Origin of the sequence: Limimaricola sp. G21655-S1 (genome assembly GCF_027213785.1) — a bacterium.
In the GTDB taxonomy this organism is placed as follows: Bacteria; Pseudomonadota; Alphaproteobacteria; order Rhodobacterales; family Rhodobacteraceae; genus Limimaricola.
In genome coordinates this window covers 309678-364604 of the sequence record NZ_JAPWGO010000001.1, presented here as the reverse complement: position 1 = coordinate 364604, position 54927 = coordinate 309678, and the positions used below count along the sequence as shown (strand labels likewise).

Sequence of the window (54927 nt, the reverse complement as noted above, 5' to 3'; positions counted from 1 at the left end):
CGCGCCACGCTTCGTTACCGCCCCCGCCCGTTATGCGCCTGTCTTCAAAGGCCGTCTTCCGCATAGGGCGAGTCGGGCCCCGCTTAGGGTGTTGCCTCAACTTAGCAAGCAAACCAATTGGAAATTAGTCTCTTTTTGTGACGCAACGTTTGTGTTACCTTTTGAGACAATGATGAGGTGCCCACTCCATAAACCGGCACCCACGAGGCAAAACAAAGGGCAATCCACGTGAGCAGTCGTCTGTTGCGGACGGCCCGGACCGGGCTGTTTCTAGTCACCACACTCATGGCGGGTATCACCATCGCCACCGGCGCAGTCGCTGCGCCCTACGCGGCGATGGTCGTGGACGCCAAGACCGGGGCCGTCATCCACGAGGAAAACGCGGATACACGTCTGCATCCCGCCTCCTTGACCAAGATGATGACCCTCTACATCGCATTCCAGGCGATCCAGCGGGGCGAGATCGGCCTCGATTCCGAGATCACCATCCCGGCCCAGGCCGCGGCGCAGCCGCCCTCGAAGCTCGGCCTGCGCACCGGCCAGAAGATCAAGTTCCGCTACCTGTTGCGCGCCGCCGCGGTGAAGTCGGCCAACGACGCCGCCACCGCGATCGGCTTCGCCATCTCCGGCAGCGAAGAGGCCTTTGCCAAGCGCATGAACGCCACCGCCCAGGCGATGGGCATGCGCAACACGACCTTCGTGAACCAGCACGGTCTGACCGCCAATGGCCACCTGTCGACGGCGCGCGACATGACCGTGCTCGGCCGGCACATGATCTACGACTTTCCGCAATATTATAACCTGTTCTCGCGCCGCACCGCCGATGCCGGCATGAAGCAGGTCAACAACACCAACCGCCGCTTCCTCGACGCCTACAAGGGCGCGGACGGCATCAAGACCGGCTTCACCAACGCCGCGGGCTACAATCTCGTGGCCTCGGCGCAGCGCGGCGACCGCCGGATCATCGCCACCGTCTTCGGCGGCACCTCGACCGCGAACCGCAACGCGCAGGTGATGAAGCTGCTCGACAAGGGCTTTGCGAGCCAGCCCGGTGCCCCCTCCACCCCGGCACCCAGCCTTGTCGCCGCCGCCCCGGCGCTCGGCGCCACCAGCGGCGCGCACACGATCCGGGTCAGCGGCGTGGTCAAGCGCAGCCTGCGCCCGCAGCAGCGTCCCGGCAGCGCCGCCGCCCCGGTGCAGGTCGCGACCGCAACCGGCATCGAGGATGCGCTCGCCGCCGCGCTTCTGGTCTCCTCGGCGCCCGCCGCGGCCGCTCAGCCCGAGGCCGAACCGGCGCGCGTCGCCGTCGCGGCGGCCCCTGCCCCCAGCCCGTCTCCGGCGGCCCCGGTCACCGATCTGAGCGACATGGCTCCCGAGACTGCCGAACTCTTTGCCGAGGCCGGCATTGCACCCGAGACCAGCCCCGAACCGCGCCCGACCGAGATGATCATGACCGCCGCCGCGATCGCGCCGGTCGACGCGTCGCGGATGCAGGCGGTGCCCGAGGTGGTGACCCGCGTCTCGACCTCCGGCGGCCGCCTCTGGGGCATCAATGTCGGCCGCTACAACAGCCGCGGCACCGCCGAGCGGGTGCTGATCCAGACCGCGCTGAACGAACCCGGCGCGCTCGATGGCGCGCTGCGCCGGGTGACCCAGCGGTCGGGCGGCTTCGACGCCAACTTCATGGGTCTCACCAACGAGGCCGCCGATCTGGCCTGCCGCCGCCTGCAGGCACGCGGCGCGATGTGTTTCATGATCGGGCCGTCCTGAGTCCCTCCCCTCAGGCGTCCCTGATCGGCGCCGCGTTCCTCACGGGACGCGGCGCCGTCTTGCATTCAAGGGCTGGGCAACGTGAGCAGTAGGGCGGGATCGGGCGCTCCTCGCGCCAATTCGCTGCCGCTCTCGTTCCGGTACCGAGCCCCAGGCGTCTCGTCTGTTGCTATCGAGGCGTGCTGGTTCTCGGGACCGGCTTCATGCGTCGCGTTCGTTCAGGAGGCGAGCACCACTTTTCAGCCGCCCCACCTACCCATGGGCCGCACCAATGAAGCTACGCCGCCGGTATATGGCCGCCTTTACCGGTAGCCCAAGCCGCAGCGCCGGAGGGCGCTGAGCTGCCAAGGTTGCCACAGCTGGCCTTGGGCACTCGGTTTCCGGTGATTGCGACTCCCGGCCGGACCGGAGCCGCTCAGAACGCCGCCGCCATCAGCTCGCGCGTGTAGTCGCTGCCCGGCGCATCAAAGATCTCCTCGGCCGCCCCCGCCTCGACCACGTCGCCGTTGCGCATCACCATCACCTTGTGGCTGAGCGCCCGCACCACCTTCAGGTCGTGGCTGATGAAGATGTAGGCCAGCCCGTATTTGCGCTGCAGCTCGCGCAGCAGCTCGACGATCTGCACCTGCACCGTCATGTCGAGCGCGCTGGTCGGTTCGTCGAGCACGATCAGCCGTGGCCGCAGGATCAGTGCGCGGGCGATGGCGATGCGCTGGCGCTGGCCGCCGGAGAACTCGTGCGGGTAGCGGTCCATCGAGGCGGGGTCGAGCCCGACCTCGGTCATGATCTCCCCCACCATCTCGCGCCGGTCGCGGCCCTTTTCGACCCCGTGCACGCCCAGGCCCTCGGAAATGATCTGCGAGACGGTCATGCGCGGCGAAAGCGAGCCGAACGGATCCTGGAACACGATCTGGATCTCCGAGCGCAGCGGTCGCATCCGCCGCTGCGACAGGCCCTGGATCTCCTGCCCGTCGAACAGGATGCGCCCCTCCGAATCGATCAGCCGCACCATGGCGAGCGCCAGCGTCGTCTTGCCCGAGCCGCTCTCGCCCACCACGCCGACGGTCTCGCCCGCGCGCACCGAGAGCGTGGCGTCGTTGACCGCCTTCACGTGGCCCACGGTCCGCTTCAGCAGGCCGCGCTGGATCGGGAACCAGATCTTCAGCTTCTCGGTCCGGGCCACCACCGGCGCATCGGCGGGCACCGGATCCGGCAGGCCGGAGGATTCGGCCTCGAGCAGCATCCGCGTGTAGGGATGCTTCGGGCTGGCGAAGATTTCGGCCGTCGGCCCCTGCTCGACGATCTCGCCGTCCTTCATCACGCAGACCCTGTCGGCGATGCGGCGCACGATGCCGAGATCATGGGTGATGAACAGCATCGACATGGCGCCGTCGCGCTTCAGCTCGGCCAGAAGCTCGAGGATCTGCGCCTGGATCGTCACGTCGAGCGCGGTGGTGGGCTCGTCGGCGATCAGCAGGTCGGGGTTGTTGGCGAGCGCCATGGCGATCATCACCCGCTGCCGCTGCCCGCCCGAAAGCTGGTGCGGATAGGCGCCCAGACGGGTTTCGGGGTCGCGGATGCCGACCCGGTTCAGCAGCTCGATGATGCGGTCGCGTACCGCACCGCCGCGTAGCCCCTGATGCAACTCGATCGATTCCGAGAGCTGCCGCTCCAGCGTGTGCAGCGGGTTGAGCGAGGTCATCGGCTCCTGGAAGATGAAGGAGATGTCGTTGCCGCGCACCCGGCGCAGTTCGGCCTCCGGTGCGCCGACCATCTCGCGGCCCTCGTAGTTCACGGAGCCCGAGACCTGCGCCGTCTCGCCCAAGAGCTGGACGGTCGAAAGCGCGGTGACCGACTTGCCCGATCCGCTCTCGCCGACCAGCGCAACGGTCTCGCCGCGCCGCACATGGAAGGAGACGCCGCGCACCGCGGGGATCAGCGCCCCGTCCTGCCGGAAGTTCACGCGCAGGTCCCGGACGTCGAGGATCGTGTCACTCATGCGAAGGTCTTCCTCGGGTCGAAGGCATCGCGCACGCCCTCGAAGATGAACACCAAGAGCGACAGCATGATCGCGAAGGTGAAGAAGGCGGTGAAGCCGAGCCATGGCGCCTGCAGGTTCTGCTTGGCCTGAAGCGTCAGCTCACCGAGCGAGGGCGCCGAGGACGGCAGGCCGAAGCCGAGGAAATCGAGCGCGGCCAGCGTGCCGATGGCGCCGGTGACGAGGAAGGGCAGCATCGTGACCGTGGCCACCATGGCGTTGGGCAGCATGTGGCGGAACATGATCTTGCTATCTGAGACGCCCAGCGCCCGGGCGGCGCGGATGTACTCGAAATTGCGGGCGCGCAGGAACTCGGCCCGGACCACACCGACCAGCGCGGGCCAGCCAAACAGCACGGTGAGGAATACCAAGAGCCAGAAACTTCGTCCCAGTATCGCGAAGACGATGATGATCACGTAGAGCGAGGGCGTACCGGTCCAGATCTCGATGATCCGCTGGAAGATCAGGTCGGTCCAGCCGCCGAAATAGCCCTGCACCGCCCCGGCGACGATGCCGATCAGCGACGAGGCCAGCGTCACGATGATCGCGAAGACCACCGAAAGCCGGAAGCCGTAGATGACGCGGGCCACCACGTCGCGCTTGGTGTCGTCGGTGCCGAGCCAGTTGGTCTCGCTGGGCGGCGCGGGGGCGACGCCCGGCACGTCGACGATGGTGTCGTAGGAATAGGGAATCGGCGGCCAGACCATCCAGCCCTTCGCATAATCGGCCGGGTCGCTCTCCTCGAGCGGCAGCGCCTCGTCGGCCTCCACCGCGGCCATGATCGCCGTCGGCTCGTAGAAGCAGTCGGTCAGCCCGCCGGTGACGATGAGACATTGCACCTCGGGGTCCGAATAGGCCGCCTCGGTCGGGAAATCGCCGCCGAAATCCTGCTCGGAATAAAAGCTCAGGATCGGGCTCCTGAGTTCGCCGCGATAGCTCACCAGGAGCGGCTTGTCGTTGGCCAGAAGCTCGGCGAAGAGGCTCAGCCCGAACAGCACCGAAAAGATGATCAGCGACCACAGCGCCCGGCGATTGCGCTTGAAATTGCGCCAGCGGCGCGCGTTGAGCGGCGACAGCGCCATTCAGCCTCTCCGTTCGAAGTCGATGCGCGGATCGATCAGCACATATGTGAGGTCGGTGATGATGCCGACGATCAGCCCCAAAAGCGAAAACGCAAACAGCGTGCCGAACACCACCGGGTAGTCGCGCGCCACCGCCGCCTCGAAGCCGAGGCGTCCGAGCCCGTCGAGCGAAAACAGCGTCTCGATGATCAGCGAGCCGCCGAAGAACACGCCGATGAACAGCGCCGGGAAGCCCGAGATCACGATCAGCATGGCGTTGCGGAACACGTGGCCGTAGAGAACCTTGCGCTCGCTGAGGCCCTTGGCCCGTGCCGTCATCACGTACTGCTTCTTGATCTCGTCGAGGAAGGAATTCTTGGTCAGCAGCGTCAGGGTCGCGAAGGCCGAGATGGTCGAGGCGAGCACGGGCAGCGCGATGTGCCAGAAATAGTCGAGCACCTTGCCGATCAGCGACAGGCTCTCCCAGTTGTCCGAGGTCAGCCCCCTGAGCGGGAAGATCCGCCAGTAGGAGCCGCCGGCGAAGAGCACGATCAGCAGGATCGCGAACAGAAAACCCGGGATCGCGTAGCCGACGATGATCGCGCCGGAGGTCCAGGTGTCGAAGGAGGAGCCGTCGCGCACCGCCTTGCGGATACCCAGCGGGATCGAGATCACATAGGCCAGCAGCGTCGACCACAGGCCCAGAGTGATCGAGACCGGCATCTTCTCCAGCACCAGGTCGATCACCGAGATCGAGCGGAAATAGCTCTCCCCGAAATCGAAGCGCATGTAGTTCCACATCATGGTGAGGAAGCGCTCGAGCGGCGGCTTGTCGAATCCGAACTCGCGTTCCAGCTCGGCGATGAATTCGGGCGGCAGGCCGCGGGCGCCGATATAGTCGCTGTCGCCACCGCCCTGGCTCACCTCGGCGCCGCCGCCGGCGATGCTCTCGAACACGTCGCCGCCGCCCTCCATCTGGGCGATGATCTGCTCGATCGGCCCGCCGGGCACGAACTGCACCAGCGTGAAGTTGATGATCATGATTCCGAGCAGCGTCGGAATCACGAGCAGCAGTCGTCTGAGGATATAGGCGCCCATGCGGTCGGAGGATCTCCCTTAACGCAGCGCGCCCGCGGCGCGCAGTTCTTCTGCGGCCTCGGCGTCGTACCACCAGAAGTCCAGCTCGCCCAGCGCGAAGGGCGGCATCGGGTCGGGATGCCGGTACTGGTCGAAATAGGCGATGGTGTGCACGTCCTTGTACCATTGCGGCACCCAGAACATCTCGGCGCGCAGCACCCGGTCGAGCGCATGGGTCGCGGTGGTCAGCTCCTCGAGCGATTGCGCCGCGATCACCTCGGCCACCAGCCGGTCCACCGCCGGGCTGCGCAGCCGCATCAGGTTGCGCGAGCTGTCCTCGGCGGTCTTCGAGGCGTACCACTGCTCCAGCCCGACGCCGGGCTCGAAGCCCATCGAGAAGGTGTGGTTGACGAGATCGAAATCACCCGAGCGGGTACGCTCGACATATTGCGAGGTGTCGACCCGCTCCAGCACGCCGCGCACGCCGAGCCGCGCGAGATTCTCGATGATCGGGTTCACCACCCGGTCGAATTGCGGGCTGTATTGCAGGAACACCAGTTCCAGCACTTCGCCGTCCTTCTGGCGCAGGCCGTTATCGCCGATGGTCCAGCCCGCCTCCTCGAGGAGCTGCCCCGCGCGGCGATAGGTGCGGCGGTCGGGGGTGTTGGCGGCGGCGTCGAGCACCGGGGCGCGGCGCGCCTCCTCGGTGAGGATGGTCTCGGGCAGGAGCCCCTCCTCGACCAGCGGCTCCAGAAGCGCGCGCTCGGCCTCCGACGGCGTGCCCGTGGCTTCGAGTTCGGAGTTCTCCCAGAACGATTCGACCCGCTCGTAGAGGCCGTAGAACAGGGATTCGTTCGACCATTCGAAATTGAACATCATCCCGATCGCCTCGCGCACCCGCGGGTCCTGCCATTTCGGGTCGTCGAGGTTGAAGATGAAGGCCTGCGCGCCGGCGATGGTGCCGTCGGGGACCTCCTCCGTCACGACCCAGCCCTTCTGGATCGCCGGAAAGTCATAGCCCGTGGCCCAATCCTTGGACGAGTTCTCGACCCGGAAGGTGTATTCGCCCGACTTGAAGCCCTCGAAGGCGGCGGCGCTGTCGGCGAAATACTCGACCCGGATGGTGTCGAAGTTGTTGCGGCCCACATTGAGCGGGTGATCGGCGCCCCAGAAGTTCTCGTTCCGGCCGTAGATGATGCGCCGGTTGATGTCGAAGTCCTTGAGCTCGTAGGGGCCGGTGCCGAGGAACGGCTCGCGCTGGCTTTCGTCGATCCGCGCGCCGGTCTCTTCGAACCAGGCCTTGGAGAAGGCGAGCGTGGAGCCGGCGAATCCGATGACGTCGCGGCGAGGCGCCTCGTCGGTGAAGGTGAACTTGATGCGGTAGGGATCGAGCACCTCGACGCTCTCGAGGAAGTTCTGCACCACCGCGCGATACTCGGCGATGCCCTGTTCGAGGAACAGCTGGTTGGTGAACTTCAGATCCTCGGCGGTCATCGGCGTGCCGTCGGCAAAGGTCACGTCGTCGCGCAGGTTGAAGATCACCCAGTCGCGGCTCGCGGGGTATTCCAGCGTCGTGCAGAGATAGCAGTAGAGCCCGTAGGCATCATCGGCCACCGAGGTCATGATCCGCTCATGCGGCAGGGTGTTCAGCGCCGCGGCCACGCCCTGCCGCGAATACTGGTTGAAGCTGTCGAAGCTGCCCTGCGCCCACTGGCTGATCTCGCCGCCCTTCGGCGCGTCGGGGTTGACGTAGTCGAGATGCGCGATGTCGGGGCCGTATTTCAGCTCTCCGAAATTGGTGTAGCCATGGCTCTCGATGACGGTCTCGCCGCCGGCCGCCTCGACCGTGTCGGGCGACGTGGCCTGCGCCCCCTGCTGCGCCCCCTCCTGTGCCAAGGCCGGCGCGACCGCGAGCATGGCGGCGAGCACGAGCGCCGAGCCGGCAATCCACGAGGGCGTCTCGCTCAGCGGGCGAAGAGCGGCGCGGCTGGCGCGGGCGGGATGACGGGTCGCTTGCATCTTGCACTCCTCGCGAGGGGATGGCCTGCGGGCGAGGCTAGCGGCGCAAGCGCCTGACGTTCAAGGCGAGAATGCGTGAGCGGCACGTGTCCGCCACGTCGCGCGGCGAATTCGGCCATGCGAAAAGGGCCGCCCCTCCCGGGACGGCCCTGCAATCCTCGGCTGCGCGCGGGATCAGCTGCCGATCGTCGCCAGATAGGCGATCAGATTGGCGCGATCCTCGGCGTCCTTGAGGCCGTTATAGGTCATCTTGGTGCCAGGCGCGTAGTCGCGCGGGTTGGCGAGGAAGCCGTCGAGGTTCTCGGGCGACCAGACATCGGCCACCGCCTTGAGCGCGCCCGAGTAGTCATAGCCCGGATAGGCGCCGACCTCGCGGCCGACCACGGCGTGCAGCGACGGGCCGGTGCCGTTCACGCCGTCCTCCAGCGCGTGGCAGGAGCGGCAGTTGCGCCAGACGCCTTCGCCGGCGGCGGCATCGGCCGAGGCGTAGATCTCTTCGAAGGGCACGGCCTCTTCTTCGGCGGCGCCGCCATCCCCGCTCTCCTCGACCGGGATCGAATAGGCCTGCTCGACCTCGCCATGACCACCGCCATGGCCGCCACCATAGATGATGTCGGCGGCCCAGCCACCAAGGAGGAAGACCAGCAGCGTGCCGCAGAGGCCGCCAACGACCTTGGTCAGGGTCATCGTGTCGAACATGTCGCGTTCCATTCCGTTCGGCGTTTCGCGGGTATGTATCCGCTTCCCGCGCGCGGTTGCAAGGTGTAGTCCCGCGACGAATTGCCCTTATGGGGACGCCTGTTGAGGGGAGGATCCACCATGGCCGGTCGCATCGCATTCCAGGGAGAACTCGGGGCCTACGGGCATCAGGCCTGCGCCGAGGCGCGTCCGCACATGGAGCCCCTGCCCTGCACCACCTTCGAGGACGCGATCGAGGCGGTGCGCAAGGGCACCGCCGATCTGGGCATGATCGCGGTCGAGAACTCGACCTATGGCCGGGTCGCCGACGTGCACCACCTGCTGCCCGAAAGCGGGCTGCACATCGTCGACGAGGCCTTCGTGCGGGTGCATATCAACCTGCTCGGGGTGAAAGGCGCGCGGCTGGCCCAGGTCGAGACCGCGACCAGCCACACCGTGCTTCTGGGCCAGTGCCGGGGCTTCCTGCGCGAGCATTCGATCACGCCGCATACCGGTGCCGACACCGCCGGGTCCGCCCGCGCCATCGCCGAGTTGAACGACCCGCGCCACGCCGCGCTGGCCTCGGAGATCGCGGCCGAGATCTACGGTCTCGACGTGCTGGCGCGCCACATCGAGGATCACGAGCGCAACACCACCCGCTTTCTCGTGATGGCGCGCGAGCCCGACCTGAAGCGGCGCGGCAAGGCGGGGATGATGACCAGCTTCGTGTTCCGGGTGCGCAACATCCCGGCCGCGCTCTACAAGGCGATGGGCGGCTTCGCGACCAACGGCGTCAACATGACCAAGCTCGAGAGCTACATGGTCGGCGGCCAGTTCACCGCGACCCAGTTCTATGCCGAGATCGAGGGCCACCCCGACGACCGCAACGTCCAGCTCGCCTTCGACGAGCTGGATTACTTCACCGACAGCATCAAGCTGATGGGCGTGTTCCCGGCGGCGCCGCGCCGGCACGAACCGGCACCGCGCGGCTGAGCCTTCAGCCGGCGCGCCGGGCCCAGCGCGCCTCGATCTCGCGCGCATAGCCCTCGAGCCGCCCCGCGAGCCGGGTCTCGAGCGATCCGCGCGCCAGCTTCAGCGATTGCAGCACCAGCCGCCCGGGCATCGAGCGCGGCGCCAGCGTCACCGACAGGCCGAGCCGGCTGTGGTCGAGCTCTTCCTCCGGCAGGGTCTCGACCCGCACCAGGATCTCGACGCCCGAGCTTTCGCCGCGCACTGTGTAATCCTCGGGCGCGGCATAGCCCACGATCTCGGCCGCGATCTCGCGCTCGCGCCCCATCACCGGCACCGATGCGCTCCAGCCGCGGCCCAGCGCCTCGGGGCCACCCCGGCTCTCGACCTCGATGCCGCGCCGGAGCGCCTGCCGTTCGAAGGCGGTGAAGTCGCTGGCTTGCGCGAAGACGAAATCGCGCGGGGCCGCGACCCGCTGTTGCGACGAGAGTTCCATGCCTGTGCCTCGCTTGGTCTCACGGGACGCCAGATCGCCCCTGTTGGCCCATTTCTCGCGTCAATCCATCCGGCCCGCAAGCCAGTTCCACATCAAATGCCGTGCGATCGCGCCCCTGAGCGGCGCGCGGATCTCGGCATCCTCCTGCGCGAAGATCCGCGCCAGCCGTTGCCGCGACACCCAGTGGGCGGCGGCGATCTCGGCGGGATCGGGGCGCAGCGCGGGACGCTCCGCCCCCTCGACACGGGCGTGAAACCCCAGCATTAGCGACGCCGGAAAGGGCCAGGGCTGGCTGGCGACGTAGCCGACATGCCCCACCGACACGCCAACCTCCTCGGCCACCTCGCGGCGCACCGCCGCCTCGGCGGTCTCGCCCGGCTCGACGAAGCCCGCCAGCACCGAATACATCCGTTCGGGCCAGCCGGGCGCCCGGCCCAGAAGCACCGCATCGCCATGCGTCACCAGCATGATCACCACCGGGTCGGTGCGCGGGAAATGCGGCGTGTCGCAGGCGGGGCAGTCGCGGCGCCAGCCCGCCTGCGACACCCGGCTGCGGGCTCCGCAGGCCGCGCAGAACCGGTGCGAGGCATGCCAGTTCAGCACCGCCCGACCCATTGCCGCCAGCTCGGCATCGCGCGCGTCGAGCGTCGCCATGCGACCCCGCAGCTCGGCGAAGACGGCCCCCTCGATCGCCGGATGCGCGACCTCCTCCTTTGGGGCCACCGTTTCGGGCGCGCCCGGCCAGTCCGGCAGGCGTCGCGCCCAGATCCCCTCCCCCGCCGCGTCGCGGCCGAGCAGCACCGTTTCCGCCGCCGCGTCTGCCCCGTCATCGGCCCCACCATCGGCCAGTGCCTCGTGATCGAAAGGCAGCCCCGCCAGCCGGTCCGCCGCGAGCAGCACACGGCCGCGCCACAGCGGCAGCACTCGCGACCCGGGGCGCGCCGCCAACGCGGCGCACCCGTCCGAATCGATGCGCAGCGCCGCGGCGCGATCGAGCCCGCCACCGCCGAAGGTGATCCTGTCCAAAAGCCCCATTCGGCGTGCTCCTTCGTGAAATGATGCGGCAGCATCGCGCAGAATGCGCGACGCCGCCGCCATGTAAAGCCGGGCGGGGGCGGAACCAGCCCCCAGAAATGCAACCGTCGCGACATGACCGAGGCCCGGCCGAGCGCCGCTCGCGACGAACCGGCCTGCATGGCGCGGCAGGGAAGAGCCACCGGATCGCATGGCGCGCGACCCGCTCCGCCCGCCCCCTCTCGCGGGCCCATCGACTCCGCGCTCCCGCTTGGCTATGGCGGCCCCGCCAGGACAAGGATGCCCCGATGCCCCGCAGCTATGACGCCGTGATCTTCGACCTCGACGGCACGCTGGTCGACACCGAAACCCTGTGCAACGCCGAGGCGCTGCCCGCTCTGGCCGCGCAGGGCATCGAGATCGGTCCCGACTTCTTCGAAAGCCTCGCGGGGGTACATGACGACCGCCGGGTGGAGCTGATCCGCGAACATACCAGCAAGCCGCTCGACGCGGCGCGCTTCTATGCCGACTGGGACGCGCGGGTCGAGGCGCGCCTCGCGCCGGGGCTGTCACTCAAGACCGGTGCCGAGGCGCTGATCGCGGCGATCGCCGGGCTCGGCCTGCCGATGGCGATCGCCACCTCGTCGCGCCGCGCGCCGGGACTGGCCAAGATCCGCGCCGCCGGGCTCGACGCCCATGTCGAGACCATCGTGACGGTGGAGGACATCGAGAACGCCAAGCCCGCGCCCGACGCCTATCTCGAGGCGGCGCGCCGCCTTGGCGCCGACCCCGCCCGCTGCCTCGTCTTCGAAGACAGCGAAACCGGCGCGCAAGCCGGCCATGCCGCGGGCATGACCGTGGTGCAGGTGCCCGACCTGAACGCCAGCGAGGGCCGCCACGCCACGCATCTGGCCCGTGACCTGATCGAGGGCGCGCGGGCCGCCGGGCTGTTGCCGCTGCCGGCCTGAGACGCGGCCCGGCGGCCTTGCGTCCCGCGCCGCCCTTCCCTATATCGGCCTCGAGAGGTTGGCGCGGGCAAGCGCCTCGCCAACCCGGTCAGGTCCGGAAGGAAGCAGCCGCAACGAGCCCCGCTTGGGTCGTGTTCCAGCCTCTCACCCATTCGATCCCCCACCCGAATGACGGAGGACATCATGGAGATTGTGATCGCCCTCCGGGCCGGGGCCGCCTGAGCCGCCCCTCGCCCGACGCGAAGCTGCCCGCTCCGGCGGGCCCGTGTTCTTTCGTGACGGGACCAATCCATTGACAGACCTCACGCTTTCCGACCTCGGCTGGTCGGACCATTTCGCGCGCCAGCTCGAAGAGGGCGACGCCCCCGCGCGCATCGCCGAGATCCATCGCACGATCCTCGTGGCGCTCACCCCGGAGGGCCCGGTGAAGATCGGCGCGCCCTCCGGTGCCGGCTCCTTCGCCGTCGGCGACTGGGTCGGCATGCGCGACGGGCAGGCGCGGATGCGGCTCGCGCCGCGCAGCCAGATCGCCCGCAAGGCCGCCGGTCACACCGTCTCGCGCCAGCTTGTCGCCGCCAATGTCGACAGCCTCGGCATCGTCACCAGCTGCAATGACGACTTCAACCCGGCGCGGCTGGAACGCTACGTGGCGCTGGCCATGGCCGGCGACTGCCTGCCGCTGGTGATCCTCACCAAATCCGACATGGTGGAGGACCCCGAGCCCTATCTCGCGCAGGCCCGCGCGATCTCGCCGCTGGTCGTGGCGCTGGCGCTCAACGCGCGCGATCTGGACGACGCGGCGCGGCTGGAGCCTTGGTGCGGGCCGGGCCAGACGCTGGCCCTCGTCGGCTCCTCGGGCGTCGGCAAGACGACGCTGCAGAACGCGCTCACCGGCGGGGCCGAGGCCACGGCGGGCATTCGCGAGGACGACGCCAAGGGGCGTCACACCACCACCTACCGGGCGCTCCGGCGTTGTCGCGCCGGCGGCTGGCTGATCGACACGCCCGGCATGCGCGAGCTGCAGCTCACCGATACCGCCGAGGGAATCGAGGAGCTGTTCGACGACGTGACCGCGCTGGTGAGCGGGTGCCGGTTCAGCGACTGCGCGCATGAAACCGAGCCGGGCTGCGCGGTCCGCGCCGCGCTCGATGCGGGCGATCTCGACCCCGACCGTCTCGCGCGCTGGCGCAAGCTGGAGGCCGAGGACCGGCACAACAGCGAAACCCTCGCCGAGGGCCGCGCGCGGGGCAGGTCCTTCACCAAGAGGATCAAGACGATCCAGCGTGGGGCGCGCCGCCGCAAGGGCGGTTGACGCCTCCGCTCCTGCCGGGCCTGATGGCCCGGTCAGGGAGGACGCATGGACGAGACCGAAGGCGATCGCGAAACCGACCCCAAGACCGAATGGGCCGAACGCCGCACCGACTGGGCCGAGGACCGGACGCTTCTGGCCAATGAGCGGACCTTCGCGGGCTGGATGCGCACCGGCATGGCGGCGCTGGCCGTGGCGATCGGCCTCAAGGCGGTGTTCGGCGAGTTCGACCCGACCTGGATGGCCAAGGCCGTGGCCACGATCTTCATCCTCGGCGCGCTGCTGATCTTCGCCGCCTCGGCGCATGAGGCGCGCAAGGCGCAGGCGCGCATCTCCAGCCACGACGCCGAGGCGCAGAGCGTCCGGCGCATGCTGATCCTCGCGCTGCTGCTGTCCTTCGGCGGATTGGCCACGGGCGCGATCCTGTGGCTGTTGTGAGATCCCGCGAGGTGGACCTCGGCGGCGCCAAGCCCTAGTTTGGCCCGGTCCCCTCGACCGGAGTCCCACGCATGTCCGACGCCCCCGCCTATCAGGTCCTCGCCCGGAAATACCGGCCCGAGACCTTCGCCGACCTGGTGGGGCAGGACGCGATGGTGCGCACGCTCGAGAACGCCTTCGCCGCCAACCGCATCGCGCAGGCCTTCATCATGACCGGCATCCGGGGCACCGGTAAAACCACGACCGCGCGGATCATCGCCAAGGGCATGAACTGCATTGGCCCCGATGGCGATGGCGGCCCGACGACCGAGCCCTGCGGGCAGTGCGAGCATTGCGTGGCGATCATGGAGGGCCGCCATGTCGACGTGATGGAGATGGACGCGGCCTCGAACACCGGTGTCGCCAACATCCGCGAGATCATCGACAGCGTGCACTACCGGGCGGCCTCGGCGCGCTACAAGGTCTACATCATCGACGAGGTCCACATGCTGTCGACGGGGGCGTTCAACGCGCTCCTCAAGACGCTGGAGGAGCCGCCGGCTCATGTGAAGTTCATCTTCGCCACCACCGAGATCCGCAAGGTGCCGGTGACGGTGCTGTCGCGCTGCCAGCGCTTCGACCTGCGCCGGATCGAGCCCGAGGTGATGATCGGGATGCTGCGCCGCATCGCCGATGCCGAGGGCGCGCAGATCGCCGATGACGCGCTGGCGCTGATCACCCGCGCCGCCGAAGGCTCGGCGCGCGACGCGACCTCGCTTCTGGATCAGGCGATCAGCCATGGCGCGGGCGAAACCACTGCGGAGCAGATCCGTGCCATGCTCGGCCTCGCCGATCGCGGCCGGGTGCTCGACCTGTTCGACATGATCCTCAAGGGCGAGGCGGCGGCGGCGCTGACCGAGCTTTCGGCGCAATACGCCGAGGGCGCCGACCCGATGGCGGTGCTGCGCGATCTGGCCGAGATCGCGCACTGGGTCTCGGTCATCAAGATCACGCCCGAGGCCGCCGACGACCCCACCGTCGGCCCGGATGAGCGGGCGCGCGGCGCGCAGATGGCCGAGGCGCTGCCGATGCGGGTGCTGACCCGGCTGTGGCAGATGCTGCTAAAGGCGCTCGAAGAGGTGGCGCACGCCCCCAACGCGATGATGGCGGCCGAGATGGCGGTGATCCGCCTGACCCACGTGGCCGATCTGCCAAGCCCCGAGGAACTCGTGCGCAAGCTGCAGGATGCGCCCGTCCCGCCGCCGCCCCCCGGTGGCGGCAATGGCGGCGGCGCGCGACCCGCGCAGGGCGGCCAGGTCCAGGCGCGCGGCACCCCCGCGCCCACCCATGCCGGCCCGTCGGGACCCTCGGCGCGCGGCGCGGCGCAGCCCGCGCTGGCGATCGCCACGGAAAACGCGCTGGCGCGCTATGCCCGCTTCGAGGACGTGGTCGAGCTCATCCGTACGCATCGCGACGTGCAGATGCTGATCGAGGTCGAGACCACGCTGAGGCTGGTGCGCTACAGCCCCGGCCGGATCGAGTTCGAACCGACCCCGGACGCGCGCGCCGACATGGCGCAGCGGCTGGGCCAGAAGCTGCAGGCCTGGACCGGCGCGCGCTGGGCGATCAGCGTCGCCAACGAGGGCGGCCAGCCCACCATCGCCGAGACCCGCGACGCGGCGGCGCTGGCGCTCCGACAGGAGGCCGAGGCGCATCCGCTGGTGCGCGCCGTCTTCGCGGCCTTCCCCAAGGCGAGGATCACCGAGATCCGTACCGAGGCCGAGCGCAGCCAGCACGCCGCCGAGGAGGCGCTCGCCGAGGTCGAGGACGAGTGGGACCCGTTCGAGGAAGAGTGACGGCTTTCGCGGTGCCGCCCTTGTGACGGGGCGGCCTCGACCGTATCTCTGGGCGAACGCATTCGAGGAGATCAGCGATGTTCAAGGGGCTCGGCGGCCTGGGCGACATGTCCAAGATGATGAAGGCCGCGCAGGAGATGCAGGGCAAGATGGCCAAGATCCAGGAGGATCTGGAGACCATCACCGTGACCGGCGAAAGCGGCGCGGGGCTGGTGAAGGCGACGGCGACCGCCAAGGGCGAGCTCACCGGGCTCGACATCGACCCGTCGATCTTCGTGGCCTCCGAGAAGGAGGTGGTCGAGGACCTGATCCTCGCCGCGATCAAGGACGCGCAGTCGCGCGCCACCGAGCGGGCGCAGCAGGAGATGAAGAAGATTCAGGAAGAGCTCGGCCTGCCCGCGGGCATGAACCTGCCGTTCTGAGGCCCGCCCTGCTCCGTCACCCTGCAAATATCCTGCACCGCCCTGCCGCCCCGCGATGGGCCATGGCATGAGCGAGGATCGCGAGGCCATCGACCGGCTGATCGAGCTGATGTCGCGCCTGCCGGGGCTCGGGCCCCGCTCGGCGCGGCGCGCGGTGCTGCATCTCGTCAAGAAGCGCGGCACGCTGCTCGCGCCCTTGGCCGAGGCGATGACCGAGGTCGGCGCCACCGCGCGCGAATGCCTCAATTGCGGCAATGTCGGCACCGGCGACATCTGCGGCATCTGCGCCGACGAGCGCCGGGCGACGGGGCAGATCTGCGTGGTCGAGGACGTGGCCGATCTCTGGGCCATGGAACGCTCGGGCGTGTTCAAGGGCCGCTACCACGTGCTCGGCGGCACGCTCTCGGCGCTCGACGCCGTCGGCCCCGAGGAGCTGCGCATTCCGCGTCTCATGGACCGGGTGCGCGCCGAGGCGGTGTCCGAGGTGATCCTCGCGCTCGGCGCCACGATCGACGGCCAGACCACGGCGCATTACATCGCCGACCAGCTACCGGACGTTTCGGTGACCTCGCTGGCGCAGGGCGTGCCGGTGGGCGGCGAGCTGGATTATCTCGATGACGGCACGATCAGCGCGGCATTGAGGGCACGGCGCAGCCTGTAACCGAACCGCGCCCCCTTGCGGCGCAACGGCGCCGCAACATATTTCCTGTAGCGAGCGAGGACGACCTCCGCCCCGTCCGGGGCCTGAAAGATCGGGACGACCCGACGGACACGGCAAGAGCGGAGATCTCATGCGCACCAAATCCGACCGCATCCGGCAGGCCGTCAGCTTCGAGCTTCTCGGGCTGGCGCTGGTCACGCCGTTCGGATCGTGGCTCTACGGTTTTCCGCTGTTCGACATCGGCGCGATCAGCGTGATCTCGTCGCTGGTGGCGACCTGCTGGAACTACGCGTTCAACTTCGCCTTCGACCACGCGCTGAAGCACTGGCGTGGCACCACCACCAAGACGATGCCGCTCCGGGCGCTGCATGCCACCGCCTTCGAGCTGGGGCTGCTGCTGATCCTGCTGCCGATCTTCTCGTGGTGGCTGGGGCTGGGCTACGTGGAATCCTTCGTGGTGCAGCTCAGCTTCGCGCTGTTCTACCTCGTCTACACCTTCGTCTTCACCTGGTGCTACGACAGGGTCTTTCCCGATCCCGACGGCCGGGTGGCAGCCTGAGCCGCCCGCGCCGGGCGCCCGCGAGGGGCCCGGCGCAGCCAAGAACTTACTTGTCCTCGTCTTCGTCCTCGTCGCCGCCCTTGGGCAGGTTGAAGAAGCTGTCGGCATCCGAGACGTCGCGCTCGTCCTGCGGCTCCTCGGCCTCCTCCTCTTCGGCGTCGTTGCTCTCCGACAGGGTGAAGCTTTCCAGCCCCGAGATCGAGGAGGGCATCTTGGGCTCGGGCGACATGCCGAGGCTCTGCTCGGTCGAGACCAGCTTGCGGCGCTCGTCGTCGCTCATCGCCGATCCGTCGCGAAGGCGCTTGGCATTGGCCTGCTGCACGGCGGCATCGAGCTCGGACTGGCGGCACAGCCCCAGCGCCACCGGGTCGATCGGGTCGATGTTGCCGATGTTCCAGTGGGTGCGCTCGCGGATCGCCTGGATCGTCGGCTTGGTGGTGCCGACCAGCTTGGAGATCTGACCATCCGACAGCTCGGGGTGGAACTTGACCAGCCACAGGATCGAGGCGGGCCGGTCCTGACGCTTGGACAGCGGCGTGTAGCGCGGGCCCCGGCGCTTCTCCTCGCCGACGGCGGAGGCGTTGAACTTGAGCTTCAGCTTGTGCAGCGGGTTCTTCTCCGCCTTCTCGATCTCGTCCTGCGTCAGCTGGTTGTTGGCGACCGGGTCGAAGCCCTTCACGCCCGCGGCCACGTCGCCGTCGGCGATGCCCTGCACCTCGAGCTCGTGCAGCCCGCAGAAATCGCCGATCTGCTTGAAGCTGATCGTCGTGTTGTCCACCAGCCAGACGGCGGTGGCCTTGGCCATGAGCGGTTTGTCAGCCATGTGAACACCCTTTCGAAAAACACGTCTTCCCCCGGCCCCGGCCTGGGGCGGACCGCCATGGCGATCCTTGGTTTCCATTTTCGGGGAACTCATCGCGCTATATAGGGATCACACCGGCTGGAGGAAAGACATAAATGACCTTTGCGGCAAGAGCCTTCGCGGCGCTGGCGCTTCTCGCCTCGCCCCTGCGGGCCGAGACGGCGGGCGAATTCGACTACTACGTGCTGGCGCTGAGCTGGTCGCCCGGCTGGTGCGCCCGCGAGGGAGAGGCGCGCGGCTCCGAGCAATGCGAGGCGAGCCGCGACCATGGCTGGGTGTTGCACGGGCTCTGGCCGCAATACGAGACCGGATGGCCCGATTACTGCGCCACGCCCCAGGCGCCACCCTCGCGCGCCCGTACCGGTGCGATGGCCGACATCATGGGCAGCGGCGGCTCGGCCTGGCACCAGTGGAAGAAGCACGGCACCTGCTCGGGAATGTCGCCGGACGCCTATTTCGAGACCGCCCGCGCGGCCTATGAGCGCGTGGCGCGCCCCAAGGAATTCCGGCGGCTGGAGCGCGAGATCACCCTGCCGGCCAGCCTAGTCGAGGAGGCATTCCTGCGCGACAACCCGGAACTCACCGCCGACGGGCTCACCGTGACCTGCCGCGACGGGATGGTGCAGGAGGTGCGGATCTGCCTGACCCGCGATCTCGAACCGCGCGATTGCGGCGCCGACGTGATCCGCGATTGCGCGCTGTCCGATGCGCTGATGCTGCCGATCCGCTAGGGCGCGCCCAGCATGTCGAAGAAGGCCACGGTGGCCGCGACCATTTCGTCGAGCCGCTCCGGCCCCTCGAAGGCGTCGAAGGCGTGGTCCATTTCCCTAAGCCACAGCTCCTCGCGCCCCTCATGCGCGGAGAGCAACATCTCGGCCTGTGCCGGGTCGACGGTCGCGTCCTCGGTGCCCTGCGCCACGAAGAGCGGCCCGTCATAGCCCGCGATCTCGGCCACCGGGTCGGCGGCGATGACGCCTTCGAAGAAGGGCTGGCCCAGCGTGATCTCCGCGCCCCAGGGCAGGGTCAGCTCGGTCGGCCTCTCCGACAGCACGCCCTCGGCCAGCGTCTCGGGGCCGAACAGCGTGGCGAAGGTGATCTGCGGATCGGCCACCGCGGCCCAGAGCGCCACCGCCTCGACCGGCGCGCCGCGCCCGGCGAGCGAGGCCGCGACCAGCCCGCCCTGGCTCCAGCCGATCAGGTAGAGCGGGCCACCGGCGCGGTCCTCGCTCCCGAGCCAGTCGAGCGCCGCCCGCGCATCGGCGATCTGGCTTTCGAAGGTGGTATCGGCGAAATCGAAGCCTTCGACGCTTTCGCCGGAGCCGCGGAAATCGATGCGCAGGCTGGCATAGCCCGCCTCGGCCAGAAGCCGGGCCGTGCGGCGGAACACGCCCTCCTCCACCCCCGCGATGTCGAGCTCGTCGCGGTCGCCGGTAAAGCCGTGCAGCATCAGCACCGTGGGCGCGGGGCCGTCGGGCGGGAGCGCCAGAGTGCCGTAGACCGGCGTGCCCTCGACCTCGAAGGAGACCCGGTCCGAGAGCCCGGCGCGCCCGTCCGAGAGCGGCAGAGGGCGCGGCCAAGGCGCGGTGATCATCAGCGTGGAAAGATCGATCCCGGGCGCGGCGGCCGCGTCCGGCTCGGCGCTCCCGAGCGGCTCGGACACCTGCGTTTCGGTCGTGTCGGCCTCGGACCTCTCCGCCTCCTGGGCAAGGAGCGGGGCGGCGAGAAGCGCCGCGCCGATGAGAGCGAGAAACGGCTTGGTCATGGCGGGTCTCCGGGGGCGCGTCAGCCGCCCGATAGGGCGGCCATGGCGCCCGGCTGTCAAGCGTTCCGCGGGGGCCTCCCCTCCCCCGCGGAACGGGTGCGCAGGCCTCAGCCGATGGCGGCGGCGCGCACGTCCTCGTCGATATGCGGCACGTATTGCGCGAAGTTGTCGGCGAACATCTGCGCCAGCTTCGCGGCCTGCGCGTCATAGGCGGCAGGGTCGGCCCAGGTGCCGCGCGGATCGAGCAGCGCGTCGTCGACGCCCTCGACCGAGACCGGCACGTCGAAGCCGAAATTCACGTCCTTGCGGAACGCCCCCTCGGCCAGCGTGCCATCGAGCGCCGCGGCGAGCAGCGCCCGCGTCGCGGCGATCGGCATGCGGCGGCCGGTGCCGTAGGCGCCGCCGGTCCAGCCGGTGTTGACGAGCCAGCAGGTGGCGCCGTGATTGCCGATCTTCTGCTGCAGCAGCTTGCCGTATTCCTCGGGACGGCGCGGCATGAAGGGCGCACCGAAGCAGGTCGAGAAGGTGGGCTCGGGCTCGGTCACGCCGCGCTCGGTGCCGGCCACCTTCGAGGTGAAGCCCGACAGGAAGTGGTACATCGCCTGAGCCGGGGTCAGCCGCGCGATCGGCGGCAGCACGCCGAAGGCGTCGCAGGTCAGCATCACGATGTTCTTCGGATGCCCGCCCAGCGCGCTCTCCGAGGCATTGGAGATGTAGTGCAGCGGATAGGCGCAGCGCATGTTCGCGGTAAGCGAGCTGTCCTCGAAATCGAGCTCCAGCGTGTCCTCGTCATACACCATGTTCTCGATCACGGTGCCGAACTTGCGGGTGGTGGCGTAGATCTCGGGCTCGGCCTCGGCCGAGAGCGAGATCGTCTTGGCGTAGCAGCCGCCCTCGAAGTTGAAGACGCCGCGATCCGACCAGCCATGCTCGTCATCGCCGATCAGCACGCGCGACGGATCGGCCGAAAGCGTGGTCTTGCCGGTGCCCGACAGGCCGAAGAAGACGGCGGTGTCGACCGGGTTGCCCGGCGCGTGGTTGGCCGAGCAGTGCATCGGCATCACGCCCTTCTCGGGCAGCAGGTAGTTCAGCAGCGTGAACACCGCCTTCTTGTTCTCGCCCGCATATTCGGTGCCGCCGATCAGGATCATCTTCTGGTCGAGATCGATCGCGATCACGGTGCCGGACCGGCAGCCATGACGCTCGGGGTCGGCGCGGAAGCTCGGCGCGTTGATCACCGTGTATTCCGGCACGAAGCCGTCCAGCTCGGCGCGCTCGGGGCGGCGCAGCAGATGGCGGATGAACAGCCCGTGCCAGGCCAGCTCGGTCACCATGCGCACGTCGATGCGATGCGCCGGGTCGGCCCCGGCATAGAGGTCCTGCACATGCATCGAGCGGCCCGCCAGATGCGCCAGCATGTCGGCCTTGAGCGTCGCGAAGGCGGTCGGCTCCATCGCGGCGTTGTTCTCCCACCAGATCGTGTCTTCGGTGGTGGCCGAGCGGACCACGAACTTGTCCTTGGGGCTGCGACCGGTGTGCTGGCCGGTGGTCACCAGAAGCGTGCCGCCCTGGCCCAGCTTGCCCTCGCCCGCACGGATCGCCGCCTGAATCAGCTGCGGCTCGGTGAGGTTGTAATAGACCTCGCCCAGTCCGGAGACCCCCTGCGCCTCGAGCGTCATTTCGGGGTTCACGCGTCCATGCTGCATCTGACCGGCTCCTTTGATCGGGGTCGCCTTCCGACCCGGTGCAAAGGGCTTAACACGATGATTTCCAAGGCGACCATCCAGTTAGCGCAACCAGTCGGACTGTTAGCGCAACCGTCCGGCCGCCGCGCCTGCCGCAGCGGCAGGGGCGCTTTGGAGAGGTCGAAAAGGTGAGGCATTTTAGCCATTGGTTATTCCATTTCGGCACAAATGAGGCGTCTTCAGGGCCACGATTCGCTCTCCGCCCTTGATCTGGGAGGGTCAAACCGGGATGACAAAGCAAGGTCCAAGAAGAGAATCCGAGCAGGAAAGGGATTTCGATGTCGAGAATCGCGCTGGTGGATGACGATCGAAACATTCTGACCTCGGTGTCGATGACGCTCGAAGCCGAGGGCTTCGAGGTCGAGACCTACAATGACGGCCAGATGGCGCTCGATGCCTTCAACAAGAAGCTGCCCGACATGGCCGTGCTCGATATCAAGATGCCGCGCATGGACGGCATGGATCTGCTGCAGCGTCTGCGCCAGAAGACCCAGATGCCGGTGATCTTCCTCACCTCCAAGGATGACGAGATCGACGAGGTGCTCGGCCTGCGCATGGGTGCCGACGACTACGTCAAGAAACCCTTCAGCCAGCGCCTGCTGGTGGAGCGCATCCGGGCGCTGCTGCGCCGCCAGGACGCGATCTCGGGCGAGACCGTCGAGGTCACCGAGGAGAACAAGGTGATGGAGCGCGGCCAGCTCACCATGGACCCGCTGCGCCACGCCGTGACCTGGAAGGGCAAGGACGTGTCGCTCACCGTGACCGAGTTCCTGCTGCTGCAGGCGCTCGCGCAGCGCCCGGGCTTCGTCAAGAGCCGCGACCAGCTGATGGACGTGGCCTATGACGATCAGGTCTATGTCGACGACCGCACCATCGACAGCCACATCAAGCGGCTGCGCAAGAAGATGCGCAACGCCGATCCCGACTTCTCGGCGATCGAAACCCTCTATGGCATCGGCTATCGCTACAACGAGGAATAAGAGAGGTCGTCCCGGAGCATGAGCGCATCATGACCGCCGCCCCCAAGATCGACGTGCGGGACCTGAACTCGGTCCGGCGCGCCGCCCGCGGCGGGTCCGAAACGCGCGAGCGGGTGCTGCTGGGCGAGGATTGGGTCACGCCCGAGAACGGGGCCGAGCGGCCGCGCCGCCGCCGCAGGCTGGTGCAGCTCAACCGCTCGCCGCTGGCGCGCAAGATCATCACCTTCAACCTGATCGCGCTGCTGCTGCTGGTCGCGGGGATGCTCTATCTGGCGCCGTCGCGCGACAACCTCGCCTTCCAGCGCGCCTCGTCGCTGGTGAGCCAGGCCGAGCTGATCGCCGATCTGTTCGAGGTGCAGCTGCCCGCCGGCGCGCCGGTCAACCTGATCACCGGCGACGGCATCGATGTCGAGGCGAGCCTCGCGGCGCTCGATCTGCGCGACGGCATCGAGCTGCGGGTCTTCGACGCCTCGGGGCAGCTCGCCGGCGAGACCGCGGCGCAGGGCCGCGAGGCGGTGAGCGGGCTCGACCTCGGAACCGGCGGCACGGTGCTGACCGATCTGCTCAATTCAGGATGGGAGGCGCTGGCCGGGCTGCTGTCGCCCGCGAGCGCCCCGCCCCCCGCCTTCGGCACCGCCGACGCGGCGAAGGCGCTGGTGTCGCCGGCGCTGGCTGGCGGCACCGCGGTGCAGACCCGGACTGACGCGCAGGGCCGCACCATCTTTGCGGTGGCGACGCCGATCGAGCAGGGTCGTCGCGCCGTCGGCGTGGTCGCCGTCACCTCGGCGGCCGGCGAGATCGACGCGCTGGTGCGGCGCGAGCGCGAGCAGGTGCTGCAGATGTTCGTCATCGGCATGCTGGTCTCGATCGGCCTCAGCCTCGTGCTCGCCTCGACCATCGCCAACCCGCTCTCCGAGCTGGCCGCCGCCGCCGAGACCGGGCGCGACCGCAACGCCCGCAAATTCGCCCCCACCAAGGTGCGGATCCCTGACCTCACCGCCCGGCCCGACGAGATCGGCCGCCTCTCGGCGGCGCTCAGGGGCATGGTGGCCGCGCTCTACGACCGGATCGAGGGCAACGAGCAGTTCGCCGCCGACGTGGCGCACGAGATCAAGAATCCGCTGGCCTCGCTGCGCTCGGCCGTGGGAAGCCTGCGCGTGGTCAAGCGCGAGGATCACCGTGAAAAGCTTCTCGACGTCATCGAGCACGACGTGCGCCGGCTCGACCGGCTGGTCTCGGACATCTCCAACGCCTCGCGGCTCGACGCCGAGCTGGTGAAGGAGGAGGAGGAGAGCTTCGACCTGCTGAAGATGCTGTCGAACCTCAACGATTTCCTCGGCCGCGAAGCAGCGCTGAAGGGAATCGATTTCATCGCCGATCTGCCGTCGCGACCGATCCACATCCAGGGCCTCGAAGGGCGTTTGGCGCAGGTCTTCGTCAACCTGATCACCAATGCCATCTCGTTTTGCGAGGATGGCGACGCGATCCGCATCTGGGCCCGCCAGCGCGAGAACCGGGTGCTCGTCGTGGTCGAGGATACCGGCCCCGGCATCCCCGAAGAGGCGCTGACCAAGATCTTCCAGCGCTTCTACTCGGAGCGGCCCGAGCAGCAGTTCGGCAACAATTCCGGCCTCGGCCTCGCCATCTCCAAGCAGATCGTCGAGGCGCATGGCGGCGTGATCTGGGCCGAGAACATCCGGCCGACCGAGGCCGATCCGACCTCGGAGCCGCTGGGCGCCCGCTTCGTCGTGGGCCTTCCGATCTGACCGGGGCGGCGCCTCTTTCCCTCCATGCGAGCTGCGTCGCATGGCAGGGGCGTGGGGTGCTGATCACCGGCCCGTCGGGCAGCGGCAAGTCCGCGCTCGCTCTTGAGTTGATGGCCTATGGCTGCGATCTCGTGGCCGACGACCGCACGCTGGTCTATGTCGGCGCCGATGGCGGGCTGCGCGCCACCTGCCCCGCCGCGATCGCCGGGCTGATCGAGGCGCGCGGCGTCGGGCTGCTCGAGGCGCGGCCCGCCGGTCCCGCAGCGCCGTGCCTCGCGGTGGCGCTCGACCGCCCCGAGACCGAACGTCTCCCCCCGAAACGTTGCGTCACCTATCTGGGCTGTTCCCTCCCTTTGCTTCACAACATTGGGACAGGCCATTTCGCGCCGGCGATCCTGCAGTATCTCAAGGCAGGACGGAGAGAGCCATGATACCCGACCCTGCCCTAGCCCTTGCCCCGGCCGGTTCCCGGTCCCCCGCGCCCGATGAGGGGCGCCAGAACCTCGTGCTGGTCACCGGCCCGTCCGGCGCCGGACGCACCACCGCGATCAACGTGCTCGAGGATCTCGGCTTCGAGGTGATCGACAATCTGCCATTGTCGCTGCTGCCCCGGCTGCTCGAGGGGCCGCCGCTGTCGCATCCGCTCGCGCTCGGGCTCGACGTGCGCAACCGCGATTTCACGACCGATGCGCTGATCGACGCGATCGACCGGCTGGCGCAGCGCCCGGAGTTGGCGCTCCAGGTGCTCTATCTCGACTGCGACGAGGACGTACTGGTGCAGCGCTATTCCGAGACGCGGCGCCGCCACCCCCTCGCACCCGCCGAATGCCCGTCGGCCGGTATTGCCCGCGAACGCGAATTGCTGGTGCCGGTGCGGGCCCGGGCCGACGTGCTGCTCGACAGTTCCGGTCTTTCGCCGCACGATCTGCGGGTCGAGATCGAGCGCTGGTTCGCGCCGCCGGAGGGGCGGACGCTGGCGGTGACGCTGCACAGCTTTTCCTACAAGCGCGGCCTGCCGCGCGGGCTCGACCTCGTGATCGACTGCCGGTTCCTGCGCAACCCGCATTGGGAGCCGGAACTGCGGCCGCTGGACGGGCGCGATGCCGCCGTCGATGCGCATGTCGCGGGCGATCCCCGCTTTGACGACTTCTTCACCTCGATGTGCGATTTTCTGATACCGTTGCTTCCCGCCTATCACGCCGAGGGCAAGACGCATCTGTCGATCGGCTTCGGCTGCACGGGCGGGCAACACCGGTCGGTCGCCGTGACCGAACGGTTGGCCAAGGCCCTTGCGAAGGAGGGATGGCAGGTGTCTAAACGTCACAGGGAGCTGGAACGCCGCGCCGGGACGGGGAGCCCGACGACCGTACGGGGACAAGTCGCGTGATCGGAATCGTCATCGTGGCCCATGGTGGGCTCGCACGCGAATATCTCGCCGCCGTGGAACACGTCGTGGGCCATCAGACCGGCGTCATCGCCATCACCATCCTGCCCGACGACGACCGCGCCGCCAAGCAGGAGGAGATCTGCGTCGCCGCCGACAGTGTCGATACCGGCGACGGGGTGGTGATCGTGACCGACATGTTCGGCGGCTCGCCCTCGAACCTGTCGCTCAGGGCCTGCTCGGTCTCGGATCGGCGCATCCTCTACGGCGCCAACCTCCCCATGCTCATCAAGCTCGCCAAGTCGCGCGGCAAGACCGTCCCCGAGGCGGTGCGCGCGGCGCTCACGGCGGGGCGCAAATACATCGACAGCCTGATCGTCGATGCAGGACTGCAGACGGAGACACGTACCGGAACATGACGACCTCGAGACGCCTGCAGATCATCAACGTAAAGGGCTTGCACGCCCGCGCCTCCGCCAAACTCGCCGAAACCGTCGAATCCTTCGACGCCGAGGCGACGGTCAGCCGGGACGGTCTCTCGACCACCGGCGACAGCATCATGGGGCTTCTCATGCTTGCCGCCTCGCGCGGCACCTGGATCGACGTCGAAACCTCGGGCGCCGAGGCCGAGCGTCTCGCCGACGCGATCGAGGCGCTGGTCGCGGATTGCTTCGGCGAAGGGGGCTGAAGCCCCCCTCGCCTTCCGTATCGAAGACCGGCCTTGCCCGCTTCAGCGGGTCGGGACCGGCGTCTCGCCGCGATAATCGTAGAAGCCGCGCTTGGTCTTGCGGCCGAGCCAGCCCGCCTCGACGTATTTCGTCAGCAGCGGACAGGGCCGGTACTTGGTGTCCGCGAGCCCGTCATGCAGCACGTTCATGATCGCGAGGCAGGTGTCGAGCCCGATGAAATCGGCCAGCTCCAGCGGCCCCATCGGATGATTCGCCCCGAGCTTGAGCGAGGTGTCGATCGAGGATACCGAGCCCACCCCCTCATAGAGCGTGTAGACCGCCTCGTTGATCATCGGCATCAGGATGCGGTTGACGATGAAGGCCGGGAAATCCTCGGAGGTCGCCGCCGTCTTGCCGAGCCGCTCGACCACATCGAGGCAGGCGCGGAACGTCTCGTCATCCGTGGCGATGCCGCGGATCAGCTCGACCAGCTGCATCACCGGCACCGGGTTCATGAAGTGGAAGCCCATGAATTTCTCGGGCCGGTCGGTGCGCGAGGCGAGCCGGGTGATCGAGATCGACGAGGTGTTCGAGGTCAGGATCGTGTGCGGCGCCAGATGCGGCACCAATTCCTCGAAGATCGCGGTCTTCACCGCCTCGCGCTCGGTCGCGGCCTCGATGATCAGGTCGCAGGGTCCGAGGTCGGTCAGGGTCTGCGTGGTCGAGATCCGACCCAGCGCCTCGGACTTCTCGGCCTCGCTCAGCGTCCCCTTGGAAATCTGCCGGTCGAGGTTGCGCCCGATCAGCGCCACCGCCTGTTGCAGCGCCTCGGCGCTGATATCGGTCAGCACCACATCGTAACCCGCCCGCGCAAAGACATGGGCGATGCCGTTGCCCATCTGCCCCGCGCCCACGACGCCCACCTTCTCGATCGCCATCTGCCAGTTCCTTCTCCCGATTCGGCCGCACCATAGGTCCGCAGCTGCCCCGCTCACAAGCGCCGGAGGGCGCTTAGCGGTCTGGCAAGCCTTTCCTGCTCTGATCCTCGGCGGGAAAATGGGTTGGGGTGCACCATGAGGCACGAAACGATCGGCTTGGCCGGCCCGCGGATCATACGCGGCCGCTACGGGAATTCGCGGCTTGAGGTAAGAGCGCCGCTGCGACGGCTCGACCGGGCCTATATCGCCTGCGCGGGCGGCACCGAGACCTTCGGTCCGGGTCTGGCGCTGCCCTTTCCGGCCCTGCTGGAGCAGGAGCTGGGCCTTCCTTGCATCAATCTCGGGACGATGAACGCCGGGCCCGGGGCGCTGTTCGGCGACGCGGCCCTGCTGGCGCTGTGCAACGGCGCCGATCGGGTGGTGCTGCAGCTCACCGGGGCGCAGGGGCTGGGCAATCGCTTCTACACCGTGCACCCGCGCCGCAACGACCGCTTCCTGCGGGCCTCGGCCAAGCTGCGCGCGCTCTACCCGGAGATCGACTTCACCGATTTCTGCTTCGTGCGCCACATGCTCGAAACCCTGCACCACCATGATCCGGGGCGGTTCGACGCGGTACGCGACGAGCTGCGCGCCGCCTGGAGCATGCGGATGCGCGGCCTGTTCGATCGCATCGAGGTGCCGGTGACGCTCGTGGCACTGCCGCGGCGGCTGGGCCATGGGCGCCTCGGCCCCGACCCGCTCTTCGTGACCCCGGCGATGATCGAGGCGCTGTGCCCGCTGGCGCAGGGCGTCGTGGTGGTGCCCTGCGACGAGGCGACCGAGATGGCGCAGCACCGGCGGGTCGCTCTGGATCTGGCGCGCAGCCTCACGGCCGAGGCCGGTTGAGGGGCGCGCCCCGGGACCGCCGCGCCGGGGCCCGGCACTTGCGGCAGCGCGCCGGCTCTGCGATCATCTTGCCCAAGGGGCTCGCGGACGCCTCGTGAGGCTCAGGCCACCGTTTCGCATCCTCGTCACGTTGGACCGGCAGGTTCGGCCTGCCGCAAGGCCGCCCCCCGGCCGGGAAAGGATGCCAGATGCCCTCACCCACCGAAATCACCGTGTCACAGCTCATGCGGCTCGTCGGCACGCCCGACGCGCCCGTGCTGATCGACCTGCGCACCGATGAGGATTTCGCCGCCGATCCGCGGCTGATCCCGGGCGCGTTCCGGCACCGCTTTGCAGAGGTCGCGACTCTGGTGCCGGCGCTGCGCCGGCGTCGCGCCGTCGTCTACTGCCAGAAGGGGCGCAAGATCTCGCAAGGCGCGGCCGCGCTGCTGCGCGTCGAAGGCGTGGCCTGCGAAGTGCTCGAAGGCGGGCAGTTCGCCTGGCGCGACGCGGAGGCCCCGATGGTCGCGGCCGCCGCCATGCCCGCCCCCGACGCCGAGGGGCGCAGCCTCTGGGTCACGCGGCATCGGCCCAAGATCGACCGCATCGCCTGCCCTTGGCTGGTGCGGCGCTTCGTCGATCCGCGCGCCCGCTTCCTGTTCGTGCCGCCGGAGGATGTGGCGCTGGTGGCGGAGAGGTTCGGCGCCGTCCCCTTCGACATCGAAGGGGCGGGGCTGACCCATGCGGGGGAGCGTTGTTCCTTCGACGCCGTCCTCGATGCCTTCGGGCTGCAAAGCGCGCCGCTGGAGCGGGTCGCGACCATCATTCGGGGCGCCGACACGAACCGGCACGACCTCGCGCCCGAGGCGGCGGGCCTGCTGGCGCTATCGCTCGGCCTGTCGCGCATGTATCGCGACGACTTGGCACAATTGGAGGCCGGGATGACGCTCTACGACGCCCTGTACCGCTGGGCACGGGACGCGACGGAGGAGGGTCATGACTGGCCCGCCGCCGCCGTGCGGCCGTCATGACGAGCGGGCTGTCGCCCGCTTCCGGGGCCCCGGCCTCGGGCGCGGCCCCCACCCTCGCCGAGGCGGCGCGTGTCTGGTGGCGTATCGGCATCCTCTCCTTCGGCGGACCGGCGGCGCAGATCGCGCTGATGCACCGGATGGTCGTCGACGAACGGCGCTGGCTCACCGAGAGGCAATATCTCGACGCGCTGTCGTTTTGCATGCTGCTGCCCGGCCCCGAGGCGATGCAGCTCGCCACCTATGCGGGCTGGCGCATGCACGGGGTGCGCGGCGGGCTGATCGCCGGCGGGCTCTTCGTGCTGCCCGGCGCGGTGGTGATCGCCTGCCTCGCGGCGCTCTATGTCCGGTTCGGCGCGCTGCCCGTCACCGCGGCGCTGTTCATGGGCGTCAAGGCGGCGGTGCTGGTGATCGTGATCGAGGCGCTGCTGCGCGTCGCCCGCCGCGCCCTGATCGGCACCGAGGCTCTCGTCATCGCGGCGCTGGCCTTCGTCGCGCTCTTCGTCTTCGCGGTGCCCTACCCGCTCGTGATCGCCGCGGCGGCAATCTGGGGCGCGCTGCGCCTGCGGGACGGCGAGACACGGCCCCGCCCGGCCGCCGCATCGCCCGGCGGCGGACCCGCCCGGCCTGTGCGCGCCACGATCCGAACCGCGGCCACATGGCTTGCGCTATGGGCCGCGCCATTGCTCGCGGTGGCCGCGATCGCCCCGCCGGTCTTCGGCGAGATGGCCCGGTTCTTCTCCGTGCTGGCCACGGTCACCTTCGGGGGCGCTTATGCGGTGCTGGCCTACATGACCCAGGAAGCGGTCGCCACGCAGGGCTGGCTTACCACCGGCGAGATGCTCGACGCGCTGGGGCTGGCCGAAACCACGCCCGGCCCGTTGATCCTCGTGACCGAATTCGTGGGCTTTCTCGCCGGGCACCGGGCCGCGCCCGCAGGTGGCGGGGCGCTGCTTTGGGGCTTGGGCGGCGCGCTGGTCACGCTCTGGGCGACATTCGCGCCCTGCTTCCTGTGGATCTTCGCCGGCGCGCCATGGATCGACGCGATTTCGGCCCGGCCGGTGCTGCGCGCGGCGCTGACGGGGGTGACGGCGGCGGTGGTCGGGGTGATCGCCAACCTGTCGGTCTGGTTCGGCCTGCACGTCCTGTTCGAACGCATCGGGACGATGCGTGCCGGGGCTGTCGAGCTGGCGCTGCCCGACTGGGCCAGCCTCGACTGGCGCAGCGCCCTGATCGTGCTGGTGGCGGCGCTGCTCCTGCTGCGCTGGCACCGGGGCGTGCCGCTGACGCTGGCGGTCTGCTCGGCCTGCGGCATCGTACTCTCGACCCTCGGGGGATAGCCGGCGGCGGGGTGCGCCGCTTTACCCCGGGGCCGCCCCCGCCCTATAAGGCGCGCGCAGCATCCGGAGCCCCTGACATGACCTTCCGCGCCCGCCACCTGCTCGGGATCGAGCCCCTGCACCCCACCGAGATCACCGAGCTTCTCGACACCGCCCAGCATTATGCCGAGCTGAACCGGCAGGGCCGCGCCCCGCGCGACGTGCTGGCGGGGCTGACCCAGATCAACATGTTCTTCGAGAACTCGACCCGCACCCAGGCCAGCTTCGAGATCGCGGGCAAGCGGCTCGGGGCCGACGTGATGAACATGGCGATGCAGGCCAGCTCGGTGAAGAAGGGCGAGACGCTGATCGACACCGCGCTGACGCTGAACGCGATGCGCCCCGACCTGCTGGTGGTGCGGCACCCGAACTCCGGCGCGGTCGATCTGCTGGCGCAGAAGGTCAACTGCTCGGTGCTCAACGCCGGCGACGGGCGGCACGAACACCCGACGCAGGCGCTTCTCGACGCGCTGACGATCCGCCGCGCCAAGGGGCGGCTGCACCGCCTGTCGATCGCGATCTGCGGCGACATCGCCCATAGCCGCGTCGCGCGCTCGAACATCATGCTCCTGGGCAAGATGGAGAACCGCATCCGGCTCATCGCGCCCCCCACCCTGATGCCCTCGGGCGTGGCCGAGTTCGGCGTCGAGGTGTTCGATGACATGGAAGAAGGGCTTCGGGACGTCGACGTGGTGATGATGCTCAGGCTCCAGAAGGAGCGCATGGATGGCGGCTTCATCCCGTCGGAGCGCGAATATTTCCACCGCTACGGGCTCGATGCCGCGAAGCTGGCGCATGCCAAGCCCGACGCCATCGTGATGCATCCCGGGCCGATGAACCGGGGCGTCGAGATCGACGGCACCATCGCCGACGACATCAATCGCAGCGTGATCCAGGAACAGGTCGAGATGGGCGTCGCGGTGCGCATGGCGGCGATGGATCTGCTGGCGCGCAACGCGCGCGCGGCGCGGCAAGAGACCGGAGTGATGGCATGAGCATCCTTTTCACCAATGCCCGGCTGATCGATCCCGAGCGCGGCGAGACACGCGGCGCGCTGCTGGTCGAGGGAGGCCGCATCGAGGCGGTGATCAAGAGCGGCGATCTTCCGCAGGCGGCCGAGGTGATCGACTGCCGCGGCCATTGCCTCGCCCCGGGCATCGTCGATCTCGGGGTCAAGGTCTCCGAGCCGGGCGAGCGTCACAAGGAGAGCTTCGCCTCGGCCGGCCGCGCCGCGGCGGCGGGCGGCGTCACCACCATCGTCACCCGCCCCGACACCCTGCCCGCGATCGACACGCCCGAGACGCTGGAATTCGTGGTCCGTCGCGCCCGCGAGGACAGCCCGGTGCGGGTGCTGCCGATGGCCGCCCTCACCAAGGGCCGCGAGGGCCGCGAGATGACCGAGATCGGGTTTTTGCGCGACGCGGGCGCGGTGGCCTTCACCGATTGCGACCGGGTCGTCACCGACACCAAGGTGTTCTCGCGCGCCCTGACCTATGCGCGTTCGCTGGATGCGCTGGTGATGGCGCATGTGCAGGAGCCGGGCCTCTCGAACGGCGCCGTCGTGACCTCCGGCAAGTTCGCCTCGCTGCGTGGCCTGCCGGGCGTGTCGCCCATGGCCGAGCGCATGGCGCTCGACCGCGACATCGCGCTCCTGGAGATGACGCGGGCGCGCTACCACGCCGACCAGATCACCACGGCCCGCGCCCTGCCGGCGCTGGAGCGGGCGAAGAACAACGGCCTCGACATCACGGCGGGCGTCTCGGTGCATCACCTGACGCTTAACGAGCTCGACGTCGCCGACTACCGCAGCTTCTTCAAGCTCAAGCCGCCGTTGCGGGCCGAGGAGGACCGCATGGCGGTGGGCGAGGCGCTGGCCTCCGGCCTCATCGACATATTGTGCTCGATGCACACGCCGCAGGACGAGGAAAGCAAGCGCCTTCCCTTCGAGGAGGCGGCCTCCGGCGCCGTGGGGCTGGAAACGCTGCTGCCCGCCTCGATGCGGCTGGTGCATGGCGGGGTGATCGACCTGCCGGGCCTGTTCCGGGCGCTGTCGCTCAACCCGTCGAAGCGGCTGGGGCTGGAAACGGGTCGACTGTCCAAGGGCGCGCCCGCCGATCTCGTCTGGTTCGACCCGGACGCGCCCTTCGTGCTCGATCGGGCCACACTCCGCTCGAAATCGCGCAACACCCCCTTTGATGGCGCCCGTCTCGAGGGCAGGGTCCTCGGGACCTGGGTTGCAGGTCGGAGCGTGACGGAGACCCGCTGATGCCGCTGATGGATACCACGACCGCCCTGCTGCTCCTCTGGGCGGTGATCGGCTACCTCTTGGGCTCCATCCCCTTCGGTCTCATCATCACCCGCGCCATGGGCCTGGGCGACGTGCGGGCCATCGGCTCGGGCAATATCGGCGCCACCAACGTGCTGCGCACCGGCTCGAAAGCCGCCGCCATCGCGACGCTGCTGCTCGACGCGGGCAAGGCGATCGCCGCCGTGATCCTCGCACGGATCTTCGCCGCCGAGGACGCCGCGCAGATCGCCGGAGCCGCGGCCTTCGCCGGGCATTGCTACCCGGTCTGGCTGCGGTTTCGCGGCGGCAAGGGGGTGGCGACGATCCTCGGCCTGCTGATCGCCCTGAGCTGGCCGGTGGGCCTCGCGGCCTGCGCCACCTGGTTGCTCGTGGCCTTCGCCTTTCGCTACTCCTCGCTCGCGGCGCTGCTCGCGGCGGGCTTCGCGCCGCTTTACTCGCTGCTTCTGGGCGAAGGGCGGATCGTGCTGCTGAGCCTCGTTCTGGCGATGATACTCTATGCCCGCCACGCCGCCAACATCGCGCGGCTTCGCGCCGGCACCGAGCCGCGGATCGGCGCGAAATAGCCTGTTTCCCACGCGGGAATTGCATCTCCCCCACCGAGCGGTGATGGTCGCTGCGGCACGCCGATGGCGTCGCCCAAGAATGATGCCTGCGGATCGAGCAAATGATGACGGACGACGCCCAGCAAACGGATGCGGAGACCCCTGACGGAACCAAGGCGCTGTCCACGGCGCTGCTGCTGGCGCTGTTTCTCGGCCCGTTCGGGGCGCATCGTTTCTACATGGGCTACAAGGGCTCGGCCGCGATGATGCTGATGCTCGCCGTCACCATCGTCGGCCTGTCGGTCACCGCGATCTGGCTGCTGATCGACCTGCCGCGACTCCCGGCCATGATCCGTCGCCACAACGACGCGATCGCGCAGCGCCGCGCCCTCGACCGGCGCAGCGCCACCCACGGCTTTCCGCTCCTGAACTGAGGCCGCCCCCTTGGGCGCGGCCCACCGGCCTCAATAGGAATGCGCCGCGTAGATCCGGCTCAGATCGCCGCCCCATTCGCCATGATACTCCGCCAGAAGCTCGTCGGCGGGGGTGCGCCCGGTCTCCACGCTTTCCCTCAGCGCGTTGAGGAAATGCGTCTCGTCCGGCACGAGGCCACCGGCGCCCGGGCGCCCGCGGGCCTTGAGACCGGCCTCGGCGATCTCCACCGCCCGCCGCGCCAGGTCGTGCATCGAGAGCCCGCCGACCTGCGCCTGCAATCCCTGTTCGGCCGCCGCGACGCGCAGCGCCTCGCGGGTTTCGGCGTCCCAGCCCTTCACCAGATCCCACGCCGCGTCGAGCGCGCCCTCGTCGTAGGTCAGCCCGACCCAGAAGGCGGGCAGCGCGCAGAGCCGGCGCCACGGGCCGCCATCGGCGCCGCGCATCTCGATGAACTTCTTGACCCTCGCCTCGGGGAACACCGTGGTCAGGTGGTCGGCCCAGTCCGACAGGGTCGGCTTCTCGCCCGGCAGGGCCGGCAGTTCGCCGCGCAGGAAATCGCGGAACGACTGGCCCAGCGCATCGATGTACTTGCCGTCGCGGTAGACGAAATACATCGGCACATCGAGCACCCATTCGACGTAGCGCTCGAAGCCCATGCCCTCCTCGAAGGCGAAGGGCAGCATGCCGGTCCGTGAATCGTCGAGCCCACGCCAGATCCGCGAACGCCACGACTTCATGCCGTTGGGCTTGCCCTCGAAGAAGGGCGAGTTGGCGAAGAGCGCGGTGGCCACCGGCTGCAGCGCCAGCGCGACGCGCAGCTTCTTGACCATGTCGGCCTCGGAGGAGAAGTCGAGATTCACCTGTACCGTGCAGGTGCGGTACATCATCTGCTTTCCGTGGGTGCCGACGCGGTCCATGTAATCGGTCATCAGCCGGTAGCGGCCCTTCGGCATCATCGGCATCTCGGCCTCGGACCATTCCGGCGCGGCGCCGAGCCCGATGAAGCCGACGCCGATCTCGTCGGCCACGCTCTTCACCTCGGCGAGGTGGCTGTTCACCTCGTCGCAGGTCTGGTGGATCGTCTCGAGCGGCGCGCCGGACAGCTCGAACTGCCCGCCCGGCTCGAGGCTGATATTGGCGCCGTCGCGCTCCAGCCCGATCAGCTTGCCCTGCTCTTCCACTGGGCTCCAGCCGAAGCGGTCGCGCAGCCCCTCGAGCATGGCGCGGATCGAGCGCGGCCCGTCATAGGGCAGCGGCTTGAGGCTGTCGCGGCAATAGCCGAATTTCTCGTGCTCGGTACCGATGCGCCAGTCGCTCTCGGGCTTGCAGCCCTTGGCCAGATACTCGGCGAGCTGGGAATGATGCTCGATCGGCCCGCCGCCGGATTGAGGGATGGACATGGCGCTGGCTCCTATCTCGCGAGGCGGGGCTACAGGTGTCGCGCATGGGGCCATAAGTCAATGGAGCCGACACCCGGTTTCGCGCGGGCCGGCCATGCGCGGCCGCACAGAAGATCAGACCACGGTCAGCCGCGCCGGCCGAGTCCAGATCGTGACCACGTCGCGCGTCTCGTCGTTCAACATCTCGATCATCCGGCCGCGCTTGAGCCCCGGCAGTGCCGCGAAGGCGTCGAACAGCGCCTCCGCCCCCTCGGCGGTGACCGGGATCGCGAGAACCTCGGTGCCGGTTTCCAAAAGCCAATGCGCCGGCTTCGCGCGCCGGTCGAGCCTGAGCCGCCGGACCTCGTCGAGATCGACCATGCCGCCGGTCAGCGGCCCCATATAGGCGACCCGGCCCTCGTCGATCTTCAGGAGCCCCGGCCCCCGCCCCTCCTGCCGGAAGCGCCAGCGCTGCACGCCGCCGATCACCAGCCCGGCACCCAGCGCGGCCAGCCCCCAGCCCAGCCATTGCAGGATGCCGAAGCTCGCGAGCGCCCACCAGAGCCCGAGCCCGGCGAGGACCAGCCCGACGATCACCTCGCGCCCGCGCCACAGCGCCGCGCGCGCTTCCGGGCGCAGCAGGTCAGCCATCGCCCTGCCCGACTTTGTTCTTCAAATACGCAAACCCGGCCACGACCGGGCGCACCGGGTCCGGGCGGCTCACCGCCAGTCCCCGAGCGTGGTCTGCCAGAGCGTCAGGGCCGCGACCGCCGCGGTGTCGGCGCGCAGGATGCGCGGCCCGAGGCTGACGGGATGCGCCCCCTCCAGCCCGCGCAGCCGTGCCCGCTCCTTGTCCGAGAACCCGCCCTCGGGTCCGATCAGAACCGCCCATGGCCCCGGGGCGTCGGGCAACCGCCCGCTTTCCCCCACCAGCGTCTCGTCGCAGAACATCAGCCTGCGCGCCCCGGGCCAGCCGTCGAGCAGACGCGCCAGCTTCACCGGCTCGGCCACCTGCGGCACGTAGGTGCCGCCGCATTGTTCGGCCGCTTCGACGGCATGGGCCTGCAGCCGGTCGACTCGCACCCGCTCGGAATTGGTGAACTCGGTCAGCACCGGCAGGATTCGCGCCGCCCCCATCTCGGCCGCCTTCTCGACGATGAAGTCGGTGCGCGCCTTCTTGATCGGCGCAAAGCACAGCCAGAGATCGGGCGGCGGCATGAACGGCTTGGTCTTCGCGCCGATCTCCAGCGTGCCGCCGCGCTTGCCGGCCTGCGCGATGGTGGCGTCGAACTCGCCCGAGTGCCCGTCGAAGACGGAAATGACGCTGCCCGCGGGCAGGCGCATCACCCCTGAGAGGTAATGCGCCTGCGCCGCCTCCAGCGGAACGGTTTGCCCTTCGGCCAGAGGGTGATCTACAAACAGCCGGACCTTGGATGCCATGGGGCGGACCATATGAAAGCGGCGGATCGGATGCCAGAGGCCGAAGAGGGCAGCGTCGCGGATGCGCCGCGCGGCAATTGGGTGGATCGCCTCGCGCCGCGCCGCACCCGCCCCTATCTGCGGCTGAGCCGCGCCGACCGGCCGATCGGCACCTGGCTGCTGCTGCTGCCCTGCTGGTGGGGGCTGCTGCTGGCGGCGCTCGCGACGGACGGCTTCGGGCTCGTGGGCGCGTGGATCGCCATCGGCTGCGCGCTGGGCGCCTTCCTGATGCGCGGCGCGGGCTGCACCTGGAACGACGTGACCGACCGGCATATCGACGGCTCGGTCGCGCGCACCCGCTCTCGCCCGATCCCGTCGGGACAGGTGCGGGTGGTGCAGGCGCTGATCTGGATGGCGACGCAGACGCTGGTGTCGCTGGTGATCCTGCTCACCTTCGACTGGGCCGCGATCTGGCTCGGCGTCGCCTCGCTGGTGCCGGTGGCGATCTATCCCTTTGCCAAGCGCTTCACCTGGTGGCCGCAGGTGTTCCTGGGCCTCGCCTTCAACTGGGGCGCGCTGCTGGCCTGGGCGGCGCTCACCGGGTCGCTGTCATGGGCGCCGGTGGCGCTCTACCTATCGGGCATCGCCTGGACGCTGTTCTACGACACGATCTACGCGCATCAGGATGCCGAGGACGACGCTCTGATCGGCGTGAAATCGACCGCCCGCCTGTTCGGCGACCGCTCCCGGATCTGGCTGCGCGGCTTTCTGATGGCCACGGTGCTGCTGATGGGGCTCGCGGTGCTGCTGGCCGCGCGGGACCGGTCGGTGCTGTCGCTGGTGGTGGCGCTGGGCGGGCCTTGGGCGATGGGCTGGCACATGGTCTGGCAGCTGTCGCGCTTCGATCCTGCCGACAATGCCGGGCTGCTGCGGCTGTTCCGTTCGAACCGCGATGCCGGGCTCCTGCCCGTGCTGTTTTCCGCCGCCGCGCTGGCGCTGTGATTGATCTGGCATCCCCTGCGCTCTAGAAGGCGCGGGCCGCCACAGACCCGGACCCCAGATGCGCCTCCCTCCGATCGCCGCCGTCATTTCCGCCTTCGCCCTCGCCGGCGGAGTCTCGGTCATCGCCGCGCGCACCGCCGTCGCCGTGGTCGAGGATGTCTCGGCCAGCGAGGTCCGCGCCGCGCTCGCCGCGCAAGGTTACGACTGGGCCAGCGTGCAGGCCGACGGGCTGCAGGTGGTGATCGAAGGCGCCGCCCCGACCGAGGCGATCCGGTTCCGGGCGATGTCGGCGGCGGGCGGCGTGGTCGATGCGAGCCGGGTGATCGACAACATGCGGGTGGTCGAGGCCGAGACGCCGCCGCCGCCCGATTTCGCGGTCGAGATCCTGCGCAACGACAGCGGCGTGTCGCTGATCGGCCTGATCCCGGCCGGTACCGACCGCGCGGCGCTGATCGCCGAGATGGAGCGCGCCGCCGACGGGCTGCCGGTGACCGACCTGCTCGACGTCGCGGACCACCCGGTGCCCGAGCACTGGGCCTCGGCGCTGCGCTATGCGGGCCGGGCGCTGCAGACGCTGCCGCATTCCAAGCTCTCGGTGCGGCCCGGCCGGGTCCGGGTCGAGGCGATTTCGGAAAGCCCCGAGGCGCAGCGCAAGCTGGAGAGCGAGCTGGCGCGGCTCAAGCCCGACACCGTGCGCCTGGCGCTGCGGATCTCGGCGCCCCGCCCGGTGATCACCCCCTTCACCGCCCGTTTCGTGATCGACGAGGACGGCGCCCGCTTCGACGCCTGCTCGGCCGACACCGCCGAAGCACAGGCCGCCATCATCGCCGCCGCCGAGGCGGCCGGCGCCAAGGGCGAGATCGACTGCATCCTCGGGCTGGGCGTGCCCTCGGATGAATGGGGCGAGGCGGTCTCGCGCGCCATCGCCGCGCTGGCCGAGATCGGCGGCGGCAGCGTCACCTTCTCGGATGCCGACGTCTCGCTGGTCGCGGCGCAGGGCACCGATGCCGCCGCTTTCGACCGCGCGGCGGCGCAGCTCGAGACCGAGCTGCCCGATTTCTTCGCGCTCGAGGCGGTGCTGCCGGAGGCGCCCGAGGCGCGTCCCGAAGGCGCCCCCGAATTCAACGCCATCCTCGCCGAGGACGGGGCGCTGCGCCTGAGTGGCCGATTGCCCGACCAGCTGGCCAGCACCACGGTCGAGAACTTCGCCCGGGCCCGCTTTGGCGGCGACGGCCTCGCCGTGGCGACGCGGGTGACCGATGGGCTGCCGGGCGACTGGTCGGTGCGGGTACTGACCGGTCTCGACGCGCTGTCGCTTCTCTCCGAGGGCCGCCTCGCCGTCGGCCCGGACAATGTCGCGGTCAGCGGTCTGACCGGCCGCAAGAGCGCCGCCGCCGACATCGCCGGGCTGATGGCTGAGAAGCTCGGCCAGGGCGCCAAGTACGACATCGACGTGAGCTATCGCGAAGAGCTCGACCCGATCGCCGGCCTGCCCTCGCCCGAGGAATGCCTGCGCCAGATCGCCTTCGTGACCGCCGATACCAAGATCACCTTCGACGCGGGATCGGCCTCGATCACCGCCGAGGCGCGCCCGGTGATCGACGACATCGCCGAGATCGTGCGCCGCTGCCCGGAGCTCGAGATCGAGGTGGCGGGCTATACCGACAGCCAGGGCCGCGACGAGATGAACCTCGAGCTGAGCCAGGAGCGCGCCGACGCGGTGGTCGAGGCGCTGCGCCGCGCCCGGGTGCCGGTGGCGGGTTTCACCGCGGTGGGCTATGGCGAAGCGGACCCGATCGCCGACAACGACACCTCGGCGGGCCGCGAGGCCAACCGCCGTATCGAGTTCCGCCTTTCGGGCGCGCAGGCCGCGACCGAAGACGAGACTGAAAACAAGACCGAGACCGAAGCCGCGGCGGAGGCGGATGGCGAGGCCGATACCGAAGCCGAGGCCGAAACGGACGAGGATACGGCCGCAGCGCCGCAGCCGATGGAAAAGCCCGGAACCGGGCCGAGGGCACGACCCTCAGACGAGGAAGACGAGTAGGGACAGGGACGTGAACAGAACCGAGTTCATCATCGCCACGGCGGTCATCCTCTTCGCCGCCTTCGCGCTAGGCTGGTTCGCCAGCTGGCTGGTGAACCGCTTCACCCGCGTCACCCGCGCCGATATCGGCGAGCTGGACCGGATGGCGCAGGCGCTGCACGAGGCCGAGGAGACGCGCGACCAGGCGATCTCCTATGTGGAGGAACGCGAGGCCGAGCTGACCGGCCAGCTCAAGCAGTCCGAGGCCGAGCTGCGTGCCGCCATGGAAGCGCTGCGCGAGGCGCGCCACGAGGCCGAGGACCTGCGCGGCTGGATCGAACGTCACAACGTCGGCTGAGGCACCCGGAAGGCCGAACCGGCGCATCGGCATCGGGCCGGTCGCCATGCGTATTTGAAGAAAGATGAACAGGGGCGGCACACCGTTCATCGGGCCCATTCGCCCCCTGCCATCCCGGCGCGATCCGGCATAGCCTGCGCCCCATGGAATCGGCACTGGATTACTGGAGCGCACGGGCGCTTCTCGACTGGCAGATCGAGATGGGGGCGGACGAGGCGATGCTCGACGCGCCGCTCGACCGCTATACGCTCACCGATAGCCGCCCGGCCGTGACCCCTGCTTCCGGCGCGGTTGCCGCCCCCGGGCCGGTTCGCATCGAGGAGCCGGATCCGGTGGCACTGGCCCATGCCGCCGCCGAGGCCGCGCCCGATCTCGAGGCGCTCGCCGCCGCGATGGAGGGGTTCGAACCCTGCGACCTGCGGCGCGGCGCGCGCAGCTTCGTCTTCGCGGGCGGCCGGGCCGGTGCCCGCGTGATGTTGCTTCTCGATCCGCCGCATCGCGAGGAGGACCGTGCCGGCACGCCGGTGGCCGGCCCCGCCGCCGTGCTGCTGGAGCGGATGCTCTCCGCCATCGGCCTCTCCGCCGAGGCGCCCGACGCGGAGCGCGCGGTCTACATGGCGCCGGTGCTGCCTTGGCGGATCCCGGGTGACCGCGCCCCCGATCCCAAGGATCTCGCGATGATGCGGCCCTTCCTCGACCGGCATGTCGCGCTGGCCGATCCGGATGTCGTCGTGATCATGGGCTCGGTCGCCTGCGCCGCGCTGATCAAGGGTGGCGGGCTGCACCGCCTGCGCGGCCGCTGGACCGAACTTTCGGGCCGGCCGGCCCTGCCGATCTTCTCGCCCGCGCATCTGATCGCCAACCCGGTGGCCAAGCGCGAGGCCTGGGCCGACCTTCTGGCCTTGAAGGCACGTCTCGACGGAGGCACGGCATGATCGATCCCATCGTGCTGCTGGCATTTCTTCCGGCGGCGCTCGCGCTCAACCTGACGCCGGGGGCCGACATGATGTTCTGTTTGGGTCAGGGCCTGCGCGGCGGGCCGCGCGCGGCGCTGGCCGCTGATGCCGGCATCGGGCTGGCGGTGATGGGTCACGTGACGCTGGCGGGGCTCGGGCTCGGCGCCGCCGTGGCGGCGATGCCATGGCTTTTCGACGCGATCCGCTGGATCGGTGTCGGCTATCTTCTCTGGCTCGCCGCGACTGCCCTGCGGGGCGATGGCGCGGCGACAGAGATCCCGGCCGTGCGCCCGGCGCGCGCCTTTCGACAGGGTCTCGCGGTCAATCTCACCAACCCCAAGGTGATCCTCTTCGTGCTGGCCTTCCTGCCGCAATTCACCGACCCCGCCCGCCCGGTGCTGCCGCAATTCCTTGCGCTCGGCGCGGTGCTGTCGCTGGGCGGGCTGGTGGTCAACGGCGCGGTCGGCGTCCTCGCCGGCGGCATCGGCCGCCGCCTCGCCGGGTCGGCGGGGTTCAATCGCTGGCTGGGCCGCGTCTCGGCCTCGATCTTCGCGGCGCTTGCGCTGCGCCTCGCCCTCCTGCCAAAGGCCTGATCATGGATCGAGATTTCCTGCCTGTCCGCATCGCCATCCTGACGGTGAGCGACACGCGAGATGCCTCCGACGACCGCTCCGGTGACACGCTGGTCGAACGACTCGGCGCGGCGGGGCACGTGCTGGCGGCGCGCGAGATACTGCGCGACGACCGTGCCGCCATCGCCGAGACACTGCGAAAATGGTGTGCCGATCCGGAAATCGACGTGGTGATCTCCACCGGTGGCACCGGGTTGACCGGGCGCGACGTGACGGTCGAGGCGCATCGCGACGTCTACGAAAAGGAGATCGACGCCTTCGGCACGGTCTTCACCATCGTCTCGATGAACAAGATCGGCACCTCGGCCGTCCAGAGCCGGGCCACCGGCGGCGTCGCCATGGGCACCTATCTGTTCGCCCTGCCCGGTTCGCCCTCGGCCTGCCGGGACGCTTGGGACGAGATCCTCGAGCGTCAGCTCGACTACCGCCACCGCCCCTGCAATTTCGTGGAGATCCTGCCGCGGCTCGACGAACATCTGCGGCGCAAGTGATCCGGACCTAGGTCGGGGCGCAGCCCCTGAACTCCACCGCCTCGCCCTCGCCGATCATCGTCAGCACCAGCGCCGAGCGATCGAGCGCCACCGGGGCGCCGGAGACATGGGAGATTCGAGTGCTGGCGACGACGGCACCGCCGTCGCGGCGCATCTCGACCGGCGCCGCCCAGAGTGCGTCGTCGCCGGTCTCCACCACCACGGCCCGGGCTCCGGGCATCGCCGGAAGCGTCGCGGTGAGCGACAGCCCCTCGCCGGTCGGCGCGACGCTGCAGCGCGCCGGTCCGACCCCGGCCTCGGCCGGCGTGTGCGCCCGGTCGGCCAAGGCCAGCGCGAGGGTCGGATCGCGCTGCCCCGTCCGCGGCAGATCGGCCGCGAAATCGAGCGAAACCGGCACGCAGACCTCCTGGCAGACCCCGATCTCAAGGCGTCCTTCAATGCGCATCGGCGCGCCCGCCCGCGCGGGCGCGATTTCCACCGGCAGGACCACTTGGTCGGAATAGCCGTAGGTCTCGTAGCCGCCGATCTCGAACACCTCCGGCACCGGCCATCGGAACGCGGCGCCGGCGATGTTCTCCGAGCCGTTCCAGTCGATCCGGGGCGGGATGCCCGCCTCGCCCGGGGCGCGCCAATAGGTCTTCCATCCCGGCGCGAGGCTGATCCGAAAGCCGGCCAACTGCGTGCCCTCGCCCGTCCGCCAGCCCGGCAGAAGATCCAGCCGGACGATGTCGTCGACCGGCCCGGCGGATGCCGCCACGGGAATGGACAGGGCGATCAGGACGGCAAGCGGGGACAGGGGCATTCGGCTGTTCATGACAGCAGTGATGCCGCGCCCGCGGATCGAAGGAAAGTCACGTCGACGCGAGAGCGACGTGTGCCCCCTCTTGATCGCGTGGCCCATGCACCACATTCTGAAGGCATGAAAGCCCTGAACCCCGATCTGAGCGGCAAGCTCCTCATCGCGATGCCCGGCATGGGCGACCCGCGCTTCGATCACGCGGTGATCTTCATCTGCGCCCATTCGGACGAAGGGGCGATGGGCCTGATCGTCAACAAGCCTGCCACCGAGGTGCGGTTCAGCGATCTGCTTGAGCAGCTGGAGATCACGCCCGATCCCGGCCTGCGCGACATCCGCGTGCATCTGGGCGGCCCGGTCGAGGAAAGCCGCGGCTTCGTGCTGCACACGACGGATTACGCCTCCGACCAGGGCACGCTGCAGGTCGACGAGGGCACGGCGATGACCGCGACGCTCGACGTGCTCGAGGAGATCGCCCATGGGCGCGGCCCGAAATCATCGCTTTTGGCGCTGGGCTATGCCGGCTGGGGACCCGGCCAGCTCGAGAGCGAGCTGGCGCAGAATGGTTGGCTGATCGGCGAAGCGCAGCACGCCGTGGTGTTCGGTCGCGCCAACGAGCATAAATGGGCCGCCGCGCTCAAGGGGCTCGGTATCGATCCGTTGAGTCTGTCACCGACCTCCGGCACCGCCTGACCCGAGAACGACGCGCCGGGCCCCCGCCCGGCCGCCATGCGTATTTTCGGAACAAAGTGGCCATGTGGCGCAGTCCTTGGCTACTTTGTTCTTCAAATACGCAAATCCCGACGGTTCAGCCCTCCTGCCCTTCGGCAATCAGCGCCTCGACGATGGCGCGCGCGCTGTCCGAGGACCAGTCCGCCTCGCCCTGAAGGCGCCCGATCTCGCGGCCTTCGGCATCAAGGATCAGCGTCACCGGCAGGCCGAGCACGCCGAAATCGCGCGCCAGAGCCTGTCTGGGATCCTTGTGGCGCGGCAGGGTCTCGGCGCCGATCTCAGTGAGAAACCGCTCCATGCTGGCCGGATCGTTCCGGCCAGTGGCGATGGTGACGACCTCGAAATCCTCGCCGCCATACTCGTCCTGCAGCGCCGCGAGTTGCGGCATCTCGACCCGGCAGGGCGCGCACCAGGTGGCCCAGAAATTCACCAGCACCGGCTTGCCCTCGTATTCGGCCAGGGTGATCTCGCCGCCATCCTCGCTTTCGAAGGCGACGTCGGAGCCGCGCTGTGGCTCGGCATGCACCGCGAGCTTGCGCATATCGCCTTCGCGCAGCGCCTCGATGTCGGCGGGGCCGGCGTTTGCAAGGCTCGTTGCCGCCATGTAAAGACCGATGAGAACGACGCTGCGCATGTGACTTCCTTCGAGGACCCAAAGATGACCGAGAGCTCCAACGCGATGTGGGGCGGCCGTTTCGCCGCCGGGCCGGACGCGATCATGGAGGCGATCAACGCCTCGATCGGCTACGACCGGCGTCTCGCGCCGCAGGATATCGAAGGCTCCCGGGCCCATGCCGCGATGCTGGCGGCGCAGGGCATCATCGATGCTAAGGATGCGGAAGAGATCAGGAAAGGCCTTCTCACGGTCTTGTCAGAGATCGAAGGCGGCAGCTTCGAATTCTCGACCGCGCTCGAGGACATCCACATGAACGTCGAGGCGCGGCTCAAGCAGCTGATCGGCGAGCCCGCCGGCCGGCTGCACACCGCCCGCTCGCGCAATGACCAGGTCGCGACCGACCTGCGTCTGTGGGTCCGCGACCAGTGCGATGCCGCGCAGGACGCGCTCACCGCGCTGATCGAGGCGCTGCTTGGGCAGGCCGAGGCCGGGGCCGACTGGGTGATGCCGGGCTTCACCCACCTGCAGACCGCGCAGCCGGTGACATGGGGTCATCACATGATGGCCTATGTGGAGATGTTCGGCCGCGACCGCACCCGTTTCGCCAATGCCCGCGCGCTGATGAACGAAAGCCCGCTCGGCGCCGCGGCGCTGGCCGGCACCTCCTTCCCGATCGACCGCGAGGCGACGGCGCAGGCGCTCGGCTTCGACCGGCCCATGGCCAACAGCCTCGACGCGGTGTCGGACCGCGATTTCGCGCTGGAGTTCCTGTCGGCGGCGACGATCTGCGCGATGCATCTGTCGCGGCTCTCCGAAGAGCTTGTGATCTGGTCCTCGGCGCAGTTCCGCTTCGTTGCCATGTCGGACCGCTGGTCGACCGGCTCCTCGATCATGCCGCAAAAGCGCAACCCCGACGCCGCCGAGCTGATCCGCGCCAAGATCGGCCGGATCATGGGCGCCAACGTCGCGCTGATGACGGTGATGAAGGGGCTGCCGCTGGCCTATGGCAAGGACATGCAGGAGGACAAGGAGCAGGTCTTCGACGCCGCCGACAACCTGTTGCTGTCGCTGGCGGCGATGACCGGCATGGTGGCCGACATGACCGCCCAGCCCGACAATCTGCGCGCCGCCGCGGCTTCTGGCTTTTCCACCGCGACCGATCTCGCCGACTGGCTGGTGCGCGAGCTGGGCCTGCCCTTCCGCGACGCGCATTACGTCACCGGGTCGCTGGTGGCGCGGGCCGAGGAGAAGGGCTGCGACCTGCCGGAGCTGACGATCGAGGACATGAAGGCCGTGCACGAGGGCATCACCGAAGATGTGTTCGGCGTGCTGACGGTCGAGAACTCGGTGGCGTCGCGCACCGCCTATGGCGGCACCGCGCCCGCCAATGTTCGCGCCCAGATCGCGCGCTGGCGGGACGCGCTCAGGTGAAGCTCACGCTGCTGGCGCTTATGTTGCTGGCCGGTTGCGGCGCGGGCGGCGTGCCCGAGGCGCCCGGCGCGGTGCTGAGCTATGGCGAGACCGGGATAGACCGCCGCCTCGGGGGCGCGCCGTGAGATGGGTCTGGCTGGCGCTCGCGGTCTGGGGCGCGCTGCATCCGACGCGCTGGTTCATCGCATGGTTCGCGCAGAACGGCTATTCCTGGTCCGGGCTGTTCGCGGCCTGGCGCGCCAACCCGGCGACGACCGGGCTGATGTGGGACGCCACCATCGCCGCCGTGGCGCTAACGCTCTGGATTCTCTCCGAGGTGCGGGTGCGCCGCAACTGGGAGGCGCTGGCGGCGATCCCCGCCACCTTCCTGATCGGCATCGGCTGCGGATTGCCGCTGTTCTTGTTCCTGCGGACCCGACCGCTCGGCTGAGGATGCGGCATCGCGGGGCTTGGGATCGCGCCGCGATCTGCTAAGAGGCGGCGCGGAGCAGCAAGCGGAGCGAGACCTTGGACCATTTCCTCTATCGTGACGGCCGGCTGATGGCCGAGGACGTCGCCATCTCGGAGATCGTGGCTGAGGTCGGAACCCCGGTCTACGTCTACTCCTCCGCCACGCTGCTGCGGCATCTGCAGCTGTTCGAGGAGGCGTTGGACGGGCTGCCGCATCTGGTCTGCTTCGCGGTCAAGTCGCTGGGCAACGTCGCGGTGCTCAAGCTTCTGGGCGAGGCCGGGGCCGGCATGGATATCGTCTCCGGCGGCGAATACGCTCGTGCCCGCGCCGCCGGCGTGCCGGGCGAGCGCATCGTCTTCTCCGGCGTCGGCAAGACCCGGGAGGAAATGCGCATGGCGCTCGAGGGCGGCATCCGCCAGTTCAACGTCGAGAGCGAGCCCGAGCTTCAGGCGCTCTCCGAGGTGGCGTCATCGCTGGGCAAGACCGCGCCCATCACCATCCGCGTCAATCCCGACGTCGACGCCAAGACCCACGCCAAGATCGCCACCGGCAAGTCCGAGAACAAGTTCGGCATCCCGATCGCCCGCGCCCGCGAAGTCTATGCCATGGCCGCCCGGCTGCCGGGCATCGAGGTGATCGGCATCGACGTGCATATCGGCTCCCAGCTCACCGAGCTCGCCCCCTTCGAGGCGGCCTTCACCAAGGTCGCCGAGCTGACCGAGATGCTGCGCGCCGACGGCCATGACATCCGCCGCCTCGATCTCGGCGGCGGCTTGGGCATTCCCTACGAGCGGATCAACGAGGCGCCGCCCCTGCCCTTCGACTACGGCGCGCTGATCCGGCGCACGGTCGGTCATCTGGGCTGCGAGATCGAGATCGAACCGGGGCGGCTGGTCGCCGGCAATGCCGGGTTGCTGATCAGCCGTGTGATCTACGCCAAGTCCGGCGAGGGCCGCGATTTCCTGATCCTCGACGCGGCGATGAACGATCTGGTCCGCCCCTCGATGTATGACGCGCATCACGACATCGTCCCGGTGATCGAGCCCGAGGCCGGGGCCGAGACTCGGCCCTGGGACGTGGTGGGCCCCGTCTGCGAGACCGGCGACACCTTTGCGCGGGGCCGCGAGCTGCCCCCCGTGGGCGAGGGCGATCTCGTCGCGTTCCGCTCCGCCGGGGCTTACGGCGCGGCGATGGCGAGCGAGTACAACGCCCGGCCGCTGGTGCCGGAGGTGCTGGTCAGGGACGATCAATTCGCGGTTATCCGCCGTCGGCCGAGCTATGAGGAAATGATCGCGCGCGATAGCATCCCCGAATGGCTATGATGGAGACGACCCGACCGCGCCCCAGCCCGCTGCACGGAGCACCGGCACCCTGACCGAGACACGCGATCCCCTGTCGCATCTGAAACGCCCCGTCGCGCTGACCCGCGCCGGGATGGTCGCCGAACGCCTGCTACGCGCCTTCTGGCCGCTCTGGACGGTGCTGGCGCTGGCGCTGGCGCCGCTGATCGCCGGCTGGCAGGACCGGCTGCCGGTCGAGGCGTTCTGGGGCTGGAGCGTGCTGGCGATCCTCGGCGCGATCGCCGGGCTCGGCTGGGGGCTGTGGCGGTTTCGCTGGCCCTCCCGCGAGGCGGCGCTCGACCGGCTCGACCGCAGCCTGCCGGGCCGCCCGGTCTCGGCGCTCAGGGACGCGCAGGCGACCGGGCGCGGCGATGCGGGTTCCGAGGCGCTCTGGACCGCGCATCTGGCGCGGATGCGGGCGCGCAGCGAGAACGCGCCCCCGGCCCGGCCGAACCTCAACCTCGCGGCGCGCGATCCCTTCGGCCTGCGCTACATCGCGCTGCTGTTCCTGCTGACGGCGCTGATGTTCGGCTCGGTCTGGCGGCTCGGCAGCGTCGCCGGCCTGACCCCGGGGGGTGGCGAGGCGCTGGCGCAGGGCCCGGTCTGGGAAGGCTGGGTCGAACCGCCGGCCCATACCGGCCAGCCGGTGCTCTATCTGCCCGACCAGCCGCCCGGGCCGCTGAGCGTCCCGACCGGCAGCACCGTCACCTTGCGGCTATACGGCAAGATCGGCGCGCTGACCCTCTCCGAGACCGTATCCGGCCGCACCGGCGAGCTGCCCGCCGCCTCCGAGCCGAGCCAGTCCTTCGAGGTCACCCGCGACGGAACGATCGAGATCGACGGGCCGGGCGGCGTGGCGTGGCAGGTCGAGGCGATCCCCGACGCGCGGCCGCAGGTCTCGGTCGCGGGACCGGTCGAGACCGCCGGGCTGGGGCAGATGACCCTGCCCTTCCGGGCCAGCGACGACCACGGCGTGGTCTCGGGCAGCGCTACCATCGCGCTCGATGCCGAGGCGGTCGAGCGGCGCCACGGTCTGGATGTCGAACCCGATCCGCGACCGGCGCTGACCGTCGATCTGCCGATGCCCTTCACCGGTGACCGGGCCGAGATCGAGGAGATCCTCGCGGGCGACTTCTCCGAGCATCCCTTCGCCAACATGCCGGTGCGGATCACGCTGCAGGTGACCGATGCCGCCGGGCAGACCGGCGCCTCGGGACCCTACCCCACCACCCTGCCGGGCCGCCGCTTCTTCCAGCCGGTGGCGCGCGCCGTGGCCGAGCAGCGGCGCGATCTGCTTTGGTCGCGCGACAATGCCGGCCGCGTGGTCGATCTGCTGCGCGCCGTGTCGCACCGCCCCGGCGAAGTGTTTCCGAACCAGACCACATATCTGCGACTGCGCGTGGCGCTGCGCCGGCTCGATACGCTGCGCCGCGCGCCGGACGGGCTGTCCGAGGATGCGCAGGCCGAGATCGCTCAGGCGCTCTGGGACCTCGCCGTGCAGCTCGAGGACGGCACGCTTGCCGATGCCCGCGAACGGTTGCGCCGGGCGCAGGAGCGGCTGGCACAGGCGATGCGCGACGGCGCCAGCCCCGACGAGATCGCCGAGCTGATGGATGAGCTGCGGGCTGCCACCGACGAGTATCTGCGCATGCTCGCCGAGAACGCCCAGCCCGCCGAGGACGGCATCGACGAGCCGCAGACCGGACAGGGCGAGAGCATGCAGGTCACCCAGGACGAGCTGCAGGCGCTGATGGACCGGATTCAGGAGCTGATGGAAGAGGGCCGGATGGCCGAGGCCGCCGAGCTGATGGAGCAGCTCAACCGGATGATGGAGAACCTGCAGGTGGCGCAGGGCGAAGGCGGCAGCGGCCCGCGCACCCCGGGTCAGCAATCGATGCAGGACCTGCAAGAGTCGCTGCGCGACCAGCAGGATCTGTCGGACGAGGCGTTCCGCGACCTGCAGGACCGCTTCAACGGTCGCGAGCCGGGACAGGGGCAGCCCGGTCAGGGCCAACCGGGTCAGGGCCAGCCGGGTCAGCCGGGCCAGCCCGGCGATGGCCAGCAACCGGGAGCCGGACAGCAGCCGGGCGAAGGCAGCCTCGCCGATCGGCAGCGCGCCCTGCGTGACGAGCTGGCGCGGCAGCGCGGCGCCCTGCCGCGGCTGGAGGGCGAGGCGGCCCGGCGCGCGGGCGAGGCGCTCGACCGCGCCGGTCGCGCCATGGACGAGGCCGAGGATGCGCTGCGCCGCGACGATCTGGCGGGTGCCATCGACCGGCAAGCCGAGGCGACCGAGGCGCTGCGCGGCGCCGCGCGCGATCTCGGCGAGGCGCTGGCGCGCGGCGAGGAAGGCGAGCCCGGCACGCCCGGCGCCGGCGAAACCCGCGGCGCCGGGGCCGGCCAGCGTGATCCGCTGGGTCGCGATACCGCCGAGCGGGGTGGTGCGGGCAGCGACGATTCGATGCTCGACGGCACCGATCCGGCGCGGCGGGCCGAGGAGCTTCTGGGCGAGATCCGCCGCCGCGCCGCCGAGCGCGAACGCCCGCAGGCCGAGCGCGACTATCTCGAGCGGCTGCTCGACCTGTTCTGATCCCGGTGGGCCTCAGCCCAGCGCGTCGATCAGCCCGCGCAGCCAGTTGTCGAGCCCGATCCGCATCGCGTCGACCGCCCCGGCATAGGCGTCGAGCGCCGACGCCAGGGGCGGCAGCGCCATGCCGATGCGTTCGGCATGGGAATAGACCAGCGCCAGCGCCGCTGCGAGAAGCAGCGCCACCCCGAAGCCCAACCTGAAGCCCCGGCCGCGCTGCACGTCCTCGGCCTCGACCGGCCGGGCCGGACCGCCGCGCATGGAGGTGCTGCGCAGGCTGGAATTGATCTCCTCGATATCCGGCAGCAGGTCGCGCCGCGTCACCGCCCCGGTCGAAGCCGCCGCCAGCGTCGCCCGCTGCCGCGCCGCCGCATGCGGATCCTCCCACTCGTCCTGAGCGTCCGACTCCTCCGGCCGATGCCGGGCATCGTCGGGATCATCGCCGATCGACGCCTCGGTTTCCGCCGCGAACGGGTCGTCTTGCGAGGTCGAGGCCGCCTCCGCGAAGGGATCACCCTCCGACGCCTCGTCCCGCGCATCGAGCGGTCTGTCGGAGTTGTCTTCCGTGACCTCCGCCAGAACCCGCGCAAAGGGGTCGTCCTCCTCCGTCGCGTCGAAAGCCTCACGCTCGGTCACGGCCGGCCTCAGGGCATCCTGCCCTTCGGACCGCGTGCCATCGACCGTGTCATTGTCATATGGAGCACTCTCGAAAGGATCATCCTCCGGCTCCTCGTCTCGCGGCGCGACGGCACGTCCTTTGCCATTCCTTGCGGCCTCCGCCATGGCCCGGCCGAAAGGGTCGTCCTCTTCCGTTTCGTCCAAATCGTCGGACCCGGTCACGGCCGGTCTCGACGGGGCTGGCCAGTCCAGCTGCGTCGTCTCGACCGGTTCCTCGTCGACATGGGCGCTGTCGACGCGGTCGTCGTCCGGCTGTTCATCTGCCGCGAGAGCGGCGAGCCGCTGCGTGCCGCGGTCCTCGGCCGGATGGTCGAAGGGCGGGGCGTCGGCATCCAGATCATCGACCTCCTCCGCCGGAAGGCCGGGCTCGGTGAACTCCTCCGGCTCGTCATGGAGGAACGGATCCTGTTCGATCTCGGTGTCGTCATCGTCCGGGTCGTCCACAGCGGCGAAAGGCGCCGCCTCGTTCTCCGGCTCGTGATCGGTCGAGGCGGGGTGGCTTTCCAATTTGCCCTCGTCGAAGGCCGTATCGGACATGTCATCGTCCAACGCCGAGGCGAAGGGGTCCTCGTCTTCGGGATCAGGCTCCCGGGGCGCAGCGCCGCCCATTTCCATGTCCGGCCCGCCGAAGGCGTCCTCATCCTCACCCGGGCGAGCGTCTTCCGGCACATCGGTCGTGTCGGGTTGGGCCGCCTCCATCGGCGGTTCATCCGGCGCCGAGACCTCTCCGGGCTCGTCAAGCGCCGCCTCTTCGCCGGCGCCCGTCACTTGCGCTTCCGCCTCGCCGGACGGCCCGGCCGGTTCGGCGGCTTCGGCTTCAGGGGCGGGTGCGTTCGGCGTGGCCGACTGGGCCGCGGCAAAACCCGCCCAGTCGAAATCGCCGTCATCTTCCTCCTCGTCCCAGATCTCGCGGCTCTCGAGGCGGCGGCCGGCCCCCGCGCCCCTGTTCAGCCCGCCATCATCCGGGGTGAAGTCGATCTCGGTGTCGTCGTCGTCCTCTTCGAAGGGGCTGGCGCCGGGCTGCGAGGGCTGCGCGGTCGCGGGTGGCACTCCTGCCGTGCCGTCGCGCCGGCGCGCGGCGGCCTCGCGCTCGGCCTCGGCCCGCAGGATCTCGGCGATCTCCGGCGTGATCGTGCTACGCGGCGCGGACGGCGACACCGTCCCCTGCGGTTCGGTCGCGGGTTCCGGCATGGCAAGCCAGGTCACGCCGCAGTTCGAGCACTGCACGTCGCGCCCCTCGGGCGGGACCGCATCTCGGGCCACCTCGTATTGCGCCCCGCAATTCGGGCAGGTCAGTCGCATCCGTCTCATCCCCTCGCGCCCGGGCAGGGCCACTGCCGGTTCAACCTAGCGGCCCGGCGCCGCGCCGCCAAGAACACGCGATCCGGCCGCCGCCGCATGATGCAGCGCTGCAATTGCAACCCCGGCCCCGCTCGGGCAAAAGGGGCGCAAACGGGGGACGGCAGGTGATCGAGCTTCGGGACGTGGCCTATAGTTACGGCGGCGGAGAGCTGTTCTCCGGCCTGTCGCTGGCGCTTGCGCCGGGGTCTTTCCACTTTCTCACCGGCCCCTCCGGCGCCGGCAAGACGACGCTGCTGAAGCTGTGCTACGGCGATCTCGTGCCCACATCGGGCGAAGTCGCGCTCTGGGGCGAGCCCACGACCGGCATGGCCCGCGACGGGCTCGCGCTCAACCGCCGCCGCATCGGCGTGGTGCATCAGGACTGCCAGTTCCTCGACCACCTGCCGCTTGGCGACAACGTGGCGCTGCCGCTGACCGTCGCCGGGCGCCACCACGAGGCCGCGGCCTACCTGCCCGACCTCTTGGCCTGGGTCGGGCTGACGCGCCATGTGGACCGCCGCCCGCCCGAGCTGTCTGGCGGCGAGCGGCAGCGGGCGGCGCTGGCCCGCGCCGTCATCATGTCGCCCGAGGTGATCATCGCCGACGAGCCCACCGGCAACATCGACTGGGAGATGTCGCAACGGCTGCTGGCGCTGCTGGTGGAGCTGAACCGCATGGGCAAGGCGGTGCTGATCGCCACCCACGACCTGAACCTGATCCGCAGCGCCAAGGCGCAGGTCGCGGTGCGCACGCTCAGGCTCAAGGACCGGCAACTCCTCGCGGCGGGGGCCGATCTGTGAAGCGCGCGATCTGGACCGCGCTGTCGCTGCTCGCCGGAGACGCCCAGGCCGATCGCAGCGTGCCGCCCACCGGCTTCACCGCGCGGCTGACGCTGTTCACCGCCGCCGCGATGGCGCTTCTCGCCGTCTTCGCGCTGTCGCTGTCGCTGGCGGCGGGGCGGCTCGCCGCGCGCTGGTCCGACGAGCTGGCGCAGACCTCGACGCTGCGCATCTCGGCCCCGGCCGAGCAGATGGCGGCGCAGACCGCCGCCGCGCTGGAGGTGCTGCGCACCACGCCGGGCATCGCCTCGGCCCGCGCCCTGACCGAGGAAGAGGAACAGGCCTTGCTGACCCCGTGGTTCGGACCCGACCTGCCGCTCGACGCCCTGCCGATCCCCCGGCTGATCGAAATCGAGGCCGAGGGGCGCGGCTACGACGCCACCGGCCTGCGGGCGCGGCTGCAGGCCGAGGTGCCCGGCGCGGTGCTCGACGATCATACCCGCTGGCGCGAGCCGCTGGTCGCCGCCGCCGGCAAGCTGCGGGGCCTGGGCGCGCTGGCGATCGTGCTGATCGGTGCCTCGACCGCCGCGATGATCACGCTCGCGGCGCAATCGGCGCTCTCGGCCAACGCGCAGGTGATCCGGGTGCTGCGGCTGGTCGGTGCGCGCGATGCCTATATCGCCCGCGCCTTCGTGCGCCGCTTCACGCTGCGGGCGCTGTCGGGCGCGGCGGCGGGCACCGTCATCGGCGCGATTCTGGTGGCGCTGCTGCCAGGCGGGGCCGAGGACGGGAGCAGCGTGCTCACTGGCATCGGCTTTTCCGGTGCCGACTGGCTCTGGCTGCCGCTGATCCCGCCGCTGGCCGCCGCCGTGGCCTTTGCCGCGACGCGCGGCGCGGCGCGGCGCATGCTGGAGCGGCAGTCATGAACGGGCTGGCCTATGCCTGGCGCTGGCTCAGGAGCCTGCTGTTCAGCGTGCTGATCTACGCCGCGATGCTGCCGATCGGGCTGGCCTATCTGCCATGGGCCATCGCCAGCCGCGACGGTGCCGTCGCCGCCGCCCATCGCTGGTGCCGCTTCGTGACCTGGCTGGCGCGGGTGCTTCTTGGGCTGCGCACGCAAGTGCGCGGCACGCCCCCCACCAGCGAGGTGATGATCGCGGCTAAGCACCAGAGCTTTCTCGACATCATCCTGATCTACGGCGCGGTGCCGCGCGGCAAGTTCATCATGAAGAAGGAACTGGTCTACGCCCCGATCCTCGGCCAGATCGCGCTTCGGATCGGCTGCGTGCCGGTCGATCGCGGCCGGCGCGGCGCAGCCGTGAAGCAGATGACGGCGGATGTGCGCGCGGGCCGCGCCGATCCGGGCCAGCTGATCATCTATCCGCAGGGCACCCGCGTCGCCCCGGGCGTCGCCGCCCCCTACAAGATGGGCACCGCCGCGCTCTACCGCGAACTGGACCAGCCCTGCGTACCGGTGGCCTGCAATGTCGGCGTGTTCTGGCCCAAGCGCGGCGTGATGCGCCGCCCCGGCACCGCCATCGTCGAGTTCCTGCCCGAGATCCCGGCGGGCCTGCCCTCGGCCGAGTTCATGTCGCGGCTCGAGGCCGAGATCGAAACCCGGTCCGATGCGTTGATGGCCGAGGCCGGGTTTCCCATCGTCGTGAAGGAGCGCTGATGCGCATCGTCGAATCCATCGAGGCGCTCGAAGCCCTGTATGACCGCCGGCCTTCGGGCGCGGCGCTCGACAAGGTGACCGACCGGCTGATGCCCGCGCAAGCGCGCTGGATCGCCGCGTCGCGGTTCTGCGTGCTCAGCACCGTGGGTCCCGAGGGCACCGATGCCAGCCCGCGCGGCGATGACGGCCCGGTGGTGCAGATCGCCGATGAACGGACGCTGCTGCTGCCCGACTGGCGCGGCAACAACCGCATGGATTCGTTGCGC

Annotated in this window: 56 protein-coding genes and 1 other RNA gene (1 of these 57 cut by a window edge); 40 read left to right on the top strand and 17 right to left on the bottom strand. The window is 69.6% G+C overall.

Going from position 1 to position 54927, the window contains the following annotated elements; all coding sequences use genetic code 11:
- The first annotated feature begins 285 nt into the window (after positions 1-285).
- The gene (locus O4G76_RS01865; protein ID WP_269395824.1) at positions 286-1770 is read left to right on the top strand and encodes a D-alanyl-D-alanine carboxypeptidase family protein; all 1485 of its coding nucleotides are present in this window, start codon (positions 286-288) and stop codon (positions 1768-1770) included.
- Between the two features lie 415 nt (positions 1771-2185).
- Here the strand turns inward: O4G76_RS01865 and O4G76_RS01860 are convergent, their stop codons facing one another.
- From O4G76_RS01860 to O4G76_RS01840, 5 genes are all read right to left on the bottom strand, one after another.
- On the bottom strand, positions 2186-3769 hold the full coding sequence (locus tag O4G76_RS01860; protein WP_269395712.1) for an ABC transporter ATP-binding protein: 1584 nt from the start codon (positions 3767-3769) through the stop codon (positions 2186-2188).
- Positions 3766-4890 carry an ABC transporter permease gene (locus O4G76_RS01855; protein WP_269395711.1) on the bottom strand — a complete coding sequence of 375 codons (1125 nt, stop codon included), beginning with the start codon at positions 4888-4890 and terminating at the stop codon, positions 3766-3768. Before O4G76_RS01855 ends, O4G76_RS01860 begins: the two co-directional genes overlap by 4 nt.
- The gene (locus O4G76_RS01850) at positions 4891-5967 is read right to left on the bottom strand and encodes a microcin C ABC transporter permease YejB (protein ID WP_269395710.1); all 1077 of its coding nucleotides are present in this window, start codon (positions 5965-5967) and stop codon (positions 4891-4893) included. It abuts the gene before it with no gap.
- A gap of 18 nt (positions 5968-5985) precedes the next feature.
- Entirely contained in the window at positions 5986-7965 is a 1980-nt protein-coding gene (locus tag O4G76_RS01845) for an extracellular solute-binding protein (protein WP_269395709.1), read from the bottom strand.
- A 174-nt stretch (positions 7966-8139) separates the two neighbouring features.
- Positions 8140-8676, bottom strand: coding sequence for a cytochrome c family protein (locus O4G76_RS01840; protein ID WP_269395708.1), 537 nt, complete (start codon positions 8674-8676; stop codon positions 8140-8142).
- Positions 8677-8784: 108 nt separating this feature from the next.
- On the opposite strand from O4G76_RS01840, the gene O4G76_RS01835 reads away from it, so the two are divergent.
- Complete coding sequence (locus O4G76_RS01835) at positions 8785-9636, top strand: prephenate dehydratase (RefSeq protein WP_269395707.1); 852 nt, start codon at positions 8785-8787, stop codon at positions 9634-9636.
- 4 nt (positions 9637-9640) lie between these two features.
- On the opposite strand, the gene O4G76_RS01830 is transcribed toward O4G76_RS01835, so the two are convergent.
- On the bottom strand, positions 9641-10108 hold the full coding sequence (locus O4G76_RS01830) for an SRPBCC family protein (protein WP_269395706.1): 468 nt from the start codon (positions 10106-10108) through the stop codon (positions 9641-9643).
- A gap of 60 nt (positions 10109-10168) precedes the next feature.
- Complete coding sequence (gene nudC, locus O4G76_RS01825; RefSeq protein ID WP_269395705.1) at positions 10169-11143, bottom strand: NAD(+) diphosphatase; 975 nt, start codon at positions 11141-11143, stop codon at positions 10169-10171.
- 287 nt (positions 11144-11430) lie between these two features.
- Here nudC and O4G76_RS01820 point away from each other — a divergent pair, with 287 nt between their 5' ends.
- From O4G76_RS01820 to O4G76_RS01785, 8 genes are all read left to right on the top strand, one after another.
- Positions 11431-12090 carry an HAD family phosphatase gene (locus O4G76_RS01820; protein ID WP_269395704.1) on the top strand — a complete coding sequence of 220 codons (660 nt, stop codon included), beginning with the start codon at positions 11431-11433 and terminating at the stop codon, positions 12088-12090.
- Between the two features lie 52 nt (positions 12091-12142).
- An RNA gene (gene ffs, locus O4G76_RS01815) (signal recognition particle sRNA small type) lies at positions 12143-12239 on the top strand.
- 143 nt (positions 12240-12382) lie between these two features.
- A complete protein-coding gene (rsgA, locus tag O4G76_RS01810; RefSeq protein WP_269395703.1) occupies positions 12383-13402 on the top strand; it encodes a ribosome small subunit-dependent GTPase A in 1020 nt (339 codons plus the stop codon).
- Between the two features lie 45 nt (positions 13403-13447).
- A complete protein-coding gene (locus tag O4G76_RS01805) occupies positions 13448-13837 on the top strand; it encodes a YidH family protein (protein WP_269395702.1) in 390 nt (129 codons plus the stop codon).
- A 71-nt stretch (positions 13838-13908) separates the two neighbouring features.
- Positions 13909-15672: a DNA polymerase III subunit gamma/tau gene (locus tag O4G76_RS01800; protein WP_269395701.1), complete on the top strand. Its 1764-nt coding sequence runs from the start codon at positions 13909-13911 to the stop codon at positions 15670-15672.
- 77 nt (positions 15673-15749) lie between these two features.
- Entirely contained in the window at positions 15750-16094 is a 345-nt protein-coding gene (locus O4G76_RS01795; protein WP_085896181.1) for a YbaB/EbfC family nucleoid-associated protein, read from the top strand.
- 67 nt (positions 16095-16161) lie between these two features.
- Positions 16162-16755, top strand: coding sequence for a recombination mediator RecR (gene recR / locus O4G76_RS01790; RefSeq protein ID WP_085896182.1), 594 nt, complete (start codon positions 16162-16164; stop codon positions 16753-16755).
- Between the two features lie 130 nt (positions 16756-16885).
- Positions 16886-17314: a PACE efflux transporter gene (locus tag O4G76_RS01785; RefSeq protein WP_269395700.1), complete on the top strand. Its 429-nt coding sequence runs from the start codon at positions 16886-16888 to the stop codon at positions 17312-17314.
- Positions 17315-17360: 46 nt separating this feature from the next.
- Here O4G76_RS01785 and O4G76_RS01780 read toward each other — a convergent pair whose 3' ends face one another.
- Positions 17361-18137, bottom strand: a complete 777-nt coding sequence (locus tag O4G76_RS01780) for a DUF1013 domain-containing protein (protein ID WP_269395699.1) — start codon at positions 18135-18137, stop codon at positions 17361-17363.
- A 134-nt stretch (positions 18138-18271) separates the two neighbouring features.
- On the opposite strand from O4G76_RS01780, the gene O4G76_RS01775 reads away from it, so the two are divergent.
- Positions 18272-18907, top strand: a complete 636-nt coding sequence (locus tag O4G76_RS01775; protein WP_269395698.1) for a ribonuclease T2 — start codon at positions 18272-18274, stop codon at positions 18905-18907.
- Here O4G76_RS01775 and O4G76_RS01770 read toward each other — a convergent pair.
- Both O4G76_RS01770 and O4G76_RS01765 read right to left on the bottom strand, forming a co-directional pair.
- Positions 18904-19938 carry a S9 family peptidase gene (locus tag O4G76_RS01770; protein ID WP_269395697.1) on the bottom strand — a complete coding sequence of 345 codons (1035 nt, stop codon included), beginning with the start codon at positions 19936-19938 and terminating at the stop codon, positions 18904-18906. The two genes, O4G76_RS01775 and O4G76_RS01770, sit on opposite strands and share 4 nt — an antisense overlap.
- A 107-nt stretch (positions 19939-20045) precedes the next feature.
- On the bottom strand, positions 20046-21644 hold the full coding sequence (locus O4G76_RS01765; protein WP_269395696.1) for a phosphoenolpyruvate carboxykinase: 1599 nt from the start codon (positions 21642-21644) through the stop codon (positions 20046-20048).
- Positions 21645-21961: 317 nt separating this feature from the next.
- Between O4G76_RS01765 and O4G76_RS01760 the strand changes: the two genes are divergently transcribed.
- From O4G76_RS01760 to O4G76_RS01735, 6 genes are read left to right on the top strand one after another with little or no spacing between them, the layout of a single operon-like run.
- A complete protein-coding gene (locus O4G76_RS01760) occupies positions 21962-22663 on the top strand; it encodes a response regulator transcription factor (protein ID WP_269395695.1) in 702 nt (233 codons plus the stop codon).
- 29 nt (positions 22664-22692) lie between these two features.
- Positions 22693-24429 (top strand): sensor histidine kinase, encoded by a 1737-nt coding sequence (locus O4G76_RS01755; protein ID WP_269395694.1) that lies wholly within the window; start codon positions 22693-22695, stop codon positions 24427-24429.
- A 56-nt stretch (positions 24430-24485) separates the two neighbouring features.
- Positions 24486-24860, top strand: a complete 375-nt coding sequence (locus tag O4G76_RS01750; RefSeq protein ID WP_269395693.1) for a serine kinase — start codon at positions 24486-24488, stop codon at positions 24858-24860.
- On the top strand, positions 24857-25816 hold the full coding sequence (gene rapZ / locus O4G76_RS01745) for an RNase adapter RapZ (RefSeq protein ID WP_269395692.1): 960 nt from the start codon (positions 24857-24859) through the stop codon (positions 25814-25816). Before O4G76_RS01750 ends, rapZ begins: the two co-directional genes overlap by 4 nt.
- Positions 25813-26232: a PTS sugar transporter subunit IIA gene (locus O4G76_RS01740; protein WP_085896191.1), complete on the top strand. Its 420-nt coding sequence runs from the start codon at positions 25813-25815 to the stop codon at positions 26230-26232. Before rapZ ends, O4G76_RS01740 begins: the two co-directional genes overlap by 4 nt.
- Positions 26229-26501, top strand: coding sequence for an HPr family phosphocarrier protein (locus O4G76_RS01735; RefSeq protein WP_085896192.1), 273 nt, complete (start codon positions 26229-26231; stop codon positions 26499-26501). Before O4G76_RS01740 ends, O4G76_RS01735 begins: the two co-directional genes overlap by 4 nt.
- A gap of 42 nt (positions 26502-26543) precedes the next feature.
- Here the strand turns inward: O4G76_RS01735 and O4G76_RS01730 are convergent, their stop codons facing one another.
- Positions 26544-27419, bottom strand: a complete 876-nt coding sequence (locus tag O4G76_RS01730; RefSeq protein ID WP_269395691.1) for a 3-hydroxybutyryl-CoA dehydrogenase — start codon at positions 27417-27419, stop codon at positions 26544-26546.
- A 135-nt stretch (positions 27420-27554) separates the two neighbouring features.
- Between O4G76_RS01730 and O4G76_RS01725 the strand changes: the two genes are divergently transcribed.
- From O4G76_RS01725 to O4G76_RS01695, 7 genes are all read left to right on the top strand, one after another.
- Positions 27555-28304, top strand: coding sequence for a DUF6473 family protein (locus O4G76_RS01725; RefSeq protein ID WP_269395690.1), 750 nt, complete (start codon positions 27555-27557; stop codon positions 28302-28304).
- Positions 28305-28492: 188 nt separating this feature from the next.
- Positions 28493-29314 (top strand): chromate resistance protein ChrB domain-containing protein, encoded by an 822-nt coding sequence (locus O4G76_RS01720; protein WP_269395689.1) that lies wholly within the window; start codon positions 28493-28495, stop codon positions 29312-29314.
- Positions 29311-30651, top strand: coding sequence for a chromate efflux transporter (chrA, locus tag O4G76_RS01715; protein ID WP_269395688.1), 1341 nt, complete (start codon positions 29311-29313; stop codon positions 30649-30651). The genes O4G76_RS01720 and chrA overlap by 4 nt, the downstream gene beginning before the upstream one ends.
- A gap of 77 nt (positions 30652-30728) precedes the next feature.
- A complete protein-coding gene (locus O4G76_RS01710) occupies positions 30729-31685 on the top strand; it encodes an aspartate carbamoyltransferase catalytic subunit (protein WP_085896197.1) in 957 nt (318 codons plus the stop codon).
- Entirely contained in the window at positions 31682-32956 is a 1275-nt protein-coding gene (pyrC, locus tag O4G76_RS01705) for a dihydroorotase (RefSeq protein ID WP_269395687.1), read from the top strand. Before O4G76_RS01710 ends, pyrC begins: the two co-directional genes overlap by 4 nt.
- Positions 32956-33561 carry a glycerol-3-phosphate 1-O-acyltransferase PlsY gene (gene plsY / locus O4G76_RS01700; protein ID WP_269395686.1) on the top strand — a complete coding sequence of 202 codons (606 nt, stop codon included), beginning with the start codon at positions 32956-32958 and terminating at the stop codon, positions 33559-33561. The genes pyrC and plsY overlap by 1 nt, the downstream gene beginning before the upstream one ends.
- Before the next feature lie 104 nt (positions 33562-33665).
- Complete coding sequence (locus O4G76_RS01695) at positions 33666-33974, top strand: TM2 domain-containing protein (RefSeq protein WP_269395685.1); 309 nt, start codon at positions 33666-33668, stop codon at positions 33972-33974.
- Positions 33975-34004: 30 nt separating this feature from the next.
- Here O4G76_RS01695 and O4G76_RS01690 read toward each other — a convergent pair whose 3' ends face one another.
- The 3 genes from O4G76_RS01690 to O4G76_RS01680 form a co-directional block, all read right to left on the bottom strand.
- Positions 34005-35375: a glutamate--cysteine ligase gene (locus O4G76_RS01690; RefSeq protein WP_269395684.1), complete on the bottom strand. Its 1371-nt coding sequence runs from the start codon at positions 35373-35375 to the stop codon at positions 34005-34007.
- A 114-nt stretch (positions 35376-35489) separates the two neighbouring features.
- The gene (locus O4G76_RS01685) at positions 35490-36005 is read right to left on the bottom strand and encodes a hypothetical protein (protein ID WP_269395683.1); all 516 of its coding nucleotides are present in this window, start codon (positions 36003-36005) and stop codon (positions 35490-35492) included.
- A gap of 69 nt (positions 36006-36074) precedes the next feature.
- Positions 36075-36794, bottom strand: coding sequence for a 16S rRNA (uracil(1498)-N(3))-methyltransferase (locus tag O4G76_RS01680; protein WP_269395682.1), 720 nt, complete (start codon positions 36792-36794; stop codon positions 36075-36077).
- Positions 36795-36806: 12 nt separating this feature from the next.
- Between O4G76_RS01680 and ubiA the strand changes: the two genes are divergently transcribed.
- From ubiA to moaB, 6 genes are all read left to right on the top strand, one after another.
- On the top strand, positions 36807-37775 hold the full coding sequence (gene ubiA / locus O4G76_RS01675; RefSeq protein WP_269395681.1) for a 4-hydroxybenzoate octaprenyltransferase: 969 nt from the start codon (positions 36807-36809) through the stop codon (positions 37773-37775).
- Between the two features lie 58 nt (positions 37776-37833).
- Positions 37834-39822, top strand: a complete 1989-nt coding sequence (locus O4G76_RS01670) for an OmpA family protein (RefSeq protein WP_269395680.1) — start codon at positions 37834-37836, stop codon at positions 39820-39822.
- Positions 39823-39832: 10 nt separating this feature from the next.
- Positions 39833-40159, top strand: coding sequence for a hypothetical protein (locus O4G76_RS01665; protein WP_085896206.1), 327 nt, complete (start codon positions 39833-39835; stop codon positions 40157-40159).
- 143 nt (positions 40160-40302) lie between these two features.
- A complete protein-coding gene (locus tag O4G76_RS01660; RefSeq protein ID WP_269395679.1) occupies positions 40303-41094 on the top strand; it encodes a uracil-DNA glycosylase in 792 nt (263 codons plus the stop codon).
- The gene (locus O4G76_RS01655) at positions 41091-41708 is read left to right on the top strand and encodes a LysE family translocator (RefSeq protein ID WP_269395678.1); all 618 of its coding nucleotides are present in this window, start codon (positions 41091-41093) and stop codon (positions 41706-41708) included. Before O4G76_RS01660 ends, O4G76_RS01655 begins: the two co-directional genes overlap by 4 nt.
- A 2-nt stretch (positions 41709-41710) precedes the next feature.
- Positions 41711-42238, top strand: a complete 528-nt coding sequence (gene moaB, locus O4G76_RS01650; protein WP_269395677.1) for a molybdenum cofactor biosynthesis protein B — start codon at positions 41711-41713, stop codon at positions 42236-42238.
- Positions 42239-42245: 7 nt separating this feature from the next.
- Here moaB and O4G76_RS01645 read toward each other — a convergent pair whose 3' ends face one another.
- Positions 42246-43040 carry a protein-disulfide reductase DsbD domain-containing protein gene (locus tag O4G76_RS01645; RefSeq protein WP_269395676.1) on the bottom strand — a complete coding sequence of 265 codons (795 nt, stop codon included), beginning with the start codon at positions 43038-43040 and terminating at the stop codon, positions 42246-42248.
- Positions 43041-43157: 117 nt separating this feature from the next.
- Between O4G76_RS01645 and O4G76_RS01640 the strand changes: the two genes are divergently transcribed.
- Complete coding sequence (locus tag O4G76_RS01640) at positions 43158-43727, top strand: YqgE/AlgH family protein (protein WP_269395675.1); 570 nt, start codon at positions 43158-43160, stop codon at positions 43725-43727.
- Positions 43728-43842: 115 nt separating this feature from the next.
- On the opposite strand, the gene O4G76_RS01635 is transcribed toward O4G76_RS01640, so the two are convergent.
- Positions 43843-44400 (bottom strand): TlpA disulfide reductase family protein, encoded by a 558-nt coding sequence (locus tag O4G76_RS01635; protein ID WP_269395674.1) that lies wholly within the window; start codon positions 44398-44400, stop codon positions 43843-43845.
- 24 nt (positions 44401-44424) lie between these two features.
- Between O4G76_RS01635 and argH the strand changes: the two genes are divergently transcribed.
- The 5 genes from argH to O4G76_RS01610 all read left to right on the top strand — a co-directional run bounded on the left by argH (position 44425) and on the right by O4G76_RS01610 (position 50191).
- Complete coding sequence (gene argH, locus O4G76_RS01630) at positions 44425-45813, top strand: argininosuccinate lyase (RefSeq protein WP_269395673.1); 1389 nt, start codon at positions 44425-44427, stop codon at positions 45811-45813.
- Positions 45810-45938, top strand: a complete 129-nt coding sequence (locus O4G76_RS01625; RefSeq protein WP_269395672.1) for a hypothetical protein — start codon at positions 45810-45812, stop codon at positions 45936-45938. Before argH ends, O4G76_RS01625 begins: the two co-directional genes overlap by 4 nt.
- On the top strand, positions 45935-46243 hold the full coding sequence (locus tag O4G76_RS01620) for a DUF2834 domain-containing protein (RefSeq protein ID WP_085896213.1): 309 nt from the start codon (positions 45935-45937) through the stop codon (positions 46241-46243). Before O4G76_RS01625 ends, O4G76_RS01620 begins: the two co-directional genes overlap by 4 nt.
- Positions 46244-46320: 77 nt before the next feature.
- On the top strand, positions 46321-47586 hold the full coding sequence (gene lysA, locus O4G76_RS01615; RefSeq protein WP_269395671.1) for a diaminopimelate decarboxylase: 1266 nt from the start codon (positions 46321-46323) through the stop codon (positions 47584-47586).
- A gap of 70 nt (positions 47587-47656) precedes the next feature.
- On the top strand, positions 47657-50191 hold the full coding sequence (locus O4G76_RS01610) for a TIGR02302 family protein (protein ID WP_269395823.1): 2535 nt from the start codon (positions 47657-47659) through the stop codon (positions 50189-50191).
- A 12-nt stretch (positions 50192-50203) separates the two neighbouring features.
- Here the strand turns inward: O4G76_RS01610 and O4G76_RS01605 are convergent, their stop codons facing one another.
- A complete protein-coding gene (locus O4G76_RS01605) occupies positions 50204-52168 on the bottom strand; it encodes a zinc-ribbon domain-containing protein (RefSeq protein WP_269395670.1) in 1965 nt (654 codons plus the stop codon).
- A 164-nt stretch (positions 52169-52332) separates the two neighbouring features.
- Between O4G76_RS01605 and O4G76_RS01600 the strand changes: the two genes are divergently transcribed.
- The 4 genes in view from O4G76_RS01600 to O4G76_RS01585 are tightly spaced (each overlapping or abutting the next) and all read left to right on the top strand, a layout consistent with a single transcriptional unit that may run on beyond the window.
- A complete protein-coding gene (locus tag O4G76_RS01600; RefSeq protein ID WP_085896216.1) occupies positions 52333-53007 on the top strand; it encodes a cell division ATP-binding protein FtsE in 675 nt (224 codons plus the stop codon).
- Positions 53004-53912, top strand: a complete 909-nt coding sequence (locus O4G76_RS01595) for an FtsX-like permease family protein (RefSeq protein ID WP_269395669.1) — start codon at positions 53004-53006, stop codon at positions 53910-53912. The genes O4G76_RS01600 and O4G76_RS01595 overlap by 4 nt, the downstream gene beginning before the upstream one ends.
- Entirely contained in the window at positions 53909-54661 is a 753-nt protein-coding gene (locus tag O4G76_RS01590) for a lysophospholipid acyltransferase family protein (RefSeq protein ID WP_373568002.1), read from the top strand. Before O4G76_RS01595 ends, O4G76_RS01590 begins: the two co-directional genes overlap by 4 nt.
- On the top strand, positions 54661-54927 hold the start of the coding sequence (locus O4G76_RS01585) for a pyridoxamine 5'-phosphate oxidase family protein (RefSeq protein ID WP_269395668.1). 339 nt of this gene lie beyond the right edge of the window; the window shows 267 of its 606 coding nt (coding positions 1-267); the start codon lies at positions 54661-54663; its stop codon lies beyond the right edge, outside the window. Before O4G76_RS01590 ends, O4G76_RS01585 begins: the two co-directional genes overlap by 1 nt.

Bases quoted from the DNA above. Each gene is read 5' to 3' on its own strand.
- chrA (WP_269395688.1), top strand. From the start codon at position 29,311: ATGACGAGCGGGCTGTCGCCCGCTTCCGGGGCCCCGGCCTCGGGCGCG.
- O4G76_RS01850 (WP_269395710.1), bottom strand. From the start codon at position 5,967: ATGGGCGCCTATATCCTCAGACGACTGCTGCTCGTGATTCCGACGCTG.
- O4G76_RS01660 (WP_269395679.1), top strand. From the start codon at position 40,303: ATGGAATCGGCACTGGATTACTGGAGCGCACGGGCGCTTCTCGACTGG.
- O4G76_RS01670 (WP_269395680.1), top strand. From the start codon at position 37,834: ATGCGCCTCCCTCCGATCGCCGCCGTCATTTCCGCCTTCGCCCTCGCC.
- O4G76_RS01685 (WP_269395683.1), bottom strand. From the start codon at position 36,005: ATGGCTGACCTGCTGCGCCCGGAAGCGCGCGCGGCGCTGTGGCGCGGG.
- O4G76_RS01640 (WP_269395675.1), top strand. From the start codon at position 43,158: ATGAAAGCCCTGAACCCCGATCTGAGCGGCAAGCTCCTCATCGCGATG.
- O4G76_RS01835 (WP_269395707.1), top strand. From the start codon at position 8,785: ATGGCCGGTCGCATCGCATTCCAGGGAGAACTCGGGGCCTACGGGCAT.
- O4G76_RS01695 (WP_269395685.1), top strand. From the start codon at position 33,666: ATGACGGACGACGCCCAGCAAACGGATGCGGAGACCCCTGACGGAACC.
- O4G76_RS01710 (WP_085896197.1), top strand. From the start codon at position 30,729: ATGACCTTCCGCGCCCGCCACCTGCTCGGGATCGAGCCCCTGCACCCC.
- plsY (WP_269395686.1), top strand. From the start codon at position 32,956: ATGCCGCTGATGGATACCACGACCGCCCTGCTGCTCCTCTGGGCGGTG.
- pyrC (WP_269395687.1), top strand. From the start codon at position 31,682: ATGAGCATCCTTTTCACCAATGCCCGGCTGATCGATCCCGAGCGCGGC.
- O4G76_RS01845 (WP_269395709.1), bottom strand. From the start codon at position 7,965: ATGCAAGCGACCCGTCATCCCGCCCGCGCCAGCCGCGCCGCTCTTCGC.
- O4G76_RS01735 (WP_085896192.1), top strand. From the start codon at position 26,229: ATGACGACCTCGAGACGCCTGCAGATCATCAACGTAAAGGGCTTGCAC.
- ubiA (WP_269395681.1), top strand. From the start codon at position 36,807: ATGAAAGCGGCGGATCGGATGCCAGAGGCCGAAGAGGGCAGCGTCGCG.
- O4G76_RS01720 (WP_269395689.1), top strand. From the start codon at position 28,493: ATGCCCTCACCCACCGAAATCACCGTGTCACAGCTCATGCGGCTCGTC.
- O4G76_RS01680 (WP_269395682.1), bottom strand. From the start codon at position 36,794: ATGGCATCCAAGGTCCGGCTGTTTGTAGATCACCCTCTGGCCGAAGGG.
- O4G76_RS01770 (WP_269395697.1), bottom strand. From the start codon at position 19,938: ATGACCAAGCCGTTTCTCGCTCTCATCGGCGCGGCGCTTCTCGCCGCC.
- O4G76_RS01795 (WP_085896181.1), top strand. From the start codon at position 15,750: ATGTTCAAGGGGCTCGGCGGCCTGGGCGACATGTCCAAGATGATGAAG.
- O4G76_RS01730 (WP_269395691.1), bottom strand. From the start codon at position 27,419: ATGGCGATCGAGAAGGTGGGCGTCGTGGGCGCGGGGCAGATGGGCAAC.
- O4G76_RS01855 (WP_269395711.1), bottom strand. From the start codon at position 4,890: ATGGCGCTGTCGCCGCTCAACGCGCGCCGCTGGCGCAATTTCAAGCGC.
- moaB (WP_269395677.1), top strand. From the start codon at position 41,711: ATGGATCGAGATTTCCTGCCTGTCCGCATCGCCATCCTGACGGTGAGC.
- O4G76_RS01820 (WP_269395704.1), top strand. From the start codon at position 11,431: ATGCCCCGCAGCTATGACGCCGTGATCTTCGACCTCGACGGCACGCTG.
- recR (WP_085896182.1), top strand. From the start codon at position 16,162: ATGAGCGAGGATCGCGAGGCCATCGACCGGCTGATCGAGCTGATGTCG.
- O4G76_RS01860 (WP_269395712.1), bottom strand. From the start codon at position 3,769: ATGAGTGACACGATCCTCGACGTCCGGGACCTGCGCGTGAACTTCCGG.
- O4G76_RS01605 (WP_269395670.1), bottom strand. From the start codon at position 52,168: ATGCGACTGACCTGCCCGAATTGCGGGGCGCAATACGAGGTGGCCCGA.
- O4G76_RS01760 (WP_269395695.1), top strand. From the start codon at position 21,962: ATGTCGAGAATCGCGCTGGTGGATGACGATCGAAACATTCTGACCTCG.
- O4G76_RS01655 (WP_269395678.1), top strand. From the start codon at position 41,091: ATGATCGATCCCATCGTGCTGCTGGCATTTCTTCCGGCGGCGCTCGCG.
- O4G76_RS01865 (WP_269395824.1), top strand. From the start codon at position 286: ATGGCGGGTATCACCATCGCCACCGGCGCAGTCGCTGCGCCCTACGCG.
- O4G76_RS01840 (WP_269395708.1), bottom strand. From the start codon at position 8,676: ATGGAACGCGACATGTTCGACACGATGACCCTGACCAAGGTCGTTGGC.
- O4G76_RS01635 (WP_269395674.1), bottom strand. From the start codon at position 44,400: ATGCGCAGCGTCGTTCTCATCGGTCTTTACATGGCGGCAACGAGCCTT.
- O4G76_RS01785 (WP_269395700.1), top strand. From the start codon at position 16,886: ATGCGCACCAAATCCGACCGCATCCGGCAGGCCGTCAGCTTCGAGCTT.
- O4G76_RS01780 (WP_269395699.1), bottom strand. From the start codon at position 18,137: ATGGCTGACAAACCGCTCATGGCCAAGGCCACCGCCGTCTGGCTGGTG.
- rapZ (WP_269395692.1), top strand. From the start codon at position 24,857: ATGATACCCGACCCTGCCCTAGCCCTTGCCCCGGCCGGTTCCCGGTCC.
- O4G76_RS01775 (WP_269395698.1), top strand. From the start codon at position 18,272: ATGACCTTTGCGGCAAGAGCCTTCGCGGCGCTGGCGCTTCTCGCCTCG.
- O4G76_RS01755 (WP_269395694.1), top strand. From the start codon at position 22,693: ATGACCGCCGCCCCCAAGATCGACGTGCGGGACCTGAACTCGGTCCGG.
- O4G76_RS01690 (WP_269395684.1), bottom strand. From the start codon at position 35,375: ATGTCCATCCCTCAATCCGGCGGCGGGCCGATCGAGCATCATTCCCAG.
- nudC (WP_269395705.1), bottom strand. From the start codon at position 11,143: ATGGGGCTTTTGGACAGGATCACCTTCGGCGGTGGCGGGCTCGATCGC.
- O4G76_RS01805 (WP_269395702.1), top strand. From the start codon at position 13,448: ATGGACGAGACCGAAGGCGATCGCGAAACCGACCCCAAGACCGAATGG.
- argH (WP_269395673.1), top strand. From the start codon at position 44,425: ATGACCGAGAGCTCCAACGCGATGTGGGGCGGCCGTTTCGCCGCCGGG.
- O4G76_RS01645 (WP_269395676.1), bottom strand. From the start codon at position 43,040: ATGCCCCTGTCCCCGCTTGCCGTCCTGATCGCCCTGTCCATTCCCGTG.
- O4G76_RS01800 (WP_269395701.1), top strand. From the start codon at position 13,909: ATGTCCGACGCCCCCGCCTATCAGGTCCTCGCCCGGAAATACCGGCCC.
- O4G76_RS01590 (WP_373568002.1), top strand. From the start codon at position 53,909: ATGAACGGGCTGGCCTATGCCTGGCGCTGGCTCAGGAGCCTGCTGTTC.
- O4G76_RS01725 (WP_269395690.1), top strand. From the start codon at position 27,555: ATGAGGCACGAAACGATCGGCTTGGCCGGCCCGCGGATCATACGCGGC.
- O4G76_RS01765 (WP_269395696.1), bottom strand. From the start codon at position 21,644: ATGCAGCATGGACGCGTGAACCCCGAAATGACGCTCGAGGCGCAGGGG.
- O4G76_RS01830 (WP_269395706.1), bottom strand. From the start codon at position 10,108: ATGGAACTCTCGTCGCAACAGCGGGTCGCGGCCCCGCGCGATTTCGTC.